At 67.0% G+C, this 56,973-nt stretch carries 55 protein-coding genes and 3 tRNA genes (2 of these 58 running past the window's edge); 47 read left to right on the forward strand and 11 right to left on the reverse strand.

Annotated elements, in window-relative coordinates; all coding sequences use genetic code 11:
* On the forward strand, positions 1-364 hold the end of the coding sequence (locus N416_RS0104710; RefSeq protein WP_024440975.1) for a patatin-like phospholipase family protein. 701 nt of this gene lie to the left of the window's left edge; only the last 364 of its 1,065 coding nucleotides appear in the window; the start codon falls outside the window, past its left edge; the stop codon is at positions 362-364.
* Between the two features lie 22 nt (positions 365-386).
* On the opposite strand, the gene N416_RS0104715 is transcribed toward N416_RS0104710, so the two are convergent.
* Both N416_RS0104715 and N416_RS0104720 read right to left on the reverse strand, forming a co-directional pair.
* Positions 387-1,220 carry a hypothetical protein gene (locus N416_RS0104715; protein WP_024440976.1) on the reverse strand — a complete coding sequence of 278 codons (834 nt, stop codon included), beginning with the start codon at positions 1,218-1,220 and terminating at the stop codon, positions 387-389.
* Positions 1,221-1,231: 11 nt separating this feature from the next.
* A complete protein-coding gene (locus N416_RS0104720; protein ID WP_024440977.1) occupies positions 1,232-1,948 on the reverse strand; it encodes an MBL fold metallo-hydrolase in 717 nt (238 codons plus the stop codon).
* 187 nt (positions 1,949-2,135) lie between these two features.
* Here N416_RS0104720 and N416_RS0104725 point away from each other — a divergent pair.
* From N416_RS0104725 to rplA, 11 genes are all read left to right on the forward strand, one after another.
* Positions 2,136-2,208 (forward strand) — tRNA-Thr (locus N416_RS0104725).
* Between the two features lie 39 nt (positions 2,209-2,247).
* Positions 2,248-2,321 (forward strand) — tRNA-Met (locus N416_RS0104730).
* A 37-nt stretch (positions 2,322-2,358) separates the two neighbouring features.
* A complete protein-coding gene (gene rpmG, locus N416_RS0104735) occupies positions 2,359-2,526 on the forward strand; it encodes a 50S ribosomal protein L33 (protein ID WP_024440978.1) in 168 nt (55 codons plus the stop codon).
* Between the two features lie 12 nt (positions 2,527-2,538).
* Positions 2,539-3,015: a (3R)-hydroxyacyl-ACP dehydratase subunit HadA gene (gene hadA / locus N416_RS0104740; RefSeq protein ID WP_024440979.1), complete on the forward strand. Its 477-nt coding sequence runs from the start codon at positions 2,539-2,541 to the stop codon at positions 3,013-3,015.
* Complete coding sequence (gene hadB, locus N416_RS0104745) at positions 3,002-3,430, forward strand: (3R)-hydroxyacyl-ACP dehydratase subunit HadB (RefSeq protein ID WP_024440980.1); 429 nt, start codon at positions 3,002-3,004, stop codon at positions 3,428-3,430. The genes hadA and hadB overlap by 14 nt, the downstream gene beginning before the upstream one ends.
* A gap of 14 nt (positions 3,431-3,444) precedes the next feature.
* Positions 3,445-3,945 (forward strand): (3R)-hydroxyacyl-ACP dehydratase subunit HadC, encoded by a 501-nt coding sequence (gene hadC, locus N416_RS0104750; protein ID WP_024440981.1) that lies wholly within the window; start codon positions 3,445-3,447, stop codon positions 3,943-3,945.
* 160 nt (positions 3,946-4,105) lie between these two features.
* Positions 4,106-4,178: transfer RNA gene (locus tag N416_RS0104755), tRNA-Trp, on the forward strand.
* Between the two features lie 77 nt (positions 4,179-4,255).
* A complete protein-coding gene (gene secE, locus N416_RS0104760; protein ID WP_024440982.1) occupies positions 4,256-4,708 on the forward strand; it encodes a preprotein translocase subunit SecE in 453 nt (150 codons plus the stop codon).
* Positions 4,709-4,731: 23 nt separating this feature from the next.
* Complete coding sequence (gene nusG, locus N416_RS0104765) at positions 4,732-5,523, forward strand: transcription termination/antitermination protein NusG (RefSeq protein ID WP_024440983.1); 792 nt, start codon at positions 4,732-4,734, stop codon at positions 5,521-5,523.
* 25 nt (positions 5,524-5,548) lie between these two features.
* The gene (gene rplK / locus N416_RS0104770) at positions 5,549-5,977 is read left to right on the forward strand and encodes a 50S ribosomal protein L11 (RefSeq protein ID WP_024440984.1); all 429 of its coding nucleotides are present in this window, start codon (positions 5,549-5,551) and stop codon (positions 5,975-5,977) included.
* 155 nt (positions 5,978-6,132) lie between these two features.
* Positions 6,133-6,840, forward strand: a complete 708-nt coding sequence (gene rplA, locus N416_RS0104775) for a 50S ribosomal protein L1 (RefSeq protein ID WP_024440985.1) — start codon at positions 6,133-6,135, stop codon at positions 6,838-6,840.
* A gap of 65 nt (positions 6,841-6,905) precedes the next feature.
* On the opposite strand, the gene N416_RS0104780 is transcribed toward rplA, so the two are convergent.
* From N416_RS0104780 to N416_RS0104795, 4 genes are all read right to left on the reverse strand, one after another.
* Complete coding sequence (locus N416_RS0104780; protein ID WP_024440986.1) at positions 6,906-7,796, reverse strand: cyclopropane mycolic acid synthase family methyltransferase; 891 nt, start codon at positions 7,794-7,796, stop codon at positions 6,906-6,908.
* A 156-nt stretch (positions 7,797-7,952) separates the two neighbouring features.
* On the reverse strand, positions 7,953-8,816 hold the full coding sequence (locus N416_RS0104785) for a cyclopropane mycolic acid synthase family methyltransferase (RefSeq protein ID WP_024440987.1): 864 nt from the start codon (positions 8,814-8,816) through the stop codon (positions 7,953-7,955).
* A 116-nt stretch (positions 8,817-8,932) separates the two neighbouring features.
* Positions 8,933-9,838, reverse strand: a complete 906-nt coding sequence (locus N416_RS0104790; RefSeq protein ID WP_024440988.1) for an alpha/beta fold hydrolase — start codon at positions 9,836-9,838, stop codon at positions 8,933-8,935.
* 5 nt (positions 9,839-9,843) lie between these two features.
* On the reverse strand, positions 9,844-11,196 hold the full coding sequence (locus N416_RS0104795) for an AarF/ABC1/UbiB kinase family protein (RefSeq protein WP_024440989.1): 1,353 nt from the start codon (positions 11,194-11,196) through the stop codon (positions 9,844-9,846).
* A gap of 142 nt (positions 11,197-11,338) precedes the next feature.
* Here N416_RS0104795 and N416_RS0104800 point away from each other — a divergent pair, with 142 nt between their 5' ends.
* Complete coding sequence (locus tag N416_RS0104800) at positions 11,339-15,502, forward strand: NEW3 domain-containing protein (RefSeq protein WP_024440990.1); 4,164 nt, start codon at positions 11,339-11,341, stop codon at positions 15,500-15,502.
* A complete protein-coding gene (locus N416_RS0104805; RefSeq protein WP_024440991.1) occupies positions 15,502-16,416 on the forward strand; it encodes an ROK family protein in 915 nt (304 codons plus the stop codon). The genes N416_RS0104800 and N416_RS0104805 overlap by 1 nt, the downstream gene beginning before the upstream one ends.
* Positions 16,417-16,472: 56 nt before the next feature.
* Here the strand turns inward: N416_RS0104805 and N416_RS0104810 are convergent, their stop codons facing one another.
* Positions 16,473-16,796, reverse strand: a complete 324-nt coding sequence (locus tag N416_RS0104810) for a helix-turn-helix domain-containing protein (protein ID WP_024440992.1) — start codon at positions 16,794-16,796, stop codon at positions 16,473-16,475.
* A 71-nt stretch (positions 16,797-16,867) separates the two neighbouring features.
* On the opposite strand from N416_RS0104810, the gene N416_RS0104815 reads away from it, so the two are divergent.
* The 13 genes from N416_RS0104815 to N416_RS0104875 all read left to right on the forward strand — a co-directional run bounded on the left by N416_RS0104815 (position 16,868) and on the right by N416_RS0104875 (position 34,804).
* Positions 16,868-17,308, forward strand: coding sequence for an anthrone oxygenase family protein (locus tag N416_RS0104815; protein WP_024440993.1), 441 nt, complete (start codon positions 16,868-16,870; stop codon positions 17,306-17,308).
* A 259-nt stretch (positions 17,309-17,567) separates the two neighbouring features.
* Positions 17,568-18,188, forward strand: a complete 621-nt coding sequence (gene rplJ / locus N416_RS0104820) for a 50S ribosomal protein L10 (protein WP_024440994.1) — start codon at positions 17,568-17,570, stop codon at positions 18,186-18,188.
* A 54-nt stretch (positions 18,189-18,242) separates the two neighbouring features.
* Entirely contained in the window at positions 18,243-18,629 is a 387-nt protein-coding gene (gene rplL / locus N416_RS0104825; protein WP_024440995.1) for a 50S ribosomal protein L7/L12, read from the forward strand.
* A 95-nt stretch (positions 18,630-18,724) separates the two neighbouring features.
* The gene (locus tag N416_RS24220) at positions 18,725-18,913 is read left to right on the forward strand and encodes a carotenoid oxygenase family protein (protein ID WP_024440996.1); all 189 of its coding nucleotides are present in this window, start codon (positions 18,725-18,727) and stop codon (positions 18,911-18,913) included.
* 80 nt (positions 18,914-18,993) lie between these two features.
* Complete coding sequence (locus N416_RS0104835; protein WP_024440997.1) at positions 18,994-20,046, forward strand: ABC transporter ATP-binding protein; 1,053 nt, start codon at positions 18,994-18,996, stop codon at positions 20,044-20,046.
* Positions 20,047-20,432: 386 nt separating this feature from the next.
* The gene (locus N416_RS0104840; RefSeq protein WP_164517861.1) at positions 20,433-23,963 is read left to right on the forward strand and encodes a DNA-directed RNA polymerase subunit beta; all 3,531 of its coding nucleotides are present in this window, start codon (positions 20,433-20,435) and stop codon (positions 23,961-23,963) included.
* Positions 23,964-24,001: 38 nt separating this feature from the next.
* Positions 24,002-27,952 (forward strand): DNA-directed RNA polymerase subunit beta', encoded by a 3,951-nt coding sequence (locus N416_RS0104845; RefSeq protein ID WP_024440999.1) that lies wholly within the window; start codon positions 24,002-24,004, stop codon positions 27,950-27,952.
* A 153-nt stretch (positions 27,953-28,105) separates the two neighbouring features.
* Positions 28,106-29,587, forward strand: coding sequence for a glutamate--cysteine ligase (locus tag N416_RS0104850; RefSeq protein ID WP_024441000.1), 1,482 nt, complete (start codon positions 28,106-28,108; stop codon positions 29,585-29,587).
* 34 nt (positions 29,588-29,621) lie between these two features.
* Positions 29,622-30,380, forward strand: a complete 759-nt coding sequence (locus N416_RS0104855; RefSeq protein ID WP_024441001.1) for a deoxyribonuclease IV — start codon at positions 29,622-29,624, stop codon at positions 30,378-30,380.
* A gap of 332 nt (positions 30,381-30,712) precedes the next feature.
* Positions 30,713-32,353: an acyl-CoA dehydrogenase family protein gene (locus tag N416_RS0104860; RefSeq protein ID WP_024441002.1), complete on the forward strand. Its 1,641-nt coding sequence runs from the start codon at positions 30,713-30,715 to the stop codon at positions 32,351-32,353.
* 14 nt (positions 32,354-32,367) lie between these two features.
* Positions 32,368-33,303 (forward strand): crotonase/enoyl-CoA hydratase family protein, encoded by a 936-nt coding sequence (locus N416_RS0104865; RefSeq protein ID WP_024441003.1) that lies wholly within the window; start codon positions 32,368-32,370, stop codon positions 33,301-33,303.
* Between the two features lie 29 nt (positions 33,304-33,332).
* Entirely contained in the window at positions 33,333-34,046 is a 714-nt protein-coding gene (locus N416_RS0104870; RefSeq protein WP_024441004.1) for a PaaX family transcriptional regulator C-terminal domain-containing protein, read from the forward strand.
* A complete protein-coding gene (locus tag N416_RS0104875; protein ID WP_024441005.1) occupies positions 34,043-34,804 on the forward strand; it encodes a crotonase/enoyl-CoA hydratase family protein in 762 nt (253 codons plus the stop codon). The genes N416_RS0104870 and N416_RS0104875 overlap by 4 nt, the downstream gene beginning before the upstream one ends.
* A gap of 106 nt (positions 34,805-34,910) precedes the next feature.
* Here N416_RS0104875 and N416_RS0104880 read toward each other — a convergent pair whose 3' ends face one another.
* Together N416_RS0104880 and N416_RS0104885 are read right to left on the reverse strand one after the other, a co-directional pair.
* On the reverse strand, positions 34,911-35,321 hold the full coding sequence (locus N416_RS0104880) for a DUF3060 domain-containing protein (RefSeq protein ID WP_024441006.1): 411 nt from the start codon (positions 35,319-35,321) through the stop codon (positions 34,911-34,913).
* Positions 35,318-35,683 (reverse strand): DUF3060 domain-containing protein, encoded by a 366-nt coding sequence (locus tag N416_RS0104885; protein WP_024441007.1) that lies wholly within the window; start codon positions 35,681-35,683, stop codon positions 35,318-35,320. The genes N416_RS0104880 and N416_RS0104885 overlap by 4 nt, the downstream gene beginning before the upstream one ends.
* 140 nt (positions 35,684-35,823) lie before the next feature.
* Between N416_RS0104885 and N416_RS0104890 the strand changes: the two genes are divergently transcribed.
* From N416_RS0104890 to N416_RS0104950, 13 genes are all read left to right on the forward strand, one after another.
* Positions 35,824-36,453, forward strand: coding sequence for a TetR/AcrR family transcriptional regulator (locus N416_RS0104890; protein ID WP_024441008.1), 630 nt, complete (start codon positions 35,824-35,826; stop codon positions 36,451-36,453).
* A 259-nt stretch (positions 36,454-36,712) separates the two neighbouring features.
* Positions 36,713-37,087: a 30S ribosomal protein S12 gene (rpsL, locus tag N416_RS0104895; protein ID WP_007767794.1), complete on the forward strand. Its 375-nt coding sequence runs from the start codon at positions 36,713-36,715 to the stop codon at positions 37,085-37,087.
* A complete protein-coding gene (gene rpsG / locus N416_RS0104900; RefSeq protein ID WP_024441009.1) occupies positions 37,087-37,557 on the forward strand; it encodes a 30S ribosomal protein S7 in 471 nt (156 codons plus the stop codon). Before rpsL ends, rpsG begins: the two co-directional genes overlap by 1 nt.
* Positions 37,558-37,629: 72 nt before the next feature.
* Positions 37,630-39,732, forward strand: coding sequence for an elongation factor G (fusA, locus tag N416_RS0104905; RefSeq protein WP_024441010.1), 2,103 nt, complete (start codon positions 37,630-37,632; stop codon positions 39,730-39,732).
* Between the two features lie 91 nt (positions 39,733-39,823).
* Positions 39,824-41,014 carry an elongation factor Tu gene (gene tuf / locus N416_RS0104910; protein WP_024441011.1) on the forward strand — a complete coding sequence of 397 codons (1,191 nt, stop codon included), beginning with the start codon at positions 39,824-39,826 and terminating at the stop codon, positions 41,012-41,014.
* 97 nt (positions 41,015-41,111) lie between these two features.
* On the forward strand, positions 41,112-41,915 hold the full coding sequence (locus N416_RS0104915; RefSeq protein WP_024441012.1) for an SHOCT domain-containing protein: 804 nt from the start codon (positions 41,112-41,114) through the stop codon (positions 41,913-41,915).
* A gap of 51 nt (positions 41,916-41,966) precedes the next feature.
* Entirely contained in the window at positions 41,967-42,797 is an 831-nt protein-coding gene (locus tag N416_RS0104920) for a mycofactocin-coupled SDR family oxidoreductase (protein WP_024441013.1), read from the forward strand.
* Between the two features lie 30 nt (positions 42,798-42,827).
* The gene (locus N416_RS0104925) at positions 42,828-44,006 is read left to right on the forward strand and encodes an NAD(P)/FAD-dependent oxidoreductase (RefSeq protein WP_024441014.1); all 1,179 of its coding nucleotides are present in this window, start codon (positions 42,828-42,830) and stop codon (positions 44,004-44,006) included.
* Between the two features lie 178 nt (positions 44,007-44,184).
* The gene (locus N416_RS0104930) at positions 44,185-45,231 is read left to right on the forward strand and encodes a phosphotransferase family protein (protein ID WP_024441015.1); all 1,047 of its coding nucleotides are present in this window, start codon (positions 44,185-44,187) and stop codon (positions 45,229-45,231) included.
* 1 nt (position 45,232) lies between these two features.
* Positions 45,233-45,994, forward strand: a complete 762-nt coding sequence (locus N416_RS0104935) for an SDR family NAD(P)-dependent oxidoreductase (RefSeq protein WP_024441016.1) — start codon at positions 45,233-45,235, stop codon at positions 45,992-45,994.
* Between the two features lie 22 nt (positions 45,995-46,016).
* Positions 46,017-47,315, forward strand: a complete 1,299-nt coding sequence (locus N416_RS0104940; protein WP_024441017.1) for an acyl-CoA dehydrogenase family protein — start codon at positions 46,017-46,019, stop codon at positions 47,313-47,315.
* Positions 47,312-47,923: a TetR/AcrR family transcriptional regulator gene (locus N416_RS0104945; RefSeq protein WP_024441018.1), complete on the forward strand. Its 612-nt coding sequence runs from the start codon at positions 47,312-47,314 to the stop codon at positions 47,921-47,923. The genes N416_RS0104940 and N416_RS0104945 overlap by 4 nt, the downstream gene beginning before the upstream one ends.
* Positions 47,923-48,891 (forward strand): NADPH:quinone oxidoreductase family protein, encoded by a 969-nt coding sequence (locus tag N416_RS0104950; protein WP_024441019.1) that lies wholly within the window; start codon positions 47,923-47,925, stop codon positions 48,889-48,891. The genes N416_RS0104945 and N416_RS0104950 overlap by 1 nt, the downstream gene beginning before the upstream one ends.
* Here N416_RS0104950 and N416_RS0104955 read toward each other — a convergent pair.
* A complete protein-coding gene (locus N416_RS0104955) occupies positions 48,878-49,267 on the reverse strand; it encodes a lipocalin-like domain-containing protein (protein ID WP_024441020.1) in 390 nt (129 codons plus the stop codon). The two genes, N416_RS0104950 and N416_RS0104955, sit on opposite strands and share 14 nt — an antisense overlap.
* Positions 49,267-50,757: an acyl-CoA carboxylase subunit beta gene (locus N416_RS0104960; RefSeq protein ID WP_024441021.1), complete on the reverse strand. Its 1,491-nt coding sequence runs from the start codon at positions 50,755-50,757 to the stop codon at positions 49,267-49,269. Before N416_RS0104960 ends, N416_RS0104955 begins: the two co-directional genes overlap by 1 nt.
* 120 nt (positions 50,758-50,877) lie before the next feature.
* On the opposite strand from N416_RS0104960, the gene N416_RS0104965 reads away from it, so the two are divergent.
* From N416_RS0104965 to N416_RS0104995, 7 genes are all read left to right on the forward strand, one after another.
* On the forward strand, positions 50,878-51,966 hold the full coding sequence (locus N416_RS0104965; protein WP_024441022.1) for a phosphotransferase family protein: 1,089 nt from the start codon (positions 50,878-50,880) through the stop codon (positions 51,964-51,966).
* A 38-nt stretch (positions 51,967-52,004) separates the two neighbouring features.
* Positions 52,005-52,829 (forward strand): enoyl-CoA hydratase/isomerase family protein, encoded by an 825-nt coding sequence (locus tag N416_RS0104970; protein WP_024441023.1) that lies wholly within the window; start codon positions 52,005-52,007, stop codon positions 52,827-52,829.
* A gap of 114 nt (positions 52,830-52,943) precedes the next feature.
* Positions 52,944-53,750, forward strand: coding sequence for an ABC transporter permease (locus N416_RS0104975; protein ID WP_024441024.1), 807 nt, complete (start codon positions 52,944-52,946; stop codon positions 53,748-53,750).
* A gap of 72 nt (positions 53,751-53,822) precedes the next feature.
* The gene (locus N416_RS0104980; RefSeq protein ID WP_174549759.1) at positions 53,823-54,608 is read left to right on the forward strand and encodes an ABC transporter permease; all 786 of its coding nucleotides are present in this window, start codon (positions 53,823-53,825) and stop codon (positions 54,606-54,608) included.
* Between the two features lie 70 nt (positions 54,609-54,678).
* Positions 54,679-56,256: a methylmalonyl-CoA mutase family protein gene (locus N416_RS0104985; RefSeq protein WP_024441026.1), complete on the forward strand. Its 1,578-nt coding sequence runs from the start codon at positions 54,679-54,681 to the stop codon at positions 56,254-56,256.
* Positions 56,256-56,687, forward strand: a complete 432-nt coding sequence (locus N416_RS0104990) for a cobalamin B12-binding domain-containing protein (RefSeq protein ID WP_024441027.1) — start codon at positions 56,256-56,258, stop codon at positions 56,685-56,687. Before N416_RS0104985 ends, N416_RS0104990 begins: the two co-directional genes overlap by 1 nt.
* 2 nt (positions 56,688-56,689) lie before the next feature.
* Positions 56,690-56,973 carry the 5' end (the start) of an LLM class F420-dependent oxidoreductase gene (locus N416_RS0104995; RefSeq protein WP_024441028.1) on the forward strand. 670 nt of this gene lie beyond the right edge of the window, so 284 of the gene's 954 nt are visible here — the first part of the coding sequence; it begins with the start codon at positions 56,690-56,692; its stop codon lies off the right edge, out of view.

The following is a 56,973-nucleotide window of genomic DNA, read 5'->3' on the forward strand; positions in this document are numbered from 1 at the left end:
GGTCACGGTCGTCCCGGAGATATCCGACGGGATCGGTGCCATGGTTCCGGTGCTGCGGCCGCTGCGACTGTTCGGGCAGTCACTGCTGCTGGAGAACCTGATCAGCACCATGCTGGTCGGCCACGACCAGACTTACCTGAACCAGCCGTGGGTCAGTGTGCGGGCCATCAAGGTCAACTCCACCGACGTCAGCGTGCTGGACTTCGACATCTCCCGGGAGCGGCTGGAGAAGCTCTACGACAACGGCTACGCCGCGGCCAGCGAGTTCCTGTCGAGCTGGGACTGGCCGGCTTACCTGCAGCGGTTTCGGGCGTCGCACTACCCCAGCACGGGCGCAGCCGAGGACACCGCCGAAAGCGACTGAAGCCCGGATCCGTGCGGTGGGCTCAGCTGCGATGCTTGCCTAACTCCGCGCTGGGGTCGCCGAGCCGCACCGTGATGTCGGTGCTGCCGGACGCCTCCAGTTGCTCGCGACCGCGAAGGCGGTCCTGGATCTCACGCGCCGCACCGTTGATCCGCTCGATCTCGCCGCGGAACACGTCCGGGCGGGTCTCCTTGCTGGCGTAGTGGAAGTAACTGAGCAGACTGCGCAGCAGCTCCAGTTTCTGCTTCTCGCGCTTGGCCAGGTCGTGGGTGGTCATCAACTCGACCCGCCGCACCGGGGGCAGGTCACCCCAGTCGAGGACCACCTTGTTCTCGTACCGAGGCTGCTTGCCCCGCCGCCCGAACCAGCCCTTGGGCTCGTCGGGGCTGTCGGCGTAGCTGATCGTCCCGGTGAACCGCGACTCGATGCCCTCGCCGAGCTCGGCTCGGTCGATCGCGGAGTCCCACACCGTTCGCCATTCCTGGTTCGGCGCCAGCACCGTCAGTTCTTCGGGCAGTTGCAGCGCCACGACGTCGGCGTAGCCGTCCGAGGCGGTTTCGTAGCGGGCCACCGTCGGTGGCTGGTCGAACGCGAACCGGATGTCGTAGGCCGCGGTCTTGCCGAAGTTGCGGACCACCAGCTCGATGACGTGCCAATCGGCGGCGTGCGGCTCCATGAACATCGCCACGTGCGGCCGGGTCTGTTCGGCGGCCAACCGGCGGTTGCGCTGCAGTTGACGGTTCAAATAGAACAGCGCCAGCACGGTGATCCCGATGGCCAGCCAGGCGGCCCAGGCCAGCCAGGCATCCGCGCCCGCGTGGGCGACGTCATACAAGCGGTCCTCAACTGATCCCATCAGCCATCCCCTCATCCGCCCATCAGCATGCGCCACCGGTCCAGGCTTCCGGCGCTGAATACGTAGTTGGATCGCTTCACTTCCGACAGCGCGGCGCTCGGGTCGGCCGAATACCAGTGCCCGGGGAACACGGTCGGGTCACCCGGCAACGCGGCCAGCTGCTGCAGGCTGCGGTACATCTCGTCGGAGTCGCCGCCCGGAAAGTCGGTGCGGCCGCAGCCCTCCAGGAAGAGAGTGTCGCCGGCCACCAGCCGGCCATCGAGCAGGAAGCATTGGCTGCCCGGCGTGTGGCCGGGGGTGTGCAGCAGCTCGATGTCGATGGCGCCGACGCTGACCTTGTCGCCGTGTTCGTGCGAGGTCAGATCCGACAGCGGAATTTCGGTGACCCGCGAAACCCATTGTGCTTCATGGGCATTCACGTGTACCGGCACGCTGGCCCGTTCCAGCAGCTCGGCCAGCCCCTTGAGTTCGAAACCCATCATCTTGCCGCCGACGTGATCGGGGTGGTGATGGGTGACCAGGACGCCCGACAGGTGCATCCCGTCGGCCTCGAGCGCGTCGAGCAGATCGCCGGCGGCATAGGCCGGGTCGACCACCACGGCGTCGCCGGTCTCGCGGTCGCCGATCAGGTAGGCGAAGTTGCGCATCTGCGCAGCGATCGGGTCGCCGGCCGCGAAATCGCGTCCGGAGAGCAGCTGGCGGAAGTACAGCCGGTCGGAATCGGGCACGCCCTTCAGCCTAAAGCAGCGGGGGCCGGTCGATTGCGAGCGCGGCGAAGCCGGGCGATGCAGGTCGCCGCCAAGCGGGCCGGGCCTGCCCTGACACAGGTTCTGTCGTCGCGGTTTGGTGACCTCGTGGCCGAGGTTGTAACCTTCTACAGGCTTGCAGCGCCCGAAAGGGTTGCTGTGGGTGACCGCCCCCTTAGCTCAGTCGGCAGAGCGTTTCCATGGTAAGGAAAAGGTCAACGGTTCGATTCCGTTAGGGGGCTCGGTGGACGCCAGTCGGTGCGCCGACTAGCGCCGATCGGGGCGGTGTAGCTCAGCTGGTTAGAGCGCACGACTCATAATCGTGAGGTCGGGAGATCGAGCCTCCCCACCGCTACTGCAAGCAATTCGACATGTGAAGAAGGACGACAGACGTGGCCTCCAGTACTGATGTGCGGCCGAAGATCACCTTGGCCTGTGAGGTGTGCAAGCACCGCAACTACATCACCAAGAAGAACCGCCGTAACGACCCCGACCGGCTGGAGCTGAAGAAATTCTGCCCCAACTGCGGCAAGCACGAGTCGCACCGCGAATCTCGCTAAGCAGGCCGAGCCATGTCGTTGGCCGACCGCCTCGCTGGGGCGCACTATCGCTATCCCGACCACTACGACGTGGAACGGGAGAAAATCCGCGAGTACGCCCGTGCGGTCAAGGCGGTGGACCCCGCCAGCCTGGACCTGCGAGCGGCAGCGGATCTCGGTTACGACGGGCTGGTGGCCTCGCTGACCTTCATCTCGGTGTTCGGGCACATGGCCATTTCGGGTTTCTTCGAGCATTGCGGTGTCACCACCGACGACGCTCAGATCGTCCAGGTCGACCAGAAGATCGAGTTTCACCAAGCGATCAAGGAAGGTGACCGGCTGTTTTGCGACGTGTCGGTCGAATCCGTTCGCCGCGCACACGGCACCGACATCATCGTCACTCAACAGGTGGTCACCAACCACGCCGGCGAGATCGTGCAGAAGACATATACGACACTGGCGGGCCGCGCCGGCGAGGGAGATAAGGGTTTCACCGATGGCGTTGCGTGAGTTCAGTTCGGTCAAGGTCGGCGACCAGCTGCCCGAGCGGGTCATCCCGCTGTCGCGGCAGGATCTGGTCAACTACGCGGGCGTGTCCGGCGACCTGAACCCGATTCACTGGGACGACGAGATCGCCCAGCAGGTGGGCCTGGACACCGCTATCGCCCACGGCATGCTGACCATGGGCCTCGGCGGCGGCTACGTCACGGCGTGGGTGGGGGACCCGGGCGCCGTGACCGAGTACAACGTGCGTTTCACCTCTGTGGTGCCGGTGCCCAACGATGGCAAGGGTGCGGAGATCACCTTCAGCGGCCGGGTGAAGTCTGTCGACGCCGAGTCGAAGACGGTGACCATTGCGCTCACCGCCACCACTGGGGGCAAGAAGATCTTCGGGCGGGCGGTCGCGTCCGCGAAGCTGGCTTAGAGGAACGCGCTGCGATGGCGATCAAGACTGACATCAGGGGGATGATCTGGCGTTACCCGGAGTCGTTCGTGGTGGGCCGCGAGAAGATTCGCGAGTTCGCCCGGTCCATCAAGGCCGAGGATCCCGCCTACTACGACGAGGCGGAAGCCGCCAAGCTGGGCCACGACTCGCTGCTGGCACCGCCGACGTTTGTGGCGATTCTGGCGAAGCTGGTGCAGTCCGATTTCTTCCGTCACGTCGACACCGGCTACACCACCATGCAAATGGTCCAGGTGGACCAGGGCTTCAAATACCTCAAGCCGATCAAGGCCGGCGACACCCTGTACGCCCGGATGGAGATCGCCTCGGTAGTGGAGCGTTTCGGTGCCGACATCGTCACCACCCGCAATATCTTGACCAACCAGGACGGTGATGTGGTGCTCGAAGCCTTCACCACGATGATGGGTCACGACGGCGATGATTCGGTCAACCTCCGATGGGACGCCGAATCCGGTCAGGTCGTCCGAACAGCCTGATTAGTAACTGGCCGCAGCGGCGAGGTACACTCGGACCTCGGGGTTTTCCCAGCATTAGCGCGCTTTCCGTGAGGCGAACGGGGGGCGCGCGAATTGTGTGAGCCGGAGACGGCGCACGGGTAAGGCTTCCGAACCCGCAGGGTTGGTACGCCAACCGCGAAGGGGCGTAGCTCAACTGGCAGAGCAGCGGTCTCCAAAACCGCAGGTTGCAGGTTCAAGTCCTGTCGCCCCTGCTGACGTGCCATGGTGGACACTGGACACCATGCGCGGTACGGCAATGAGGTAAGCGCGAACAACGAAGGAGCATGCGGTGACCGACGAGCTCGACCGTCCCGACGCCGCAGCCGACGGCGATAGCGATGCCGAATCCGGCAGCAGCAGTCGCACGGCCGTGGTGAGCAGGCAGGTCGGCGACCCGCTGCGGCCCACCGGCAAGCGTTCGCGGCGTCGTGGTGCCGGTGACGGCGGCGACGACGTGGAGTCCACGGCTACCGAATTGGACGCGGAAGACGCCGCGGACGCCGCAAAGGCCAAGAAGAAGGCGAAGAAGAAGGCCGAAGGGCCTTCCCGCAACCCGTTCGTCTTCGTTCTGAATTTCCTCAAGCAGGTCGTCGGCGAACTTCGCAAGGTGATCTGGCCGAACCGCAAGCAGATGGTCACCTACACCGCGGTGGTGCTGGCCTTCCTGGTCTTCATGGTGGCGTTGGTCGCCGGGGCAGACTACGGATTCGCTCGGCTGGTGCTGCTGGTGTTCGGCGAGTGAAGTTATAGGAAGGACTGACAACCGTGACTACCTTCGACGGCGACACGCCCGCGGGCGAGCCGGTCGACGTGGCGGAGGCCGCTGAGGTTCCCGCTGAGGACTCCGCGGTGGAGGCCACCGAGTCCGCCGAGGCTGACGCTCCCGAGGCCACTGAGGCCACCGAGGCGGCCCCGGACGAGCCGGCTGAGGAACTCGACCCCGCGGTGGCGCTGAAAGCCGAACTGCGCTCCAAGCCGGGCGACTGGTACGTCATCCACTCCTACGCCGGGTACGAGAACAAGGTGAAAGCCAACCTCGAGACCCGCGTGCAGAACCTCGATGTCGGCGACTACATCTTCCAGGTGGAAGTGCCCACCGAAGAGGTCACCGAGATCAAGAATGGCCAGCGCAAGCAGGTCAACCGCAAGGTGCTGCCGGGCTACATCCTGGTCCGAATGGACCTGACCGACGACTCCTGGTCTGCGGTGCGCAACACCCCGGGCGTCACCGGATTCGTCGGCGCCACCTCGCGGCCGACCTCGCTGCCGCTGGACGACGTGGTCAAGTTCCTGCTGCCGCAGGGTGCGGCGAAGAAGCAGGCCCGTGGCACGGCGAGCGCCGCGGCGGCCGCCTCCGAGGGCGGTCTGGAGCGGCCGGTCATCGAGGTCGATTACGAGGTTGGCGAGTCGGTCACCGTCATGGACGGTCCGTTCGCCACGCTGCCCGCCTCGATCAGCGAGGTCAACGCCGAGCAGCAGAAGCTCAAGGTGCTGGTGTCCATCTTCGGTCGCGAGACACCAGTGGAACTGGCCTTTAACCAGGTCTCCAAGATTTAGTACGTAGGAAAGGAAACACCCTCTCATGGCCCCGAAGAAGAAGGTCGCCGGGCTGATCAAGCTTCAGATCAAGGCTGGCGAGGCCAACCCCGCGCCGCCGGTCGGACCGGCACTTGGTCAGCACGGCGTGAACATCATGGAGTTCTGCAAGGCGTACAACGCCGCGACGGAAAGCCAGCGCGGCAACGTCATCCCCGTGGAGATCACCGTCTACGAGGACCGCAGCTTCACCTTTGCGCTCAAGACCCCGCCCGCGGCACGGATGTTGCTCAAGGCCGCCGGTATCGCCAAGGGCTCGGCCGAGCCGCACAAGACCAAGGTCGCGAAGGTGACCTGGGACCAGGTGCGCGAGATCGCCGAGACCAAGAAGGCTGACCTCAACGCCAACGACATCGAGGCCGGCGCCAAGATCATCGCCGGAACCGCCCGCTCCATGGGCATCACCGTCGAGTAGTACCCCCACTCGACGAATGTCCTGAGCACGACGAAGCGGGCCGAGGAACGAGGCCCAGCGCAGGAGTGCGAAGGAGTATTCGGAGAGAAACGGAACCGTGGGAGGGCCAGCTTCGGCCCGTCAACCACAACCAACCATTTGAGATTGGATAACCAATGAGCAAGACCAGCAAGGCTTACCGCGCCGCCGCCGAGAAGGTGGACCGCGACAACCTCTACACCCCGTTGCAGGCGGCCAAACTCGCCAAGGAGACGTCCTCGACCAAGCAGGACGCCACCGTCGAGGTCGCCATCCGGCTCGGTGTCGACCCGCGTAAGGCCGACCAGATGGTCCGCGGCACCGTCAACCTGCCGCACGGCACCGGTAAGACCGCCCGCGTCGCGGTGTTCGCGGTCGGCGAGAAGGCCGAGCAGGCTATCGCCGCCGGCGCCGACGTGGTTGGCAGCGACGACCTGATCGAGAAGATCCAGGGCGGGTTCCTCGACTTCGACGCCGCGATCGCCACCCCGGACCAGATGGCCAAGGTCGGCCGCATCGCCCGCGTGCTGGGCCCGCGTGGTCTGATGCCCAACCCGAAGACCGGCACCGTCACCCCCGACGTCGCCAAGGCCGTCTCCGACATCAAGGGCGGCAAGATCAACTTCCGTGTCGACAAGCAGGCCAACCTGCACTTCGTCATCGGCAAGGCGTCTTTCGAAGAGGCCAAGCTGGCGGAGAACTACGGCGCCGCCCTCGACGAGGTGCTGCGGCTCAAGCCGTCGTCGTCCAAGGGCCGCTACCTCAAGAAGGTCACCATTTCGACGACGACCGGCCCCGGCATCCCGGTGGATCCGGCCGTCACCCGCAACTTCGCGGCTGAATAGCACTCAGCGAAAAGCCCCCGCACGCGCTCGCGCGTGACGGGGGCTTTTTTGCTGGCTGGTGGGATCTAGCCGGCCTGCTTGACGTAGCTGACCAGACTGACGTCCAGCGCCTCGTCGGTGAAGTAGTACTCGCAGCCGCGCAGGTACTTCATGTAGCGCTGGTAGACCTCTTCGGACTGGATCGCGACGGCCTCGTCGTGGTGGGCCTCCAATGCGTCGCCCCAGATCCTGAGGGTCTTGATGTAGTGCGGCCGCAGCGAAAGCGCCTCGGGCACAGTGAAACCGGCCTTCTCACCGTGCTCCACCATCATGTTGGTGGTGGGCAGCCGGCCGCCCGGGAAGATCTCGGTCAGGATGAACTTGATGAACCGCGCGGTCTCGAACGTCAGCTTCTTGCCGCGCGCGTTGAGCTCATAGGGGTGGAAGCTCACGCTGCTCTGGATCGTCATCCGGCCGTCGGCCGGCATGATGTCGTAGCTGTTTTTGAAGAAGCTGTCGTAGTTCTCGAAACCGAAGTGCTCGAACGCCTCGATGGAGACGATCCGGTCCACCGGCTCGTGGAACTGCTCCCAGCCCTGCAGCAGGACCTGCCGTGACCGGTCGGTGTCGATGGCGTCCAGCAGGCTCTGCGAGTACGCATGCTGATTCTTCGACAGGGTGAGACCGATGACGTTGACGTCGTACTTCTCGACGGCGCGCTTCATGGTCGCACCCCAGCCACACCCGATATCCAGCAACGTCATGCCGGGCTTCAGGTCCAGCTTGTCGAGGTTCAGGTCGAGCTTGGCCAGTTGGGCTTCTTCCAACGTGGCGTCCGGCGGCTCGAAGTACGCGCAGCTGTACATCCGGGTCGGGTCCTGGAACAGCGCAAAGAAGTCATCGGACAGGTCGTAGTGGGCCTGAATGTTCTCGAATTTCGGACGCATATCTGCGGTCCGGGTCGATTTGTCCACCATTTTTGACTGATTGCCTTCCTGATGAAACCCGCTGTGACCGGACGCGATAACCGCCTTGTCGTCCGTTCCGGTCAACTGTTGCAGCTTAGCGGGTCGGGGGTGAATCGGTTGACGTGAAATGTAGCCAAGCCGGATCCCGCGGCAGGCCGATCCCGACTATTTCTGCAAGGTGTACTGGTGGACGCTGGTGTTTCCGTTGCGGAACAGCTCCACACAGCCATTGAGGTACTTGTCGAAGCGGTCGTAGGCCTCTTGGCCCTGAACCTCGATCGCCCGCTCCTTGTTGGCCGCCAACATCGCCGCCCAGTCCTGCAGGGTGCGTGCGTAGTGGAATCCGATCTCGTCATCCCGGGTCACGGTGAAACCGGCGTCGGCGGCGTACTTGCGGGGCAGCCACGCTGACGGAAGCTGTCCGCCGGGGAAGATCTCCCGCATGATGAACAGGGTGAACTTCGCCAGGCTCATCGTCATCGGGATGCCCTTGGCCTGCGCTTCGTCCTGCCCGCTGATCGCGGTGATGGTGTGCAGCAGCATCCGGCCGTCGTCGGGCAGCGCGTTGTAGGTGATGTCGAAGAAGGCCGGCCAGCGGTCGCGGCCGAAGTGCTCGAACGCCCCGATCGACACGATCCGGTCCACCTTGTCGGTGAACTCCTCCCAGCCCTGCAGGCGCACCTCGACGTTGCGGCTGGTCTCCACCTTGGCCAGCTTGTCGATGGCGTACTGGCGCTGTTCGCCGCTGAGGGTGAGCCCGATGACGTTAACGTCGTACTTCTCCAGCGCCCGCTGCATGCAGGCCCCCCAACCGCAGCCGATGTCGAGCAGCGTCATGCCGGGCTCCAGACCCAGCTTGCCCAGCGCCAAGTCGAACTTGGCGATCTGCGCCTCGTCGCAGGTGGTGTCCTTGTCCGGGTAGAACCCGCAGGTGTAGCCCATGGTCGGACCTAGGAACAGCTCGTAGAACTCATTGGAGATGTCGTAGATCGACTGCAGTTCCTCGTACTTCGGTTCCAGCTTGGGCATGGCTCAGTTCACTCGCGATCTTCTCAAATGGGGGGAGAGTGTGCACAGACTACCGTTGCTCAGCTGTTATGAGCACTTCGGTGTGGCTTGGACCACTGAAGGGTAACCGAGCCAGATCACCTCGCGGCGGCAAACGTCGTGGTCAGCTCGCTGATCACCGGATCCCACAGCTCTTCGGGCAGGTCGTGGCCCATGCCCTCGAACAGCACCAGCCGGGCACGATCGATGGCCTCGGCGACCGCCTTGCCTCCCGAGGGCCGCATCAGCTTGTCGGCCAGGCCGTGAATGACCACAGTCGGCGCGGTGATCAGCCGGTCATAGGCGGCCAGGCTGCCGCTGGCCAGGATCGCGCCGAACTGCCGGGCGATGCCCCACGGGTAGTAGCTGCGTTCGTAGGCTTCGATGATGTTGGCCCGAAGTTGGTCTTCCGGGGCCGGGTAGCGCGGACTGCCGATGATCCGGCTGGCCCGCACCGCGTTGTCGATGATCACGTCGCGCGGAGAGTCCGGCGAGGGCCCGGTCAACAGCGCCATCAGTGCGCGCGGCGCCGGCGGGGGAAGAAAACGCCGGTTGTTGCTGGAGAAGATGACGGCCAGCGAACGCGTGCGGGGCGCGAACCGTGCGGCGAACACCTGCGCGATCATGCCGCCCATGGATGCGCCGACCACGTGCGCCTGCTCGATTCCGAGGTGATCCAGCAGGGCGGCGGCGTCGTCGGCCATGTCTTCGAGGGTGTAAACGGCCGGGCTGGGCTTGCCCATCCAGAACCGCGCCATCCGGGGCACCAGTGCGCCCCGGGAATGTTCGCGGCCCAGCTTGCTGGACAAGCCGACGTCGCGGTTGTCGTAGCGGATGACGCGCAGACCCTCGGCGACCAGCTTCTCGCAGAACCCGGTGCGCCACAGCAGCAGCTGAGCGCCCAGCCCCATCACCAGCAGCACCGGCGGATCCTCGGGGTTTCCCAGATCTTCGTAGAAGATCTCCAGATCGCCCGAGCGGGCGGTGCCGCTGCGCATCTCCACCAAGGTCAGACTCCCGGGTCGTCGTTGTCTTTGTGCTCGCGGCTGACATCGACCATGAAGTTGGCGAAGTAACCGGTCAGCTGTGGGTCGGACATCATCTGCCAGCGCGGCGCCAGCAGTTTCATGTAGCGCTCCACGTAGAGGAACTGCTTGCCGATGAGCACCAGCTCGCGCGGCAACTTGACGTCGTAGGCATCGGCCAGTGCGCCGAGCTGCTTGCCGATCTCGGAGTAAGACATGTCGCCCAGCGATTTCATCGTCAGCGGGGTGGCGAACGCCTCGAGATCCTTGGCGGCCTGGCCCTCGGGTTTGACGGTGCCCACCGCGCCCATTAACACCACGATCTTGCCGGCCGCGGCGTGATCCTTCTTGACCAGCAGCGCGTAGACCAGCTCGCGCAGCAGCCACCGGGTGCGGGGGTCGATGCGGCCCATGATCCCGAAGTCCAGGAACACCACCCGGCCCTCGTCATCCACCAGCAGATTGCCCGCGTGCAGGTCGCCGTGGAACAACCCGTGCCGCAGCCCGCCCTCGAAGGTCGAGAACAGCAGCGCCTTTACCAGCTCCACGCCGTCGAAACCGGCTTTGCGGATGGCGAGGGCGTCGTCGATGCGGGTGCCCGCCACGCGCTCCATCGTCAGCACCCGCTCGCTGGTGAAGTCCCAGTGCACGTCGGGCACCTTGATGTTCTTGCCGAGGGGGGAGGCGTGCAGGTGCGACACCCAGGTCTGCATCGACTGGCCCTCGATACGGAAGTCCAGCTCCTCGGCGAGATTGTCGGCGAAATCGGCGACCACATCACCGGCCGACAGTCGCCGGCCCAGCTTGGCCAGCTCCACCACCTGGGCGAAGCGTTTGAGGATCTGCAGGTCGGCCGCGACCCGCCGGCGGATGCCCGGCCGCTGGATCTTGACCACCACCTCCTCGCCGCTGTGCAGGGTGGCGAAGTGCACCTGGGCGATCGAGGCTGAGGCGATCGGGGTCTCGTCGAACTTCGCGAACAGCTCCTGCGGTTCGGCGCCCAGTTCCTCGACAAAAAGGGCATGTACCTCGGCCGGGTCGGCCGGCGGCACCGAGTCGAGCAGTCCGCGGAACTCGCGAGACAGCGGTTCGCCGAACGCGCCGGGACTCGAGGCAATGATCTGGCCGAACTTGACGTAGGTGGGGCCCAGATCGGCGAACGTCTGGGGCAGCTCGCGGATCACCTTCTGCTGGATCGGCCCGGGCCCGAGCAGCCGGGTGAACACCCGGGTGGCGGCGCGGGTGAGCTGCCAGCCCGTTGCGCCGATGCGGGCCGCCTCAACCGGCAGCGGCACCCGGTCCAGCTGGGCCACCTGGCGGGGTGGGGTCGAACTCATTGCTGCAGTCTGCCAAATCAGCGGCGGAAGTTCTCCGCCAGCGCATCGCCTCAGGGCTTGGCACCCGGGCGCCAGGGGGTCAGCCATGCGCCCGGTCGCCGAAAGTCTCCGCTCGGCGGGCGCGCATCCGTAGGTTTGTGTCATGCGGATCCTCGACGTCGAATCGACCGAGAAGTTCGTCGGGCCGGCCGATGCGCCCGCGCAACTGGTCCGCGTCGAATACGGCGAAACCGAGGTGGCGACACCGCTGCGTATCGACGGCGAGGGTCTGGCCGGGGAGGCCGTGGCCGAGCCCGGAAGCGGTGTCGTCGAGGTGCCGGTGACCGTCGACGACCCGGTGCCGGGTCAACAGCGGCCCGCCCAGGTCAACGGCAGCCGGTTCACGTTCACCGTCGCCGAACCCGGCTGGACGATGTTCATGATCGGCCACTTCCACTACGACCCGGTCTGGTGGAACACCCAGGCCAACTACACCAGCGTGTGGACCGAGAGCCCGCTCGGCGCGTGCCGGCAGACCAATGGGTTCGATCTGGTGCGCGGCCACCTCGACTGGGCCCGGGACCACCCCGACTACAAGTTCGTCCTGGCCGAGGTCGACTACCTCAAGCCCTACTGGGACACCCACCCGGCCGACCGCGCCGAGCTGCGCCGGCTGATCGCGCAGGGCCGGGTCGAGGTGATGGGCGGCACCTACAACGAGCCGTCCACCAACCTCACCGACGCCGAGACCACGATCCGCAACCTGGTGGCCGGGATGGGTTTTCAGCGCGACATCATGGGTGCCGCACCGGCCACGGCCTGGCAGCTCGACGTGTTCGGCCACGACCCGCAGTTCCCCGGGTTGGTCGCCGACGCCGGACTGACCTCCAGCGCCTGGGCGCGCGGGCCGTTTCATCAGTGGGGCCCGATGGCCGACCGGGGTGATCCGCGCCGCATGCAGTTCGCGTCCGAGTTCGAATGGATCGCGCCGTCCGGTCGCGGTCTGCTGACCCACTACATGCCCGCGCATTACGCGGCCGGCTGGTGGATGGACGCGAATGTGACCCTGGCCGCCGCCGAGGACGACGTCTACCGGTTGTTCACCGAAATGAAGAAGGTCGCCGCCACCCGCAACGTGCTGCTGCCGGTGGGCACCGACTTCACCCCGCCGAACCGCTGGATCGCCCAGATCCACCGCGACTGGAACACCCGCTACACCTGGCCGAAGTTCGTCTGCGCCGTGCCGAGTGAGTTCTTCGCCGCGGTGCGCGCCGAACTGGAGCAGCGCGGCACGGACCCGTCCCCGCAGACCCGGGACATGAACCCGATCTACACGGGCTGCCACGTCTCCTATATCGACACCAAGCAGGCCAACCGGGCCGCCGAGCAGGCGGTCCTGGACGCCGAGCGCTTCGCGGTGTTCGCCGCGGCGCTCACGGGCGTGGACTACCCGGAGGCGGCACTGGCCAAGGCCTGGGCACAACTGTCCTACGGCGCCCACCACGACGCCATCACCGGCTCGGAAGCCGACCAGGTCTACCTGGACCTGCTGACCGGCTGGCGCGACGCCTGGCAGGTGGGCGCCGACGCCCGCGACAACGCCCTGGCGGTGCTGTCGGGCCTGGTCGATACCGGCCAGGGTGACAGTGCCGTGGTGTGGAATCCGGCGGCCCGCGACCGCACCGACATCGTCACCGTGCACCTGGCGACACCGCTGTCGGCCGGGGCGCGCCTGGTCGCCCCGGACGGAACCGAACTGCCCGCCCACGTCGAACACGGCGGCAGCACCGTCAGCTGGCTGGCCCGCGACGTGCCGTCGCTGGGCTGGCAGACCTACCGGCTGCGGCCCACCGCGGACATCACCGGCTGGCAACCGGTGGACGGCACCCGGATCAGCAACGAGCACCACCAGCTGACCGCGGACCCTGATCGCGGCGGCGGTATCACCTCGTGGCGCCAGCAAGGCCGCGAAATGATCGTCGAAGGGGGCCTGGGCAACCAGCTCGCCGTCTACGACGAATACCCCAAACACCCGCAGTCCGGTGAGGGCCCATGGCATCTGGTGCCCAGCGGCAACCTGTTCACCTCCGCGGTCGCCCGCGATGTGACGGTGCAGGCCTACCGCGGACCGCTGGGGGAGCGGCTGGTGGTGTCCGGGCGGATCCGCAACGTGCTGGCCTACACCCAGACCCTGACGCTGTGGCACGGCGTGGACCGGGTGGACTGCTCCACCACCATCGACGAGTTCACCGGCGCCGATCACCTGCTGCGGCTGCGCTGGCCGTGCCCGGTGCCCGGCGCCCTGCCGGTCGCCGAGGTGGCCGACGCCGTCATCGGCCGCGGCTTCGGCCTGCTGCACGAGCCCAGCGGACGCTCGGTGGACACCGCGCGGCACCCGCGGACCCTCGACACCCCCGCGCACCGCTGGTTCGGGCTGTCGGCAACCGCGCGGATCAGCGTCGGCGACGCGAGCCGGGCGGTCGCGGTGGCCGAGGTAGTCACCGCGGGCTCCCCGGCGCGGGAGCTGATGGTGGCGCTGGTGCGCGCCGGGGTCACCGCCACCTGTTCGGTGGCCGAGGGGCCGCGCTACGGCAACCTCGACGTCGACTCCAACCTGCCCGACACCCGTATCGCGCTGGGCGGACCGGACCGCAACGCCTTCACCCGGGCCGTGCTGGACGCCGCCGATCCGGCCTACACCGCCGAGCTGCAACGCCAGCTCGATCGGCACGGCCGGGCCCGGGTGTGGGTGCCGGCCGAAAAGCCCCTCACCGAGGTCTGGGTGCCCGGGGCGGATCTCAGCGGCCCGCGCGCCCTGCCGGTACTGGTGATCGCCGGCCGCGACGACGACGCCTTGGTCGCCGAGATCGCCCGGGTGGCCGACGACCTGGCCGACGCCGAGATCGAGGTGGACCAACACGCCGACGCCGAGATGGCGCCCTTCCAGGCGCGCACCGTCGCACTGATCAACCGCGGCGTGCCCAGTTTCGCGGTGGACTGCGCGGGCACGTTGCACACCGCCCTGCTGCGCTCGTGCACCAGTTGGCCGTCAGCGGCCTGGGAAGACGACCCGCGCCGCACCGCGCCCGACGGCAGCGCCTTTCAACTGCAGCACTGGACGCACACCTTCGACTACGCGCTGGTGGCCGGCGACGGCGACTGGCGGCAGCTGGAGATGCCCGCGCGCAGTGCCGAATTCGCCGACCCGCTGCGGGCCGTGGCGGTGACCGGAGGTGATGGCCGGCTCCCGGCGAGCGGCTCGCTGCTGCGCATCGACCCCGCCGACGGGGTGGGCCTGGGGGCGCTCAAGGCGGCCGGCAACCCGATCGCGCGTGGCAGCGTGCAGCCCGTCGACCCGAACACCGTCACGCTGCGCCTGGTGGAAACGCGCGGCGCCGACGCCGCCGTCACACTGCGCAGCGACCTGGGCCCGGTGACCGTGTTGGGCCGGGCCGATCTGCTGGAGCAGCCGTACGAGCATCCCGCTCCGGATCGGCTGCACGGCTACGAGATCGCCACCGTCACCGCTCGCCTCGACATGGAAAAGCGGGGCGACGCCGTTGCTGCTTTGGCCCCCGAATCCGAGGCAGCCCAACCGCTCTACGCCCGCTATTGGCTGCACAATCGCGGGCCGGCGCCGCTGGGTGGGCTGCCGGTGACCCCGGCGCTGCACCCGCACCGGCTCGACACGGACGCAGGCGCACTGCTGAACCTGGAGCTGACGGTGGCCAGCGACTGCGTCGACGCGGTCGTGTCCGGTGCGCTGACGTGGCAGTGCCCGGCGGGCTGGGCGGTCGCGCCGGCCGAACAACCGGTGCGGTTGGCCGCCGGGGACCACACGTGCATCCCGGTGCGGGTGAGGGTTCCCGCCGACACCGGCCCAGGGCTGTATCCGCTGCGCGCGCGACTCGACCTGTTCGGTGACGTGCCACCGGCGTGGCGCCAGGCGGTCGAGGACGTGGCGGTGGTGCGGGTCGGCGATCCCGGTTCCGACCGGCTGCTCTACGTCGACGACCCGTCCGCGATCGAAGTCACCGCCGGACGCTCTGCCCGGCTGACCGTCCTGGTCGGCACCGACGCGCACGCCGCCCTGGCGGTCGAGGCGCACCTGATCAGCCCCTGGGGTACCTGGGAATGGGCCGGTCCGCCGGCCCAGGGTGCGGTGGTGCCGGCGCGCGGCCGGGTGGAGCTGAGCTTCGACATCGCCCCGCCGGTGTGGGCGACACCAGGCACCTGGTGGGCGCTGGTCCGGGTCGGCGGCGCGGGTGCGCTGGCCTATTCGGCCGCGGTGCCCCTGGTGGTGCTGGCGCCCGTGGGTGTCGACTGATGGCCGCGGTCCTCGCGCTGGATGTCGGTGGCACCAAGATCGCCGTCGGCCTGGTCGATCCCGGCGGATCACTGATCTACGCCGCCACCTTGCCCACCCAGGCCGATCAGGGCACCGAGGTGGTGTGGGCGGTGGTGGCCGAGCTGATCGACGGTGCCCTGCAACGGGCCGGCGGGCGGGTGGCCGCCGTGGGCATCGGCTCGGCCGGACCGATCGACGTCAACGCCGGAACCGTCAGCCCGGTCAACATCGGGGGCTGGCGCGGGTTCGCGCTGCGTGACCGGGTGGCCGCCGCGGTGCCCGGGGTTCCGGTCCGATTGGGTGGCGACGGCGTCTGCATGGCGCTCGGCGAGTACCGGCACGGCGCCGGGCGCGGCACCCGATCCATGCTGGGCATGGTGGTCTCCACCGGCGTGGGCGGTGGCCTGGTGGTCGACGGCGCGCCGTTGCACGGCCGTACCGGCAACGCGGGCCACGTGGGGCACGTCATCGTCGATCCCGACGGAGAGCGGTGCCGCTGCGGTGGCCGCGGCTGCGTCGAGACCATCGCCTCCGGTCCGTCGATGGTGCGCTGGGCGCTGGCCAACGGATGGACGCCGCAAGCATCCCCAGCAGATGCCAAAACGCTCGCCGCGGCCGCCGCTGCCGGTGACCCCGTGGCGCTGCGGGCTTTTCGGCGCGGCACCGACGCGCTGGCGGTGATGATCACCTCGGTGGCAGCGGTGTGCGACCTGGATCTGGTGGTGATCGGCGGGGGAGTCGCCCGCTCCGGTCCCCTGTTGTTCGACCCGCTGCGGATCGCGCTGGCCGAGCGTGCCGGGTTGGACTTCCTGGTGGGCCTGCAGGTGGTGCCCGCCGAACTCGGCGGCGACGCCGGGCTGGTGGGGGCGGCGGTGTTGGCCACCTTGCGTTGACTCTGCTTACTACCTACTGCCGATGGTTCGGCAACGGCCCCGCTCCCGGGGCTGAGTCAGCGTGAAAGGTGGTGGCGGCCCCACTCGCACAGCTGAGCCAGCACCGGGGCCAGAGTGTTCCCGTACTCAGAGATCGAATAGTGCACACAGGGCGGCACGGTACCGGCGTCGTGGCGTTCGATGATCCCGTCGGCGACGAGCTCGTGCAGATGACGGATGAGCATTCGTTCGGTGATGCCCGGGATGCTGCGACGTAGCTCCGCGGTCCGCATCGGCCCGTCGGCCAGGCGCCAGAGGATGGTGCCCTTCCAACGGCCGTTGATGACCGACAGTGCGGCGTCGATGGGGCAGTCACTGACGATTGTTTTCGATGCCGCCACCAGCGCTCCTTATGCTGACTAATTTGTCAGTACCTTGTTTTTTGTCAGCATAACCCTCACAGTGGCTTGTCGTGAAGCAGATCGTGGAAATACTTGCGCTGGTGGCGGTCGGGAGCCTGCTGGGTTCGGAGTTCGCGGTGGCGGCGTTTCTTCGTCCAATCCTCGGGTGCCTGCCCGACGAAGCCTTCTGGGCCGCCCGCGGGGGCGGCGCCGGGCTACTGGGGAAGGTGATGCCGTTCTGGTATCTGGCCTCATTCGCACTGCTGGTGGGGGTCGCCGTCGTCGCAGGCCCGCAGCGTTGGCTCATCGGTGTGGGCGCCGGCCTGATGGTGGTCGTCGTGGGACTGTCCGTGCTGGTGCTGGTGCCGATCAACAACAAGATCGCAGCGTGGCGCAGCGCCGACGACGTGTCGCGTGTGCTGGCCGCGCGTTGGGATCGACTGCACTGGTTGCGCGTCGCGATGCTGGCGGTGATCTTCGTGTCGCTCGTGGTCGGCGTGGTGATCGCTTAACGGCCGCCGGGCCGGTGGACGCCGTTTTGGCTGATCGGCCCTCGTCACGTTATGGTGTGTGGCGATCCACCAAAGACCGTCGGTCACCGAGCAATCGGTTGAAGGTCCGGGAACATCCCGGCGGCCCACGCAGGAGGACGAGGCACCGGCACCGCCGGCACACATTGTGACGCCCCGACCGCATCCTGCGTCGGGGCGTTCGTTATTTCCCGGGTGGAGCAAAACTTGAGACAACAACAGCGACACCGAGGAGGTATGCATGGCGCGGGCTGACAAGACCGCCGCCGTCGCGGAGATCGTCGAGCAGTTCAACGGCTCGACTGCCACCGTGATCACCGAGTACCGCGGTCTGACGGTTGCGAACCTGGCGGAGCTGCGGCGTTCGCTCAGTGGTGCGGCAACCTACGCGGTGGCGAAGAACACCCTGGTCAAACTGGCCGCGGCCGAGGCCGGAGTCGAAGGGCTCGACGAGCTGTTCGCGGGCCCGACGGCCATCGCGTTCGTTCAGGGCGAGCCGGTCGACGCCGCCAAGGCCATCAAGAAGTTCGCCAAGGACCACAAGGCGCTGGTCATCAAGGGCGGCTACATGGACGGTCGCGCGCTGACCGTCGCTGAGGTGGAGCGCATCGCCGACCTGGAGTCGCGCGAGGTGCTGCTGGCCAAGATGGCTGGTGCCATGAAGGCCAACCTGTCCAAGGCCGCCGGACTGTTCGCCGCCCCGGCGTCGCAGATGGCCCGCCTGGCAGCCGCACTGCAGGAGAAGAAGCCTGCCACGGAAGCCGCCCCTGCAGCACCTGCTGCCGAGGCGCCCGCCGAGGCGCCTGCCGAGACCGAAGCCGCGACGGAGACCGCCGAGGCTCCGGCCGAAGCCGCCGAATAACTAGGCACAACCCCAACCCAACTTCCCTAACCGGAATCAGAAAGGACCGAAATCATGGCCAAAATTTCCACCGAAGAGCTGCTCGACGTCTTCAAAGAGATGACTCTGCTGGAGCTGTCGGAGTTCGTGAAGCAGTTCGAGGAGACCTTCGACGTCACCGCTGCGGCCCCGGTCGCCGTGGCCGCCGCTGGCGCTGCCCCCGCTGCCGCTGAGGCCGGCGAGGAGCAGAGCGAGTTCGACGTCATCCTCGAGTCGGCTGGCGAGAAGAAGATCGGCGTGATCAAGGTGGTCCGCGAGGTCGTCTCCGGCCTGGGCCTCAAGGAAGCCAAGGACCTGGTCGACAGCGCGCCCAAGCCGCTGCTGGAGAAGGTCGCCAAGGAGGCTGCCGAGGACGCCAAGGCCAAGCTCGAGGCGGCTGGCGCCACCGTCACCGTCAAGTAGTTCCCGGAACAAGGGGAAGCCCCCGGAACCCGCGAGGTTCCGGGGGCTTCTGCTGTCTGCGGGATGGTGCTGTGCGGCCAGGTCGGCAGGCGTGGATGCCCACTCCGAGCACCGCGACGGTCAATCGCGGCAGCCGGCCGCCGGGCGGGTTGTCCTACTCCTGGAACTCCCGGTTCCTCGACGCCGCGACCTGTGAGTCGTTGGCTGCCGTGCAGCTGCCGCAACGGGTCGCGATGGGCTTCTGCGGCAACTGGACACCACTGACTGAGACGGACCGCCGATAACAGTCGCACCCGTGCGCTACAGTGGCCCAAGCCACAAGCCAGTCGTGGCACGAATAGACGTTGCGGAAGGACCTCAACTAATGGGTGTCGCCATCGAGGTACAGGGGCTTACCAAGTCCTTCGGATCGGCCCGGATCTGGGAAGACGTCTCCATGACAATTCCCGAGGGAGAGGTCAGCGTTCTGCTCGGTCCCTCCGGTACCGGCAAGTCCGTGTTCTTGAAGTCGCTGATCGGCCTCTTGCGCCCCGAGCGCGGTTCGATCGTCATCGACGGCACCGACATCCTGCAGTGTTCGGCCAAGGAGCTCTACGAGATCCGCACCCTGTTCGGCGTGCTGTTCCAGGACGGCGCCCTGTTCGGCTCGATGAACATCTACGACAACACCGCCTTCCCGCTGCGCGAGCACACCAAGAAGTCCGAGAAGGAAATCCGTGACATCGTCATGGAGAAGCTCGAGATGGTCGGTATGCCCAACGACGGCTACAAGTTCCCGGGTGAGATCTCCGGCGGTATGCGCAAGCGTGCCGGCCTGGCCCGCGCCCTGGTGCTGGACCCGAAGATCATCCTCTGTGACGAGCCGGACTCCGGCCTGGACCCGGTTCGCACGGCCTACCTGAGCCAGCTGCTGATCGACATCAACGCCCAGATCGACGCGACCATCCTCATCGTTACCCACAACATCAACATCGCCCGGACCGTGCCGGACAACATCGGGATGCTGTTCCGCAAGGAGCTGGTGATGTTCGGGCCCCGCGAGGTGCTGCTGACGTCCGACGAGCCGGTGGTGCGCCAGTTCCTCAACGGCCGACGGATCGGCCCGATCGGCATGTCCGAGGAGAAGGACCAGGCGACCGCGGCGGCCGAGGAGGCCATGATCGCCGCCGGGCAGAGCGACGGCGGCGTGGAAGAGATCGAGGGCGTGCCGCCTCAGCTGAGCGCGACCCCTGGCTTGCCGGAGCGCCAGGGTGTGGCCCGACGCCGGGCTCGGGTGCGCGAGATCCTGCACACCCTGCCCCCCAACGCCCAGGCGGCCATCCGGGACGAGCTGGAGGGCACCCACAAGTACGCCGTGCACGACTTCCCGGCAGACGAAGAGGCTCCCACCGCGTCGATCCCGACCCCGCCTGGCTGAATCCGCGCAGGCTCACCCCGTGTCAGCTCTTGACGGACGGACCTAAACGGTCCAATCTGGTCACCAGCACACGTGCGGAGAGCCCGGCGGAAGGTCAGCCAGCACCGATAGGGCCCCGGGGCATCGCAGTTGAGGATTGCGTCAGCCTGCGCTATTGTTGGACGTTGCGCTGGCTTCCTTCTGCCCATCCCTTACCCGCACCCGAACACCGCAGTACCAGCCTGAGTCACGTTATTGGCTCGTTTTGGCTTGTCACCTCGTGGTTTGGCTGTGCGTGAGACCGGACAGAGCGTTCGCCAGCCGAACCAACGGTCGAATATTCGCAGCGAACGGGTCCGGTGAGAGCCGGAATCCGCTGGCCGCATTAGGTGCTGGAAGGATGCATCTTGGCAGTCTCCCGCCAGAGCAAAAAGAACGCTTCAGGTACTACCACCCAGAATTCTCCCAATAGTTCTGTGCCCGGAGCCCCGAACCGGGTCTCCTTCGCCAAGCTGCGTGAACCCCTCGAGGTTCCGGGTCTGCTCGATGTGCAGACCGACTCGTTCCAGTGGCTGATCGGGGCGTCGGAGTGGCGCGAGAAGATGGCCGCGCAGACCGGTGCTGCGCCCAAGGGTGGCCTCGAAGAGGTTCTCGAAGAGCTGTCCCCGATTGAGGACTTCTCCGGCTCGATGTCGCTGTCGTTCTCCGACCCGCGGTTCGACGAGGTCAAGGCCCCGGTCGAGGAGTGCCGCGACAAGGACATGACGTACGCGGCCCCGCTGTTCGTCACCGCGGAGTTCATCAACAACAACACCGGCGAGATCAAGAGCCAGACGGTGTTCATGGGTGACTTCCCGATGATGACGGAGAAGGGCACCTTCATCATCAACGGCACCGAGCGGGTGGTGGTCTCCCAGCTGGTGCGTTCTCCTGGCGTGTACTTCGACGCCAACATCGACAAGTCGACCGAGAAGACGCTGCACTCGGTGAAGGTGATCCCGGGCCGCGGCGCCTGGCTGGAGTTCGACGTCGACAAGCGCGACCTGGTGGGCGTTCGTATCGACCGCAAGCGCCGGCAGCCGGTCACCGTGCTGCTCAAGGCGCTGGGCTGGACCTCCGAGCAGATCCGCGAGCGCTTCGGCTTCTCCGAGATCATGATGTCGACGCTGGAGAAGGACAACGCCGCCAACTCCGACGAGGCGCTGCTGGACATCTACCGCAAGCTGCGTCCGGGCGAGCCCCCCACCAAGGAGTCCGCGCAGACGCTGCTGGAGAACCTGTTCTTCAAGGAGAAGCGCTACGACCTGGCGCGGGTGGGTCGCTACAAGATCAACAAGAAGCTGGGCCTGACCGCCAACCCGGGCGAGTCGCAGCCGACCACGCTGACCGAAGAGGACATCGTGGCCACCATCGAGTACCTGGTGCGTCTGCACCAGGCCGCTCAGGATGGCGTATCGGCCACCATGACGGTGCCTGGTGGTGTCGAGGTTCCCGTCGAGGTCGACGACATCGACCACTTCGGAAACCGCCGTCTGCGCACCGTGGGTGAGCTGATCCAGAACCAGATCCGGGTCGGTCTGTCCCGGATGGAGCGCGTGGTCCGTGAGCGGATGACCACTCAGGACGTCGAGGCCATCACGCCGCAGACCCTGATCAACATCCGCCCGGTGGTCGCCGCGATCAAGGAGTTCTTCGGCACCAGCCAGCTCTCCCAGTTCATGGACCAGAACAACCCGCTGTCGGGTCTGACCCACAAGCGCCGGCTGTCGGCGCTGGGGCCGGGCGGTCTGTCGCGTGAGCGGGCCGGCCTGGAAGTTCGTGACGTGCACCCGTCCCACTACGGCCGGATGTGTCCGATCGAGACCCCGGAAGGCCCCAACATCGGTCTGATCGGATCGCTGTCGGTGTACGCACGGGTCAACCCGTTCGGCTTCATCGAGACCCCCTACCGCAAGGTCAACGACGGTGTGGTCAGCGATGACATCGAGTACCTGACCGCCGACGAGGAGGACCGCCACGTTGTGGCGCAGGCCAACTCGCCGCTGGAGGACGACGGCCGCTTCAGCGAGGACCGCGTTCTGGTCCGCCGTAAGGGTGGCGAAGTCGAGTACGTCTCCTCCGCCGAGGTCGACTACATGGACGTCTCGCCGCGCCAGATGGTGTCGGTGGCCACGGCCATGATCCCGTTCCTCGAGCACGACGACGCCAACCGCGCCCTGATGGGTGCCAACATGCAGCGTCAGGCGGTTCCGCTGGTGCGCAGCGAGGCACCGCTGGTGGGTACCGGCATGGAACTGCGCGCCGCGATCGACGCCGGCGACGTGATCGTCGCCGACAAGACCGGTGTCATCGAGGAGGTGTCCGCCGACTACGTCACGGTTATGGCCGATGACGGCACCCGGCAGACCTACCGGATGCGCAAGTTCAACCGGTCCAACCACGGCACCTGCGCCAACCAGCGTCCGATCGTCGACGCCGGCCAGCGTGTCGAGACCGGCCAGGTGATCGCGGACGGCCCGTGCACCGACAACGGTGAGATGGCCCTGGGCAAGAACCTGCTCGTGGCGATCATGCCGTGGGAAGGGCACAACTACGAGGACGCGATCATCCTGTCCAACAGGCTGGTCGAAGAGGACACGCTGACCTCGATCCACATCGAGGAGCACGAGATCGACGCCCGTGACACCAAGCTGGGCGCCGAGGAGATCACCCGGGACATCCCGAACGTCTCCGACGAGGTGCTGGCCGACCTCGACGAGCGCGGCATCGTCCGCATCGGCGCCGAGGTCCGCGACGGCGACATCCTGGTCGGCAAGGTCACCCCCAAGGGTGAGACCGAGCTGACGCCCGAGGAGCGGCTGCTGCGCGCGATCTTCGGCGAGAAGGCCCGGGAAGTCCGCGACACCTCCCTGAAGGTGCCGCACGGCGAGTCCGGCAAGGTCATCGGCATCCGGGTGTTCTCCCGCGAGGACGACGACGAGCTGCCCGCCGGGGTCAACGAGCTGGTGCGCGTCTACGTCGCGCAGAAGCGCAAGATCTCCGACGGTGACAAGCTGGCCGGTCGCCACGGCAACAAGGGCGTCATCGGCAAGATCCTGCCGGCCGAGGACATGCCGTTCCTGCCGGACGGCACCCCGGTCGACATCATCTTGAACACCCACGGTGTGCCGCGACGGATGAACATCGGTCAGATCCTGGAGACCCACCTGGGCTGGATCGCCAAGACCGGTTGGAACATCGACGTGGCGGCCGGTGTGCCGGACTGGGCGGACAAGCTCCCCGAGGAGCTGTACGCCGCCGGGCCCGACACCCGCACCGCGACGCCGGTGTTCGACGGTGCGCGGGAGGCCGAGCTGCAGGGTCTGCTGTCCTCGACGCTGACCAACCGCGACGGCGAGGTCATGGTCAACGGTGACGGCAAGGCGATGCTGTTCGACGGTCGCTCCGGTGAGCCGTTCCCGTACCCGGTGACCGTCGGCTACATGTACATCATGAAGCTGCACCACCTGGTGGACGACAAGATCCACGCGCGTTCCACCGGCCCGTACTCGATGATCACCCAGCAGCCGCTGGGCGGTAAGGCGCAGTTCGGTGGCCAGCGGTTCGGTGAGATGGAGTGCTGGGCCATGCAGGCCTACGGTGCGGCGTACACGCTGCAGGAGTTGCTGACGATCAAGTCCGACGACACGGTCGGTCGTGTCAAGGTCTACGAGGCGATCGTCAAGGGCGAGAACATCCCCGAACCGGGTATCCCGGAGTCCTTCAAGGTGCTGCTCAAAGAGCTGCAGTCGCTGTGCCTCAACGTTGAGGTGCTGGCGAAGGACGGTGCGGCGATCGAATTGCGCGAAGGCGAGGACGAGGACCTGGAGCGGGCAGCCGCGAACCTGGGAATCAACCTGTCCCGCAACGAATCCGCCTCTGTTGAGGACCTCGCTTAATTACTCGCTACTAAACCCGCAAGGGGAAAGGGAGTTACGTGCTCGACGTCAACTTCTTCGATGAGCTCCGCATCGGCCTGGCGACCGCGGAGGACATCCGGCAATGGTCCTACGGTGAGGTCAAGAAGCCGGAAACGATCAACTACCGCACGCTCAAGCCCGAGAAGGACGGCCTGTTCTGCGAGAAGATCTTCGGACCGACTCGCGACTGGGAGTGCTACTGCGGCAAGTACAAGCGGGTGCGCTTCAAGGGCATCATCTGTGAGCGCTGTGGCGTCGAGGTGACTCGCGCCAAGGTGCGTCGTGAGCGGATGGGCCACATCGAACTGGCCGCCCCGGTCACCCACATCTGGTACTTCAAGGGCGTGCCGTCTCGCTTGGGTTACCTGCTGGACCTGGCGCCCAAGGATCTCGAAAAGATCATCTACTTCGCGGCCTACGTGATCACCAGCGTCGACACCGAGATGCGCCACAACGAGCTGTCCACGCTGGAAGCCGAGATGGTCGTCGAGAAGAAGGCCGTCGAGGACCAGCGCGACGCCGACCTGGAGGCCCGCGCCCAGAAGCTCGAGACCGACCTGGCCGAGCTGGAGGCCGAGGGCGCGAAAGCCGATGTGCGCCGCAAGGTTCGCGACGGCGGCGAGCGCGAGATGCGTCAGCTGCGCGACCGTGCTCAGCGTGAATTGGACCGCCTCGACAACATCTGGGACACCTTCGTCAAGCTGGCTCCCAAGCAGCTGATCGTCGACGAGACCGTCTACCGCGAGCTGGTGGACCGCTACGGCGAGTACTTCACCGGTGCCATGGGTGCCGAGTCGATCCAGAAGCTCATCGAGACCTTCGACATCGACGCCGAGGCCGAGCTGCTGCGCGACATCATCAAGAACGGCAAGGGGCAGAAGAAGCTTCGTGCCCTCAAGCGCCTCAAGGTGGTCGCCGCATTCCAGCAGTCGGGTAACTCCCCGATGGGCATGGTTCTGGACGCGGTGCCGGTGATCCCGCCGGAGCTGCGTCCGATGGTGCAGCTCGACGGTGGCCGCTTCGCGACCTCCGACCTCAACGACCTGTACCGCCGGGTCATCAACCGCAACAACCGCCTCAAGCGACTGATCGACCTCGGCGCCCCCGAGATCATCGTCAACAACGAGAAGCGGATGCTGCAGGAGTCCGTCGACGCGCTGTTCGACAACGGACGTCGTGGCCGGCCGGTCACCGGACCGGGCAACCGTCCGCTGAAGTCGCTCTCCGACCTGCTCAAGGGCAAGCAGGGCCGGTTCCGTCAGAACCTGCTCGGCAAGCGTGTCGACTACTCCGGCCGTTCGGTCATCGTGGTCGGCCCGCAGCTCAAGCTGCACCAGTGCGGTCTGCCCAAGCTGATGGCCCTGGAGCTGTTCAAGCCGTTCGTGATGAAGCGACTGGTTGACCTCAACCACGCGCAGAACATCAAGAGCGCCAAGCGGATGGTGGAGCGTCAGCGTCCTCAGGTGTGGGACGTCCTCGAAGAGGTCATCGCCGAGCACCCGGTGCTGCTCAACCGTGCACCCACGCTGCACCGCCTGGGCATTCAGGCCTTCGAGCCGCAGCTGGTGGAAGGCAAGGCCATTCAGCTGCACCCGCTGGTGTGTGAGGCCTTCAACGCCGACTTCGACGGTGACCAGATGGCGGTGCACCTGCCGCTGAGCGCCGAGGCGCAGGCCGAGGCCCGCATCCTGATGCTGTCGTCGAACAACATCCTGTCGCCGGCCTCGGGTCGGCCGCTGGCCATGCCGCGTCTGGACATGGTCACCGGGCTGTACTACCTGACCACCGAGATCGAAGGTGAGACAGGCGAATACACCCCGGCAGCCAAGGACCGCCCGGAGACCGGCGTGTACGCCTCGCCGGCCGAGGCGATCATGGCCGTCGACCGTGGTGCGTTGAGCGTGCGGGCCAGGATCAAGGTGCGTCTGGACCAGCTGCGGCCGCCGGCCGAGGTGGAGACCGAGCTGTTCGGGGTCAACGGCTGGCGCCCGGGCGGTGCCTGGATCGCCGAGACCACGCTGGGCCGGGTGTTGTTCAACGAGCTGCTGCCGACCGGCTACCCGTTCGTGAACAAGCAGATGCACAAGAAGGTTCAGGCCGTCATCATCAACGACCTGGCTGAGCGCTACCCGATGATTGTGGTCGCCCAGACCGTCGACAAGCTCAAGGACGCCGGCTTCCACTGGGCCACCCGTTCGGGTGTCACGGTTTCGATGGCCGACGTGCTGGTGCCGCCGCGCAAGAAGGAGATCCTCGACTCCTACGAGGAGCGTGCCGACAAGCTGGAGAAGCAGTTCCAGCGTGGCGCTCTCAACCGCGAAGAGCGCAACGAGGCGCTGGTGGAGATCTGGAAGGAAGCCACCGAGGAAGTGGGTCAGGCGCTGCGTGACCACTACCCGGCCGACAACCCGATCATCACCATCGTCGACTCCGGTGCTACGGGTAACTTCACCCAGACCCGGACGCTGGCCGGCATGAAGGGTCTGGTGACCAACCCGAAGGGTGAGTTCATCCCGCGCCCGATCAAGTCCTCCTTCCGTGAGGGCCTGACGGTGTTGGAGTACTTCATCAACACCCACGGCGCCCGAAAGGGCTTGGCGGACACCGCCCTGCGTACCGCTGACTCGGGTTACCTGACGCGTCGTCTGGTCGACGTGTCCCAGGACGTGATCGTGCGCGAGCACGACTGCGGCACCGAGCGCGGCATCATGGTGGAGCTGGCCGAGGTGGCCGCGGACGGATCGCTGATCCGCAACCCGTTCATCGAGACGTCGGCCTACGCCCGCACGTTGGCAGTCGACGCGGCCGACGAGAAGGGCAAGGTCGTCATCGAGCGCGGCCACGACCTCGGCGACCCGTCGATCGAGGCGCTGCTGGCTGCCGGCATCGCGCAGGTCAAGGTGCGCTCGGTGTTGACCTGCGCCACCGGAACCGGCGTGTGTGCCACCTGCTACGGCCGCTCGATGGCCACCGGCAAGCTGGTCGACATCGGTGAGGCGGTCGGCATCGTCGCGGCCCAGTCCATCGGTGAGCCCGGTACTCAGCTGACCATGCGTACCTTCCACCAGGGTGGCGTCGGTGACGACATCACCGGTGGTCTGCCGCGTGTGCAGGAGCTGTTCGAGGCCCGGATTCCGCGCGGCAAGGCGCCGATCGCCGACGTCGCCGGACGGGTGCAGCTGGAAGAGGGCGAGAAGTTCTACAAGATCACGATCGTGCCGGATGACGGTGGCGAGGAAGTGGTCTACGACAAGCTGCCCAAGCGCCAGCGGCTGCGCGTGTTCAAGCACGAGGACGGCTCGGAGCGGTTGCTGGCTGACGGCGACCACGTCGAGGTCGGCCAGCAGCTCATGGAGGGCTCGGCCGACCCGCACGAGGTGCTGCGTGTGCAGGGCCCGCGCGAGGTGCAGATCCACCTGGTCAACGAGGTTCAGCAGGTCTACCGGGCCCAGGGTGTGTCGATCCATGACAAGCACATCGAGGTGATCGTCCGGCAGATGCTGCGCCGGGTGACCATCATCGACTCGGGCGCCACGGAGTTCCTGCCCGGTTCGCTGACCGAGCGGGCCGAGTTCGAGACCGCGAACCGTCGGGTGGTGGCTGAGGGCCTCGAGCCCGCGGCCGGACGTCCGGTGCTGATGGGTATCACCAAGGCGTCGCTGGCCACCGACTCGTGGCTGTCGGCGGCGTCCTTCCAGGAGACCACGCGCGTGCTGACCGATGCGGCGATCAACTGCCGCAGCGACAAGCTGCAGGGTCTGAAGGAGAACGTGATCATCGGCAAGCTGATCCCGGCCGGCACCGGCATCAACCGGTACCGCAACATCGCCGTGCAGCCCACCGAGGAGGCCCGGGCCGCTGCGTACACGATCCCGTCCTACGAGGATCAGTACTACAGCCCGGACTTCGGCGCCGCCACCGGTGCCGCGGTTCCGCTGGACGACTACGGGTACAGCGACTACCGCTAGATCCGTTCTGCGCGAGCAGTCCCGAAAGCCCCCATTTCGAACTCGAAATGGGGGCTTTCGCGTCTTGTCGCGGCGCGGGTGAGGAGCTTTGCACAGGGGGAGGCGGGCCTGCCCAGGTTGCGGCCGGCCGCCAGACCGGGTTGCATCGTTGAGATGGGGGACGAAGTCAACCGCACCGCCTACTCGCGCACCCAGCGTCGCCAATACCGGCGCAAGATTCAGCAGTGCCTGGACGTCTTCGAGACGATGCTGGCGCAGGCCAGCTTCGAGTGTGAGCCGCCGCTGACCGGTATGGAGATCGAGGGCAACCTGATCGGCGACGACCATCACCCGGCCATGTCGAATGCCGGCGTGTTGTCCTCGATCGACGATCCGGCATTCCAACGGGAACTGGGCTCCTACAACATCGAATTCAACGTGCCGCCTCGTCAGTTCACCGCGCGCGCAGCCCTGGAACTGGAAGCCGAGGTGCGTGCCAGCCTCAATGACGCGCAGGCCAAAGCCCGCACAAACGATGCGGGCATCGTCATGATCGGCATCCTGCCCACCCTGATGCCCGAACATCTGGCCGGTGACTGGATGAGTGATTCGGCGCGGTACGCGGCGCTCAATGACTCGATCTTCGCGGCGCGAGGCGAAGACATCGACATCGACATCGACGGCCCCGAGCCGCTGAATCTGCACGCGGAGAACATCGCACCGGAATCGGCTTGCACCAGCATGCAGTTGCACCTGCAGGTCTCGCCGGCCGACTTCGCCAACTATTGGAACGCCGCCCAGGTACTGGCCGGCCCGCAACTGGCGATCGGCGCCAACTCGCCCTACTTCTTCGGTCACCGCCTGTGGGCGGAGACCCGGGTGGAGTTGTTCGCGCAGTCCACCGACACCCGACCCGACGAACTGAAGAACCAGGGGGTGCGGCCCCGGGTGTGGTTCGGCGAGCGGTGGATCACCTCGATCTTCGACCTGTTCGAGGAGAACGTGCGTTACTTCCCGTCGCTGCTTCCCGAAGTCTCCGAGGAGGACCCGGCCGACGAGCTGGCCCGGGGACGCACCCCGCAACTGGCCGAGCTGCGGCTGCACAACGGCACGGTGTACCGCTGGAATCGCCCGGTTTACGACGTGGTCGACGGAAGACCGCACCTGCGGGTGGAGAACCGGGTCCTGCCCTCGGGTCCCACTGTCGCCGACATGGTGGCCAATGCGGTGTTCTACTACGGGCTGCTGCGCAGCCTGGCCCTCGACCAGCGCCCGCTGTGGACCCAGATGAGTTTTGCGGTGGCACACGACAACTTTCGCCGCGCCGCGCGCCTGGGTATGGATGCCCGGCTGTTCTGGCCGGAGCTGGGCGAGGTGAGCGTGGCGGAACTGACCCGGCGTGAGTTGTTGCCGCTCGCCCGCCACGGGCTCGAGGAGTGGGGCGTGGCCGCCGAGGTGATCGACCGGTTCCTCGGCATCATCGCCGACCGGGTGGCAACCGGACGCAACGGCGCCACCTGGCAGGTGTCGACGGTCCGCGCGCTACAGGCCCAGGGCTTGAGCCGGCAGGACGCATTGGCGGAGATGCTGAGCCGCTACTGCACACACATGCACACCAACCAGCCGGTGCACACCTGGCCGACAGAACTGGGCTGAGGTGTCCGGTCGCGGCGCCGGTAGGCTGGCCGCCGTGTTGATCGGATCCCATGTGCGCCCGCAGAATCCGCTGGCGGCCGCGGAAGCCGAGGGCGCCGATGTGGTGCAGATCTTCCTCGGTAACCCGCAGAGTTGGAAGCCGCCCAAACCGCGCGAGGACGCGGCGCAACTTCGCGCGGCGGCGCTGCCGATCTATGTGCATGCGCCGTATCTGATCAACGTCGCCTCGCCGAACAACCGGGTGCGCATCCCGTCGCGCACCATCTTGCAGCAGACCTGCGAGGCGGCCGCTGACATCGGCGCGGCCGCGGTGATCGTGCACGGTGGCCACGTGACGGCCGACGACGACGATCCGCAGGCCGGGTTCGCGCGGTGGCGCAAGGCGCTGGACCGTCTGGAGAGCACCGTCCCGGTGTACCTGGAGAACACCGCGGGGGGTGACTATGCGATGGCCCGCCACTTCGACACCATCGCCAAACTGTGGGACCACATCGGTGACACCGGCGTCGGGTTCTGCCTGGACACCTGCCACACCTGGGCGGCCGGGGAATCGCTGCCCGACGCTGTGGAGCGCATCAAGGCGATCACCGGCCGCATCGATCTGGTGCACTGCAACGACTCCAAGGACGCGCCCGGCTCCGGACGGGACCGGCATGCCAACTTCGGTGACGGCCAGATCGACCCCGACCTGTTGGTCGCCGTGGTCGAGGCCGCCGGTGCCCCGGTGATCTGCGAGACCGCGGAGGAGGGCCGCAAGGCCGACATAGCGTTCCTGCGCGATCGGCTCAGCTGACTTGGACCCCGGGGCTCCGACCGGGAAAAAACATCCGAAATGTCTGATTTATCACGCAATGGGCGACATTGGGTCGGATGTGTGCTACAACTTTCCTAGGCGCCGTGACCGCGGCAGCTGCGCACACGTCTCAGGGCTGGAGGGGGTCCAAATGCCTGAGCGACACCAGCATGGTGTGGGGGGAGTGCGCAGCACCTAGTCCGGCGCCCCAAAACGACGGCGGTCACAGCCTGGAACCTCCCGACCCCAGGCCGTGACCGCCGTTTTTTGTGTGCTGACATCAGTTTTATTACATCTATTGTGCATGCGTGCAAAAAATGTAATATGCGGCTATGGCCGATACGCACATCGTCACCAACCAGGTCCCTCCGCTGGAAGGCTACAACCCGGCGTCGTCCCCGGTCCTCATCGAGTCGCTGATCCGCGAGGGCGGCCAATGGGGCGTCGACGAGGTCACCGACCTCGGTGCGATCTCGGGATCCAAGCAGGTGCAACGCTGGGGCGCGCTGGCCGACCGCAACCGGCCGGTGCTGCACACCCACGACGTCGTCGGTAACCGGATCGACGAAGTGGAGTACGACCCGGCCTACCACGAGCTGATGCGCACCGCGATTGCCCACGGCCTGCATGCGGCCCCATGGGCCGACCCGCGACCCGGCGCACATGTCGTCCGCGCCGCGCAAACCGGGGTGTGGACCGCCGAGCCGGGCCACGTCTGTCCGATCTCGATGACCTACGCGATCGTGCCCGCGCTGCGCAACAACGCCGAACTCGCCAAGACCTACGAGCCCCTGCTGACCAGCCGGGTCTACGACCCCGAGTTGAAGGTGCCGGCCACCAAGGCCGGCATCACCGCCGGGATGTCGATGACCGAAAAGCAGGGCGGCTCCGATGTGCGCGCCGGTACCACCCAGGCGGTGCCGAACGCTGATGGCAGCTACACCCTGACCGGGCACAAGTGGTTCACCTCCGCCCCGATGTGCGACGTGTTCCTGGTGCTGGCGCAGGCTCCCGGCGGACTGAGCTGTTTCTTCCTGCCCCGGATCCTGCCTGACGGCACCCGCAACCGGATGCGGCTGCAGCGGCTCAAGGACAAGCTCGGCAACCACGCCAACGCCTCAAGTGAGATCGAGTACGAGGGCGCGACCGCCTGGCTGGTGGGGGAGGAGGGCCGCGGGGTCTCGGTCATCATCGAGATGGTCAACCTCACCCGCCTGGACTGCGCGCTGGGCAGTGCCACCAGCATGCGGATGGGACTGGCTCGCGCCAGCTACCACGCCCAGCACCGCAAGGCGTTCGGCGCTTACCTGATCGACCAGCCACTGATGCGTAACGTGCTGGCCGACCTGGCGGTGGAGGCCGAGGCCGCCACCATGGTGTCGATGCGGATGGCCGGCGCCACCGACAAGGCGGTCCGCGGAGATGAACGGGAGGGCCTGCTGCGCCGGATCGGGCTGGCAGCCACCAAGTATTGGGTATGCAAGCGCGCCACCCCGCACGCCGCCGAGGCGATGGAATGCCTGGGCGGCAACGGCTACATCGAGGACTCCCTGATGCCGCGGCTCTACCGGGAGGCACCGTTGATGGGCATCTGGGAAGGTTCGGGCAACGTCAGCGCCCTGGACACCCTGCGCGCCCTGGCCACCCAGCCCCAATCGGTGGCCGTGCTCTTCGATGAGCTCGCCGAGACCGCCGGCCAGGATCACCGCCTCGACGCCCACGTCGACGCGTTGAAAGCCCGGCTGGCGGACCTGGGCGCCGACGTGGTCGCCGCCCAGTACCAGGCGCGCAAGATCGCCGAGGACATCTGCCTGGCGTTGCAGGGCGGGTTGCTGGTCCGCCACGGCCACCCGGCCGTCGCCGAGGCGTTCCTGGCGACGCGGCTCGGCGGCCAATGGGGTGGTGCGTTCGGCACCCTGCCGGCCGGCCTCGACCTCGGGCCGATCATCGAGCGTGCCCTGGTCAAGGGCTGAGGTCAGCGCACGCCATGCGACACCACATCGCCCCGGTCGAGTTCGACAACCTTCGGACGATGACCTACGAGGTCACCGACCGCATCGCCCGGATCACCTTCAACCGCCCGGAACACGGCAACGCCATCACGGCCGACACCCCGCTGGAACTGTCGGCGCTGGTGGAACGCGCCGACCTGGATCCCCACGTGCATGTGATCCTGGTGTCGGGTCGCGGCGAGGGATTCTGCGCCGGATTCGACCTGGGCGCCTACGCCGAAGGCTCAGCGTCGGCGGGCGGGGAGAACTACCGGGGCAGTGTGCTCGACGGTAAGACACAGGCGACCAACCACCGCTCGGATCAGCCGTGGGATCCGATGATCGACTACCAGATGATGAGCCGCTTCGTCCGCGGCTTCGCCTCACTGATGCACGCCGACAAGCCCACCGTGGTCAAGATCCACGGCTACTGCGTGGCCGGTGGCACCGACATCGCGCTCCACGCCGACCAGGTGATCGCGGCGTCCGACGCCAAGATCGGCTACCCGCCGATGCGGGTCTGGGGAGTGCCGGCGGCCGGGCTGTGGGCGCACCGGCTCGGCGACCAGCGTGCCAAACGTCTACTGCTGACCGGAGATTGCATCAGCGGAGCCCAGGCCGCCGAATGGGGCCTGGCGATCGAGGCCCCCGACCCCGCTGATCTCGACGAGCGCACCGAACGCCTGGTGGCCCGTATCGCCGCCATGCCGGTCAACCAACTGATCATGGCGAAACTCGCCCTCAACACCGCACTGCTCCAGCAGGGCGTGGCCACCAGCCGCATGGTCAGCACCGTGTTCGACGGGGTGGCCCGGCACACGCCGGAGGGGCACGCATTCGTCGCCGACGCGGTGCAGCACGGGTTCCGCGACGCGGTGCGGCACCGCGACGAACCGTTCGGCGACTACGGCCGGAAGACTTCCGGGGTCTAGGCGGCCACCCGATGTCAAAGCCAGTGCGTATGACGGCCCGCTCGGTAGTTCTGTCGGTGCTGCTGGGGGCCCACCCCGCATCGGCCACGGCGGCTGAATTGCTGCGATTGACAACGGGCTTCGGGATCAAAGAAACAGCCTTGCGGGTGGCGCTGACCCGGTTGGTCGCGGCCGGGGACCTGGTCCGCTCGGTCGAGGGGTACGGGCTGTCCGAGCGTCTGCTGGAGCGACAGCGTCTCCAGGACGCGGCGCTGAATCCGCAGACCAAGCGCTGGGACGGTGGCTGGCTGGCCGTGGTGATCACCAGCATCGGCTGCGATGCGCGAACCCGGGCGGCTTTGCGCTCGGGGTTGGTTAACCGGCGCTTCGCCGAGCTGCGCGAGGGATTCTGGATGCGCCCGGACAACATCGACGTCGAGCTGGGCGAGGAGCTCGGGAGATACACCCGGTTGCTCACCGCTCGCGACGAGAAGCCCGCTGACTTGGCCGCCACGCTGTGGGATCTGGCGGGGTGGTCGCAGACTGGCCACGAGCTGCTGGCCGCGATGGCCGACGCCGAGGACATACCAAGCCGCTTCATCGTGGCGGCGGCCATGGTTCGCCACCTGCGCCTCGACCCGGTGCTGCCACCCGAACTGCTTCCTGCGGACTGGCCGGGGACCCGGATCCGCAGTGGCTACGCAGAGTTCGCCAATGAACTGGGCGCGCGACGCGACGCGGACCGAGAGGCGGTGCTGCGATGAGTGCGGTGCGCGTGGAGCGCAGTGGCCCGGTCACCACGGTGATCCTGGATCGGCCGCAGGCCCGTAACGCCGTCGACGGCCCGACCGCCGCCGCGCTGTATCAGGCGTTCGACGAGTTCAACCGCGATGCGAGCGCGTCGGTTGCCGTGCTGTGGGGCGACCACGGAACCTTCTGCGCGGGAGCCGATCTCAAAGCAATGGGTACGCCGAACGCCAATCAGACCCACCGCAGCGGGCCTGGCCCCATGGGTCCGACCCGAATGATGTTGTCCAAACCGGTGATTGCCGCGGTCAGCGGTTACGCGGTGGCCGGTGGCCTGGAGTTGGCGCTGTGGTGTGACATGCGAGTGGTCGAGGCCGACGCGAACTTCGGCGTGTTCTGCCGACGCTGGGGCGTTCCGCTTATCGACGGCGGCACCGTGCGATTACCCAGACTGATCGGCCACAGTCGCGCCATGGACATGATCCTCACCGGCCGTGCCGTCGACGCCGAAGAGGCGCTCGCGATCGGACTGGCCAATCGTGTTGTCCCGGTGGGGGAGGCGCGGAGCGCGGCCGAGCAGCTGGCCCGCGAACTGGCGGAGTTGCCACAGGGTTGCCTGCGCTCGGATCGGTTGTCGGCGCTGCGGCAGTGGGGCATGACCGAATCCCACGCGATGGACGCCGAATTCGAAAGCATCGAGCGGGTTGCCGACGAGGCGCTGCGTGGGGCGGGCCGCTTCGCCGGCGGGGCCGGCCGCCACGGCGCTAAAGCGTGACGCCGGCGGCCCGTCCCCCGCAAGCGGGAGGTACCCCCAGCACCCGGCTTCGCCGCGCTTGCGACCGCCGCGAGGCTTGACGCCGGGGAGTCCCGCCGGCGGCCCGTCAGCGTCTGTCGGCGACGGTGTTACCCGACCCGCGGTTGTCGATCTTGGGATCGCCGCCGCGGTAGGTGACGGAGTTGTTGAGCCCGGTGATCGTCAGCGTCTTGTCGACGCGCTCGATGGTGATGCGGTTGTCGGCACCGGCTACGTTCACCGCCTCGCAGCGGCCCCGGACAGTCAGCTTGTTGTTCGAACCGGCCACATTCAGCGATTTGCCGTCGGCACAGTCCAGGGCCGATGTCGCACCGAACGACTCGTATCTGATCGTGTTGGCGAACCGGCCGTCGAAGTTCTGCGAGATCCGCGAGGACTTGGGCGGCGCCTCCGACTCGCAGCCGGTGAGCACTACCGTAAGCAGCGTGATTCCGCCGGCCAGCAGCGAGCAGAGATTGACCCGGAGAACGTGGGTCACGCCGGTACGCGTTGGAGCCGGTTGGTCATCCCCAGCTCGCGTCCCCGGTCGAACAGCAGCGGGTCGCCATTGTGGAAGTACACGGTCGTGTCGTTACCGTAGACGGTGACGTCGTTGACGATGGTGTCGGCGATCACGGTGTTTTGCGAGCCCTGCGTGGTAACCGCGTAGCAGGTGCCCATCGCGTGGATGGTTAGGTTGACGCCGTTGATGAACAGCGTCCCGCCGTCGCAGTCCAGCGTGTGCGTCTCGTGCACCCCGTAGATGTGGATGTCGCCGGGTACGGCCTGAGCGCTCGCGGCTGCCACCAGCGAACCGGCGGCCAAACCGAGCAACGCACTAGCCAGAGCGGTCCATTTCATCGCCGAGCCCCTCTCACCGGACGCAATCTCGGCAAAGCTTACGTCGCACCAGCTGGCGCGTACTCGGGTTCCCCCACTAATTGGTCCATTAGAGTTCTGTGCTGATCTCCTCCCGCCGCACGATACGAAGGGCGTACGCCATGTCAGCTCGACCAGACCCGCCCGCAGCGGCGGGTCGCTCGCGCGCCAACGGCAAATCGGGGGCGCGCCCGGTCAAGCTGAGCCGGGAAGTCATCGTCAACGCGGCTTTGAATTTCCTGGACCGTGAGGGCTGGGACGCGTTGACCATCAACGCGTTGGCCACCCAGCTGGGCACCAAGGGCCCGTCGCTGTATAACCACGTGCACAGCCTCAACGACCTGCGCCGCGCCATGCGGATGCGGGTGATCGATGACATTCTCGAGATGCTGACCCAAGTCGGGCAGGGCCGCGCCCGCGATGATGCGGTGCTGGTGATGGCCGGTGCCTACCGCAGCTATGCCCATCACCACCCCGGCCGGTATTCGGCGTTCACGCGGATGCCATTGGGCGGCGACGATCCGGAGTACACCGCCGCAGCCAGCCGGGCCGCCGCCCCGGTCATCGAAGTGTTGGCGTCGTACGGGCTCGACGGGGACCGGGCGTTTCACGCGGCCCTGGAGTTCTGGGCGGCGATGCACGGCTTTGTCCTGTTGGAGATGACCGGCGTGATGGACGATGTGGACACCGACGCTGTCTTCTCCGACATGGTGCGCAGGCTGGCCTCGGCGATGGACAGCCGCACCCAGTAGTGGCGCCGGGGCGGAGGGGCCGCGGGGGACGCTGGGCACGCGCTTTGACCTGCCGGAGTGCTGCCGGGTATTGTGGTAGCTCGTGCCTGGCCACGAGGCGCGTTTGGTGACATAACGCGCGCGCCTGGCCCAATTCGCATGTCCATTATGCCGCGGAGGAATCCGCGGCGGCCCATGCGACACGCCCGACCGCGGGGTAGCGGTGGGGCACAGACCGCGGATTACGACAGTTTTGAACAGCGATACAGGAAGCCGGTAGATGCCAACCATTCAGCAGCTGGTCCGTAAGGGCCGCCGCGACAAGGTCGCCAAGGTGAAGACCGCGGCCCTCAAGGGCAGCCCGCAGCGACGGGGCGTGTGCACCCGCGTGTACACCACCACCCCGAAGAAGCCGAACTCGGCGCTTCGCAAGGTGGCGCGCGTCAAGCTGACCAGCCAGGTGGAGGTGACCGCCTACATCCCGGGTGAGGGTCACAACCTGCAGGAGCACTCGATGGTGCTGGTGCGTGGTGGCCGGGTGAAGGACCTGCCGGGTGTGCGCTACAAGATCATCCGCGGCTCGCTGGACACCCAGGGAGTCAAGAACCGCAAGCAGGCCCGCAGCCGCTACGGCGCGAAGAAGGAGAAGAGCTGATGCCGCGCAAGGGCCCCGCACCCAAGCGTCCGCTGGTCAACGACCCCGTCTACGGGTCGCAGCTGGTTACCCAGCTGGTCAACAAGGTGCTGCTGGACGGCAAGAAGTCGCTGGCCGAGCGCATCGTCTACGGCGCTCTCGAGCAGGCTCGGGACAAGACCGGTACCGACCCGGTGGTGACGCTCAAGCGTGCTATGGACAACGTCAAGCCGGCTCTCGAGGTTCGCAGCCGCCGCGTCGGTGGTGCCACCTACCAGGTTCCGGTCGAGGTGCGCGCCGAGCGCTCCACCACGCTGGCACTGCGCTGGCTGGTCAGCTTCTCGCGGGCTCGCCGCGAGAAGACCATGATCGAGCGCCTGGCCAACGAGATCCTGGACGCCAGCAATGGCCTGGGTGCCGCCGTCAAGCGGCGTGAAGACACCCACAAGATGGCCGAGGCCAACCGGGCGTTCGCGCACTACCGCTGGTGATCACCCCGGCGTAACAGCCGGACACTTGCGACAACAAGCAATTGAAGTAACCGAAAGAGTGGGAAGACTGCTGTGGCACAGGATGTGCTGACTGACCTGAACAAGGTCCGCAATATCGGCATCATGGCGCACATCGATGCTGGTAAGACGACGACGACCGAGCGGATCCTGTACTACACCGGCGTCAACTACAAGATCGGTGAGACGCACGACGGTGCCTCCACGACCGACTGGATGGAGCAGGAGCAGGAGCGCGGCATCACCATCACCTCCGCCGCGGTGACCTGCTTCTGGAACAAGAACCAGATCAACATCATCGACACCCCGGGCCACGTCGACTTCACCGTCGAGGTGGAGCGCTCCCTGCGTGTTCTCGATGGCGCCGTTGCCGTGTTCGACGGCAAGGAGGGCGTGGAGCCGCAGTCCGAGCAGGTGTGGCGGCAGGCCGACAAGTACGACGTGCCCCGGATCTGCTTCGTCAACAAGATGGACAAGCTCGGTGCGGACTTCTACTTCACCGTGCGCACCATCGAAGAGCGCCTCGGCGCTCGCCCGCTGGTGATCCAGCTGCCGATCGGCGCGGAGAACGACTTCGAGGGCATCGTCGACCTGGTCGAGATGAGCGCCAAGGTGTGGCGCGGCGAGACCAAGCTCGGTGAGACCTACGAGACCATTGAGATCCCGGCCGACCTGGCCGACAAGGCCGACGAGTACCGGACCGCTCTGCTGGAGGCAGTCGCCGAGACCGACGAGGCTCTGCTGGAGAAGTACCTCGGCGGCGAGGAGCTCTCGATTGAGGAGATCAAGGGCGGCATCCGCAAGCTGACGGTCTCGTCGGAGCTCTACCCGGTGCTGTGCGGCAGCGCGTTCAAGAACAAGGGTGTCCAGCCGATGCTGGACGCGGTGATCGACTACCTGCCGTCGCCGCTGGACGTCGAGTCCGTGCAGGGCCACGTGCCCGGCAAGGAAGACGAGGTCATCAGCCGCAAGCCCAGCATCGACGAGCCGTTCTCGGCGCTGGCGTTCAAGATCGCGGTGCACCCGTTCTTCGGCAAGCTCACCTACGTCCGGGTGTACTCGGGCAAGGTGGAGTCCGGCACTCAGGTGGTCAACTCGACCAAGGGCAAGAAGGAGCGGCTGGGCAAGCTGTTCCAGATGCACTCCAACAAGGAGAACCCGGTCGACTCGGCGTTCGCCGGCCACATCTACGCGATGATCGGCCTCAAGGACACCACCACCGGCGACACCCTGTGCGACCCGGCCAACCAGATCGTGCTGGAGTCGATGACGTTCCCGGCTCCGGTCATCGAGGTGGCCATCGAGCCCAAGACCAAGAGTGACCAGGAGAAGCTGAGCCTGGCCATCCAGAAGCTGGCCGAAGAGGACCCGACCTTCAAGGTCCACCTCGACCAGGAGACCGGTCAGACCGTGATCGGCGGCATGGGCGAGCTGCACCTGGATATCCTGGTGGACCGCATGCGCCGCGAGTTCAAGGTCGAGGCCAACGTCGGCAAGCCGCAGGTGGCCTACAAGGAGACCATCCGCCGCAAGGTGGAGAAGGTCGAATACACCCACAAGAAGCAGACGGGTGGCTCGGGCCAGTTCGCGAAGGTCCTCATCGACATCGAACCGTTCACCGGCGAAGACGGTGCGACCTACGAGTTCGAGAACAAGGTCACCGGTGGCCGCGTTCCCCGCGAGTACATTCCCGCGGTGGACGCCGGGGCCCAGGACGCCATGCAGTACGGCGTGCTGGCCGGCTACCCGCTGGTCAACATCAAGGTCACCCTGACCGACGGTCAGTACCACGACGTCGACTCCTCCGAGATGGCCTTCAAGGTGGCCGGCTCGCAGGCGCTGAAGAAGGCTGCCGCTGCCGCGCAGCCGGTGATCCTGGAACCGATCATGGCCGTTGAGGTCACCACGCCCGAGGACTACATGGGCGATGTGATCGGCGACCTGAACTCCCGCCGTGGCCAGATCCAGGCCATGGAGGAGCGCAGCGGTGCGCGCGTCGTCAAGGCGCAGGTGCCGCTGTCGGAGATGTTCGGCTACGTCGGAGACTTGCGGTCGAAGACCCAGGGCCGGGCGAACTACTCCATGGTGTTCGACTCCTACGCCGAAGTGCCGGCGCAGGTGGCGAAGGAGATTATCGCGAAGGCAACGGGCGAGTAACCAGCTTCCCGCCCGTGCCGCTACGGTGGCACAAACCCAAAAAGATCAAACCTGCTGTAACCCAGCACCAACAAGTCCAGGAGGACAAGAAGTGGCGAAGGCGAAGTTCGAGCGGACGAAGCCGCACGTCAACATCGGGACCATCGGTCACGTTGACCACGGCAAGACCACGCTGACCGCGGCTATCACCAAGGTTCTGCACGACAAGTACCCGGCCCTCAACGAGTCGCGTGCGTTCGACCAGATCGACAACGCGCCCGAAGAGCGTCAGCGCGGTATCACGATCAACATCTCCCACGTGGAGTACCAGACCGAGAAGCGGCACTACGCCCACGTCGACGCGCCGGGCCACGCTGACTACATCAAGAACATGATCACCGGTGCCGCCCAGATGGACGGCGCGATCCTGGTGGTCGCGGCCACTGACGGCCCGATGCCGCAGACTCGCGAGCACGTGCTGCTGGCCCGTCAGGTCGGTGTGCCCTACATCCTGGTGGCGCTGAACAAGTCCGACATGGTCGACGACGAAGAGCTCCTCGAGCTCGTCGAGATGGAGGTCCGCGAGCTGCTGGGTGCCCAGGAGTTCGACGAGGAGGCCCCGGTGGTTCGGGTGTCGGCTCTGAAGGCGCTCGAGGGCGACGAGAAGTGGGTCAAGTCCGTCGAGGACCTGATGGACGCCGTCGACGAGTCCATCCCGGACCCGGTTCGTGAGACCGACAAGCCGTTCCTGATGCCGGTTGAAGACGTCTTCACCATCACCGGTCGTGGCACCGTGGTCACCGGTCGTGTCGAGCGTGGCGTGATCAACGTGAACGAGGAAGTCGAGATCGTCGGCATCCGTCCGGACACCACCAAGACCACCGTCACCGGTGTGGAGATGTTCCGCAAGCTGCTGGACCAGGGTCAGGCCGGTGACAACGTCGGTCTGCTGATCCGTGGTATCAAGCGTGAGGACGTCGAGCGTGGCCAGGTTGTGGTCAAGCCCGGCACCACCACCCCGCACACCGAGTTCGAGGGTCAGGCCTACATCCTGTCCAAGGACGAGGGTGGCCGCCACACGCCGTTCTTCAACAACTACCGTCCGCAGTTCTACTTCCGCACCACCGACGTGACCGGTGTGGTGAGCCTGCCGGAGGGTACCGAGATGGTGATGCCCGGTGACAACACCGAGATGACCGTCAAGCTGATCCAGCCTGTCGCCATGGACGAGGGTCTGCGGTTCGCCATCCGTGAGGGTGGTCGTACCGTCGGCGCCGGCCGGGTCGTCAAGATCATCAAGTAGTACCTGCGCTAGCAGAGGCGAAAGCCCCCTTCCCCGCGTGGGAAGGGGGCTTTCGTGTTTGGCAGCAAGAAGCGCCCGCGGCGATATTCTGACGCTCATGGTGTGGCGCTATCTGAAGGCCCAGTTACTAGTCCTGCTGTTCGGCGGCCTGGTGGGGCCGATCTTCCTGATCTGCTACCTGGCCTTTGGCAGGGAGGAAGGACTGGACTGGATGCTGCACTCCGGTGTGCTGATCACCGGCTGCGACATCGTGGCCGCAGTGTTGTGGGCGGGCTACGGTGCGAGATCAGCCCGCTGGAGCGAATTCCTTGAGCAGCTCGGTGTGCTGGCACTGGCCGAGGTGGTCGGCATTCATGAGACCGGGACCCGGGTCAACGATCAACCGTTGGTCAATCTCGACCTACACATCGAAGGGCCGGGCCTGACATCGTTCGACACCCAGGATCGGGTTCTGGCCTCCCTCAACCGGTTACCGGTGATCTCCGGGCGCACCCTGGCCGTCCTTGTCGACCCGGCGACCAATGGATATCGCATCGACTGGGAGCGCAGCGCCCTGCTCAGTGGCACGGTGCCCGCGCGGTTCACCCTGGCCGAGGACAACCAGACCTACGATCTGGCCGGCCAGGTCGGGCCCATGATGGAGATTCTGCAGATCCTGCGGGCCCACGGCGTCCCGGTGCAGGGGGAGATCGACATCCGCTCCGATCCGGCGGTACGTCAACAGGTGGCGGCCGTGGTCCGCCGCGCCGCTGAGCGCAGCGCCGAGGCGGCAGGACCCGGCGGGGCGGCGTCGCGATCGACGGGGGAGCGCCTGCAGGAATTGGAAGCTCTGCGCAAAGACGGAATCGTCACCGACGACGAGTACCGGCAGAAACGTCAGCAGATCATTGCCGACCTCTGACCATTCGCGATAGGTAGAACACGTTCTAGATTGAGCTGCTAGCCTCGTCGAGTGAGCGAGAGCCAGAACCACAACCTGCAGGGCAAGGTGGCCTTTGTCACCGGTGCAGCGCGCGGCCAGGGCCGTTCGCATGCGATCCGGCTGGCGGCCGCCGGCGCCGACATCATCGCCGCCGACATCTGCGCCCCGGCGTCGGACTGCATCACCTACCCGGCGGCCACGCCCGAGGAATTCGCCGAGATGGTCAGTGCGGTCGAGGCCCACGGCCGTAAGGTGTTGGCCCGCACGGTCGACGTTCGTGACGACGCCGGCCTGCGCCAGCTGGTCGACGACGGCGTTGAGCAGTTCGGGCGCCTCGACGTGGTGGTGGCCAACGCCGGCGTGCTGAGCTGGGGCCGGTTGTGGGAGCTCACCGACGAGCAGTGGAACACCGTCATCGACGTGAACCTGACCGGTACCTGGCGCACCATCCGCGCAGCGGTGCCGGCGATGATCGAGGCCGACAACGGCGGTTCGATCGTGATCGTCAGCTCGTCGGCCGGGCTGAAGGCCACGCCGGGCAACGGCCACTACGCGGCGAGCAAGCACGCCCTGGTGGGTCTTACCAACACGTTGGCTCTCGAGGTCGGGGCGCATCGGATCCGGGTCAACTCGATTCACCCGTACTCGGTGGACACTCCGATGATCGAGCCGCAGGTGATGGCCCAGATCTTCACCGAACGCCCGGACTATCTGCACGCCTTCCCCCCGATGCCGCTGCACCCGCAGTCCTTCATGACCGCTGACCAGGTCTCCGACGTGGTGGTTTGGCTGGCCGGTGATGGCTCTGGAATCCTGACGGGAGTCCAGATCCAGGTCGACAAGGGCGCGCTCAAGTACTGATCGTCCCTGGCCGGGAGAAACAGGGGGATCGTGGTGCCCGACAACGGGATCGTCATCGTCGGCGGCGGCTTGGCGGCTGTCCGCACGGCCGAGGAATTGCGGCGCGAGGAGTATGCGGGGTCGATCACGATCGTCTCCGACGAGACTCGCCCGCCCTATGACCGGCCGCCGCTGACCAAAGAGGTGCTGCGCGGGGAGCGCGACGACACCACGTTGGAGCCGCCCGAGTTCTACGCCTCCCGCGACATCACCCTGCGGCTGGACTGCGGTGCGTGCACCGTCGACACTGCCGCACAATCGGTGACGCTGGCAGACGGCACCGTGCTGGGCTACGACCAACTCGTGATCGCCACCGGTCTGGTGCCGTGGCGTATCCCGAGCTTCGGCGACCTGGACGGCATCCGCGTGGTCCGGTCGTTCGAGGACAGCCTGGCGTTGCGCGACGACGCGGCCGGCGCCAGCCGGGCGGTGGTGATCGGCGCGGGATTCATTGGTTGTGAGGCGGCTGCCAGCCTGCGCAAGCTGGGCGTGGACGTCGTGCTGGTGGAGCCGCAGCCCACCCCGCTGGCGGCCGTGCTCGGTGAGCAGATCGGCGAACTGGTGGCACGGCTGCACCGGGCCAACGGCGTCGATGTCCGCAGCGGCGTCGGCGTCGCGGAGGTTCGCGGCGCGGGCCGCGTCGAGACGGTGGTGCTCTCCGACGGCACCGAACTGGCTGCCGACGTGGTGGTGCTCGGCGTGGGGTCGCGGCCGGCCACCGAGTGGCTGGAGGGCTCCGGTGTGGAGTTGGACAACGGGGTGGTGTGCGACGCGACGGGACGCACCAGTGCACCGAACGTCTGGGCCGTCGGCGACGTGGCGTTCTGGCGGGGCCGCGAAGGCCACCAGGTGCGCGTCGAGCACTGGAGCAATGTCGTCACCCAGGTCCGGGTGATGGTCCCGACCATGCTGGGCCGGGAGTCGCTGCATGACGTGGCGGTGCCGGCGTACTTCTGGAGCGACCAGTACGACGTGAAGATCCAGTGCCTGGGCGAGCCGGAGGCTACCGACACCGTGCACCTGGTCGAGGACGACGGTCACAAGTTCCTGGCCTACTACGAGCGCAACGGCGTGCTGGCCGGCGTCGTCGGCGCGGGCCGGCCCGGCAAGGTGATGGGTGCGCGGGCCAAGATCGCCGCGGGAGCGCCGATCTCCGAAGTGCTGGGCTGACGCGGGTCAGTCAGGATCGGATCGCCCCACCAGCATCATCGTTACCGGTTCGTCGTTGAGATTGCTTCCCGGGCTGTAGATTTCGTGGATCTACGACCCTAGGTGCAGTTTCAACGGTGGTCTGGTGCTGTCGCTTGGAGAACGCTATTCTCTGCATAGAGATTGCGAGGTGCGTGCGATGGCGGACAGGCAGGCGGCACGGCTGGACAGCGGCGCGCTGGGGCGATGGCTCGACACTCAAGGTGCCCCCGGAACCGGTGAACAACCGTTGTTGGAACCGCTGCGCGGCGGCTCGCAGAACACCCTGTACCGGGTGCGCCGGGGCGAGGCCGCGATGGTGCTGCGAATGCCGGGCGCCCGGGCGGACGCCGCCCGCGTCGACGGGCTACGGCGCGAGATCCGCCTGGTGCGGGCGCTGTCGGGAACCGACGTCCCGCACGCGCAGTTGATCGCCGCCGACGACGGCGGGGAACTGCTCGGCACACCGTTCTACGTGATGTCCGAGGTGGACGGCTGGAACTCGACCGGCGACGCCTGGCCGGCGCCGTTCGACGCGGATCTGAGTACACGCCGCGGCCTGGCCTTCGAGCTGGTCGAGGGCGCCGCCCGCCTCGCACGAGTGGACTGGCGGGCCCAGGGGCTCGACGGGTTCGGCCGTCCGGACGGCTTCCATGAGCGTCAGGTGGACCGCTGGCTGGCCTTTTTGGACAGCTACCGGGTACGCGACCTGCCGGGCCTGGACGAGGCCGCGGACTGGTTGCGCCACAACCGGCCGGCGCACTACACCCCAGGCATCATGCACGGCGACTACCAGTTCGCCAACGTGATGTATGCCCACGGCGCACCCGCGAAGCTGGTCGCGATCATCGACTGGGAGATGACGACCATCGGCGATCCGCTGCTGGACCTGGCCTGGGCGCTGCTCGGCTATGACGGCGAAAACCCGCGTACCCAAGGTTATTACGCCGACCTCGCGGGCATGCCGACCCGATCGGAGTTGCGGGAACGCTACGAACAGGTCAGCGGCCTGTCCACCGAGAACATCGACTACTACCTGGTGCTGGCCAACTGGAAGTTGGGAATCGTGCTGGAGAAGACCTACGCCGCCTCGGTCACCGGTGGCCGGGTCGATCCGAAGATCGCCGCCGCCATGGGCCCGATGATCCCGCAGTTGATCAGCGCCGCAGCCGAACTCGCCCGCTCCTTACCGGCCAAGCGCAGTTGACATGGGGTACGCGGATTCACTCTTCGACCTGACCGACCGGGTGGTGCTGGTCACCGGCGGCAGCCGCGGCCTGGGGCGCGAGATGGCGCTGGCGGCCGCCCGCTGCGGCGCCGACGTGGTGGTCGCCAGCCGCAAACTCGAGTCCTGCCAGGCCACGGCCGCGGAGATCGAGGCCGAGACGGGGCGCTCCGCGATGCCCTATGCGGTGCACGTGGGGCGCTGGGATCAGCTCGACGGATTGGTCGACGCGGCCTACGAGCGGTTCGGCCGGGTCGACGTGCTGGTCAACAATGCCGGCATGTCACCGGTCTACGACAAGCAGACCGACGTCACCGAGAAGATGTTCGACGCCGTGGTGAACCTCAACCTCAAAGGCCCGTTTCGGTTGTCGGCGTTGATCGGTGAACGGATGATGACCGCGGGCCGGGGATCGATCATCAATGTCAGCACTCACGGATCGTTGCGCCCGCACCCGTCGTTCATCCCCTATGCCGCGTCCAAGGCCGGCCTCAACGTCATGACCGAAGCGCTGGCACAGGCGTTCGGGCCGGTAGTTCGGGTCAACACCTTGATGCCCGGGCCGTTCCTCACCGAAATCTCCAAGGCGTGGAACTTCGACGAATCCGACAACCCGTTCGGCGCCGCCGCGTTGCAGCGTGCCGGCAACCCGCCGGAGATCGTCGGTGCGGCACTGTTTTTGATGTCGGACGCCTCCAGCTTCACCACCGGTTCGATCGTGCGGGCCGACGGCGGCAGTGTCTGACCTACCGTAGAAGGAGCGGAAAATGGCGTGGGACTTCTCTACTGAACCGGAGTTCGAGGCGAAGCTCGACTGGATCCGGACGTTCGTGCGCGACGAGGTGGAGCCGCTGGAGGTGGTGTTTCCCGGCTGCGAATACCTGCCGCTGACCGAGGAACGCCGCCGGATCGTCGACCCGCTCAAGGACCGGGTGCGCGAACAGGGGCTGTGGGCGCCGCATCTGGGGCCGGAGCTGGGCGGCCAGGGATTCGGGGCGGTCAAACTGACGTTGATCAATGAGATCCTGGGCCGGTCCAGTTGGGCGCCGATCGTGTTCGGCACCCAGGCCCCCGACACCGGCAACGCCGAAATCCTGGCCCGCTTCGGCACGCAAGAGCAGAAGGACAGCTACCTGGCCGGCTTGCTGTCGGGGGAGATCTTCTCCTGCTTCTCGATGACCGAGCCGCAGGGCGGCGCCGACCCTCGGGTGTTCACCACTCGGGCCGTCCGCGACGGTGACGACTGGGTGATCACCGGGCGGAAGTACTTCTCCTCAAACGCATCGGTGGCGTCGTTCTTCATCGTGGTGGCCATCACCGACCCGGATGTTCCGGTGCACCGCGGTGCCTCGACGTTCTTGATCCCGGCCGGAACCCCGGGCCTGGAAATCGAAGCCACCCATCACCTGGTGGGGTCGCATCCGCACGAGGCCGGCCATTCACTAGTGCATTACGCGGGCGTGCGGGTGCCGGCCGACGCGATCCTGGGCGAGCCCGGGCAAGGTTTCCTGATCCTGCAGAGCCGGCTGGCCGGCGGGCGCCTGCATCACGCGATGCGCTCGATCGGGGTGGCCCAGCGGGCCATCGACATGATGGCCCGCCGCGCCAAAAGCCGTTTCACCCAAGGCAGTTCGCTGGCTGACAAGCAGCTGGTGCAGGCGTTCATCGCCGACTCCTATGCCGAGCTGGTCCCCTTTCGGCTGACCGTGCTGCACGCGGCGTGGCTGATCGACTCCGGCGACGAGAAGGCGGCCCGCGCCGAGATCGGGGTCTGCAAGATCCTGGCCTCGCAGGTGCTCAAGTCGATCGGGCTGCGCGCGATCCAGGTGCACGGCGCGATGGGCCTGACCGAACAGTTGCCGCTGACCAATGTGCTCCTTGGTGGGGTGGCGCTGGGCCTGGCCGACGGCCCCACCGAGGCGCACAAGGTGAACCTGGCCCGGCTGCTGCTCAAGGACTACGACGCCGAGGACCCGGAGTGGCCCAGCGAATTCCTGGACAACCGGATCGAAGCCGCGCGCGAGAAGTACGGCGACTTGGTCGACCGGATCCCGGCGGTGCCATGACCACTCGTGTCGATGCCGCGGTGCACCGCGCGCTCGACGACCGCCAGCGCGAGGCCACCGCCGAGGTGGAACGCATCCTGGCCGCGGCGGTGACGGTGCTGCAGCGCAGTGCGCCCGACCCGCCCCGGGTGTGCGACATCGTCGCCGAGGCGGGCTCATCGAATAAAGCGTTCTACCGCTACTTCGCCGGTAAGGACGAGGTGATCCTGGCGGTGATGGAGCGCGGTATCGCGCTCGTGGTGTCCTACCTGGAGCATCAACTGGCCAAAGAACCCACGCCGGAAGCCAAGGTCGCGGCCTGGATCCAGGGCGCCCTGGCGCAGCTGTCCGATCCGCACCTGCTGAGCCTGAGCCGCGCCGCCAGCACCCAGCTGGCGGACAGTGCCGACCGCACGCGCTCCGATGAGGACATCCTGGCGCCGTTGCGCGATCTGCTCACCGCACCGGTCAGCGCGCTCGGCGGTGACGACCCCCGCCGGGATGCCGATCTGGTCTTTGGCGCTACCTTGTCGACCATGCGTGGCTACCTCAATGCCGGCCGGCGGCCGAAGCGGGCCGATGTGGATCACCTGGTGTCGTTCTGCCTTCGCGGGCTGGGGGTGGCCTGATGCGCGCGATCGTCTGCGAACAGTACGGGCCGCCGGAAGATCTGGTGCTGCGGGAGCTGCCCGACCCGACGCCCGGCCCCGGCACGCTGGTGGTCCGGGTACGGGCCGCGGCGGTCAACTTCCCCGACGTGCTGCTGATCGACGGCAAGTACCAGCTGAAGATACCGGTGCCGTTCACCCCCGGCAGTGAGCTGGCCGGCGAGGTGATCGCCGCCGGCGACGGCGTGCCCTTTGCGCCCGGCGACCGGGTGGTCGGCACGTCGTTCGTGGGCGGTTTCGCTGAGCAGGCGCTGGTGCCCGCGGCGTCGGTGAGTGCCATCCCCGACGACATCGACTACGCGGCCGCGGCCGGCTTCGGAGTCACCTACCGCACGGCATATCACGCCCTGCGCTCGGTTGCCCAAGTGGCAGAAGGTGATTGGGTAGTAGTGCTGGGTGCCGCCGGCGGTGTCGGGCTGGCCGCCGTCGACCTCGCCGTGGCGATGGGCGCCAAAGTGCTTGCCGCGGCGTCCAGCCCCGAGAAGCTGGAAGTGTGCCGCCAGCGTGGTGCGGCCGCGACGGTCGACTACGACCGCGAAGACCTCAAGACGCGGATCCGCGAGATCACCGGCGACGGCGCGCAGGCCGTGCTCGACCCGGTAGGCGGGTCCTACGCCGAGCCGGCGCTGCGCAGCCTGGCCCGCGGCGGGCGCTTCATCACCTTGGGCTATGCCGCCGGAACGATTCCGGCGATTCCGCTGAACCTGGTGATGCTCAAGGGCATCACGGTGCAGGGCATGGAGATTCGGACGTTCGCCACCGACTTCCCGGCGGAGAACGAGCGTGACCTCGCCGAACTGCAGCAGCTGTTCGCCGAGGGCAGGGTCAGCCCCTACATCGGGGCGCGTTTCCCGCTCGCCGAGGCCGCAACCGCGCTGCGCTACGTTGCCGACCGCAAAGCGATCGGCAAGGTCATCATCGACGTCTGACCCAGACCAACGTGTTGTGCGTCGTCACACCGTCGTTGGTGGTGGTCGCCGACAGCGTCAGCCGGTCGCCCTCGACGCGTGCCTGCCGCAACTGCGGGCTCGCCAGCAGCTCCGGCAGCATCGAGACACTGACGTCGTGATGCACGGTCGCGGTGTCCTCGTCGACCCGGAAGCGGCCGCAGTAGGCGATGTAGGTGGGTGGCGTCGCGTCGGCGCTGCCGGTCAGTTGAGCCGACATATAGCCGTCGGCGGTGTAGAGGATCAGACCGCGCGGCGCCGTGCCCAACGGGTGTGACACCGCGCCGGTGCCGGCGTCGACCGAATCAAACGACGCCAACTCCCAGCCGCCCAGCAGTGCCTCGCGCAGAGTGCTCATCAGGGCATGATGACGGTTCGGGTCACCGGCTCGGCGGCGGCCTGGCGGCTGCGCAGCCCGCGCTGCAGGGCGGACAGCAACGCGTCGCGGGTCTCGCGGGGATCGATGAGCTCGTCGAAGCCGAGTTGCTGGGCCGAGTGATACGACGCCTGCAGTTCGGTGTCGCGCAGTTTGGCGGCCAGATCTTCCCCGGCGTGCGACGCCGCGCTGAGCGCGGCCGCACTCATCGCGCCCATCGTCGCCCCGGGGTAGGCGAATGTCGCCACCTGGGAGTCGAATCCCAGCAGCGACATCACCATGGAACCGAAGCCGTAGGCCTTGCGCAGCGTCAGATGCAGTTTCACGGTGGAGGCCGCGGTCTGGGCGGCGAACATCCGGGCGCCGGCGCGCAACACCCCGGCTCGCTCGGAGCGGCTGCCGGGCAGCATGCCGGGATTGTCGGCCAAGAACACGATCGGCAGGTGGAACGAATCGGCGACCATGATGAAGTGCGCCGCCTTGTCTGCGGCGTCGGTGTCGATCGAGCCGGCCAGCACCTGCGGCTGGTTGGCCACCACCGCGACCGGGTGCCCGCCGAGGTGGGCCAGTGCGCAGATGATCGCCCGACCGAATCGCGGCTGTACCTCGAACCAGTCGGGCCGGTCGAAGACGACGTCGAGCACCGACCGCATGTCGTAGACCCGGCGGTTGTCCCGCGACACGATGTCGAGCAGCTCGGGAGTGGGCCGCGGTTGTGCGGCCGCGTCCGGCGTCAGCGCGGTGGGGTAGGACCACGCGCTGGACGGGAAGTAGGACAGATACCGGCGGATGTCGTCGAGCACGGTCTCGTCGTCGGCGCCGAAGTTGTGCACCACACCGCTGGTCAGTGCGACCTCGGGACCGCCGAGGTCCTCCTTGGAGATGTCTTCGCCGGTGGATTCTTTGACCACCGGCGGGCCGGCCGTGAAGATCGCGCCGTGCGGGCTCATGATCCGGAAGTCGCAGACCGGACCGACCAGGGCGCCGTGCCCGGCCGAGGGGCCCATCACCGCGGCGACGGTCGGCACCTTGCCCGAGCATTGCGCCTGGGCCAGCAGGTCGGTCGGGGTGCGCCCGTAATGTTCGCCGGTGGGGCGGAATCCGGCACCCTCCAACAGCATTACCAGCGGGATCTTGTCGCGCAGCGCCAGCTCGGCGATCCGGTAGCGCTTGGCGTTGCCGCCGGGACCGATGCTGCCCGCCAGCGTGGTGAAATCCTCGGCGCCCACCATCACCGGGGAGCCGTCGATCAACCCCGAGCCGACCACGATGCCGTCGGCGGCGATCGGCCCGCCGACCATGGTGCCCAGTTCGCGGAAGCTGCCCGGGTCCAGTAGGTGCCCGATTCGGGCGCGCGCGTCGAGCTTGCCCTTGCCGTGGTGTTTGGCCACTCGCTCGGGACCGCCCATGGCCCAGGTGTGTTGGCGCCGCCGGTCGAGGTCCTCCAGAGTCTCCTGCCAGCCGTTCGTCATCTGCGGCGCCTCATTTCGTTGACCATACTGAAATTCTTACTGTAGCGTCTCCCGGCGTGGGTGGAATTGGCCGCCCGGACGGGCTTTGACTATGAGTTCCCTTGCGCCGGAGTGCGACCGATGACTTCTGGACGACCGATACCACGCCATCCGCATGACGTGACCAGCCAATGGCTGTCGGCCGTGTTGAGCGCCCGCGGCGAAGCGGTCCAGGTGGCTTCGGTCGACGTCACTCCGGTCGGCACCGGCCAGACCGGGGCCACCTACCGGGTGGCGGCCCGCTACACCGACAACCCGGGCGACTTGCCGGCCAGCTTTGTGATCAAGCTGCCGGCCGGCGACGACGCCGTCCGCGATCGCGTCGTTCTGGGCTATCGCAGTGAGTGCGCTTTCTATCGCGACGTGGCCGACGGCGTCAAGGTTCCGATACCGCAGTGCTTCCACTGCGAAATCACCGATGACGCAACCGAGTACGCCCTGCTGCTCTCCGATCAGGCGCCGGCGGTACAGGGCGATCAGCTCGCCGGTTGCGGTGAACGCCAGGCCCGGTTGGCGGTGGCCGCCCTGGCCGGGCTGCATGCGCCCACCTGGTGCGACCAGCGTTGGCTGACGTTCTCCGGCCTGGCCATGACCCAACTGGACGAGGCCGGTGCCAAGGGCATGGGCGACATCGCCCGGATGTGCGCCGAGACGACCGTGCAGCGGCTCGGTGCCCAGCTCGGCGACGCCGACTGTGCGACGTTGACCGCGGCGCTGGACCTGATCACCCCGTGGGTGTCGGCGCCGCTGGGCCGGTTCGCGTTGATCCACGGCGACTATCGGCTGGACAACATGCTGTTCAGCCCCGCCGGGGACCAGGTCTGGGTGGTGGATTGGCAGACGCTGGGTGTCGGACTGCCGGCCCGCGACCTGGCATTCTTCACCGGCACCAGCTTGGCGCCCGAGCTGCGCAAAGAGATCGAAGCCGACCTGGTCACCGAGTATCACAACGCGCTGCTGAGCCACGGCGTCCGCGAGTATGACCGGGAAACCTGTTGGCAGGACTACCGGTTCGGTGCGCTGCAGGTACCGCTGATCTGCGCGCTCGGGTTGGTGTTCGCGACCGATACGGATCGCGGTGACGACATGTTCGTCACCATGCTGCAGCGCGGATGTCAGGCCATCCGCGATCTGGGCACGCTGGAGCTGGTGGGCGAGCTGGCCGGCTGAGCCCGGTCATCCACGCCGAGGAAGGGGAGTCGGATCTGATGGATGCTCACGCGCAGGGGCCGCGCCCGCCCGAGGGCGATTGGCTCGGAACGCCGTACCTGACGTTTCGGCGAGAGGGTCCGATCGCGGTCTGCACCCTGGATCGACCCGAGGCCCGCAACGCGATGACGCCGGCCATGTACTTCGGCTTGCGCTATGCAGTGGGCCGAGTCAATCAGGATCCGGAGCTGGCCGGGCTGTTGATCACCGGCACCGCAGACGTGTTCGCTCCCGGCGGGGACATGGGCGGCGGCGGGGCGGACGACTGGCTCACGTTCGGGGCCGCCCTGGGCATGGACATCACCCCGTTCGACACCCTGCGCAGCTCGGTCAAGCCGGTGGTCTCCGCGGTCAACGGGCTGTGCCAGGGCGGCGGGTTGCAGATCGCGCTCTGCAGCGACGTCGCCGTGGTCAGCGATCGCGCCACATTTCGGGTGCCCGAGCTGTTCCGCGGCATCGCCGACACCTACTACAGCCAGATGCTGGCGCGGGTGATCGGGCCGGTCCGCACCCGCGATCTGATGTTCACCGGCCGCACCTTCGGTGCGCAGGAGGCGCTCGACTGGGGCATGGTGGCACGGGTGGTTCCGCACGAGGAACTGGCCGATGTTGCGCGCGACGTGCTGGCACAGTGCTGTCGCACCGCGCCGGCCGCACGTGCCGTGGTCAAGTCCAGCCTGGACTCCTACCTCGGTCTGTTCGACCGGATCGGGATGAGCACCAGCCTGGGGGCGCCGGAGGCCGTCGAAGGGTTCCGCGCCTTCAAAGAGCGCAGGTCACCGACGTGGGTGCATCCCGAACTACGGGTCGACGGTCGGCTATAGATGATTCATTTGCTCCAAATGAGAATGGGTGTGCATAAAAATCAGAATCGGGTATCGCGGAATCCACGAATCGGATAGGATTTACGCGCACTGTCCCGGGAGGAGCCTGTCTATATGGGGATGAAGGGGCTGATCCGCTGGTCTCCAGAATCGGCGATGGTTCGCCTGGCGGGGCCGATGGAGGCGGTCGGCGGGCTCTTCACCATGTCGGTGGATGCCGTCAGGTTCTTGTTCAAGCGCCCGTTCCAGGCCCGGGAGTTCATCGAGCAGTCCTGGTTTGTTGCGCGCGTCTCGCTCGCGCCCACGTTGCTGGTGGCCATTCCCTTCACGGTCCTGGTCAGCTTCATCCTCAACATCCTGCTGCGCGAGCTCGGCGCGGCCGACCTGTCCGGTGCCGGCGCCGCGTTCGGCGCGGTCACCCAGGTCGGACCGATGGTGACGGTGTTGATCGTGGCGGGGGCCGGTGCCACCGCGATGTGCGCCGACCTGGGGTCGCGCACCATCCGCGAAGAGATCGACGCCATGGAGGTGTTGGGTATCAACCCGGTGCAACGGTTGGTGACTCCGCGGATGCTCGCCGCCGGACTGGTGGCGTTGCTGCTCAACAGCCTCGTGGTGATCATCGGCATTCTCGGTGGCTACGTGTTCTCGGTGTTCGTGCAAGACGTCAACCCGGGCGCGTTCGCGGCGGGCATCACCCTGCTGACCGGGGTTCCCGAGCTGGTCATCTCCTGCGTCAAGGCGGCGCTGTTCGGGCTGATCGCCGGAATGGTCGCCTGCTACCGCGGTCTGACGATCTCCGGCGGCGGCGCCAAGGCCGTGGGCAACGCGGTGAACGAAACCGTGGTGTACGCGTTCATGTCGCTGTTCGTGGTCAATGTGGTGGTCACCGCGATCGGCATCAAGATGACGGCGCGCTGAGCCGTGGCGATTCGTGCGCTGGCCGCTGTCTATCCCGGTGTCACCCGGCAGCTCCGGCGACCGATCGCCGCGATGGGCCGCATCGGCGACCACACCCTGTTCTACGGCAAGGCGATCGCCACCACACCGTTCGCCTTCGCCCACTACCGCCGCGAGGTCATCCGGCTGATCGCCGAGATCAGCATGGGCACCGGCACGCTGGCGATGATCGGCGGCACCGTGGTGATCGTCGGTTTCCTGACCCTGGCGGCCGGCGGCACGCTGGCGGTGCAGGGCTACAGCTCGCTCGGCAACATCGGCATCGAGGCCCTGACCGGATTCCTGGCGGCATTCATCAACGTGCGCATCTCGGCGCCGGTGGTCGCCGGGATCGGCCTGGCCGCCACCTTCGGCGCCGGGGTCACGGCGCAACTGGGCGCCATGCGGATCAACGAGGAGATCGACGCGCTGGAATCGATGGCCATCCGGCCGATCGCCTACCTGGTCAGCACCCGTATCGTCGCCGGCCTGGTCGCGATCGTTCCGCTGTACGCCATCGCGGTGATCCTGTCATTTGTCGCCAGTCGCTTCACCACGGTGTTCTTGTTCGGGCAGTCGGCCGGCCTCTACGACCACTATTTCCGCACGTTCCTCAACCCCATCGACCTGCTGTGGTCATTTCTGCAGGCCTTCTTGATGGCGATCACCATTTTGTTGATCCATACCTACTTCGGTTATTTCGCCGCCGGTGGTCCGGCCGGAGTCGGCGTCGCGGTGGGCAACGCGGTGCGGACCTCGCTGATCGTCGTGGTCTCGGTGACGCTGTTGGTCTCACTGTCCGTTTACGGGGCCAGCGGCAACTTCAACCTGGCCGGGTAGCTACCGGTATCTCCCCACGTCGCGGTAGTGGTATTGGCATTCTCCTTTTTTGCAAGTACCGTATCCAGCGATGAGCGACCCAGTGCAAACCTCCTCAGGGATCCCGCTGAAACCGGTGTACGGCCCGGACGACCGGCGCGAAGAACCGCCGGCGCCGGGGACGTATCCGTTCACCCGCGGAAACTTCGCGTCCGGCTACCGCGGACGGCTGTGGACCTTCCGCCAGTACTCCGGCTTCGGCACCGCCGAGGAGTCCAACCGGCGCTACCAATACCTGCTGAGCCAGGGCGGTACCGGACTGTCGGTGGCGCTGGACCTGCCGACGCAGTGCGGCTACGACTCTGACGACCCTGAGGTCGGCGAGGAGGTCGGCCGGGTCGGCGTAGCGGTCGACACCCTGGCCGACGCCGAGATCCTGTTCGACTCCATCCCGCTGGACAAGATCAGCACCAGCTTCACCATCAACGGCACCGCCGCCATCCTGCTGGCGTTCTACGTGGCGGCCGCCGAGCGGTCCGGGGTGCCACGAGCCAAGCTCACCGGCACCATCCAGAACGACATCCTCAAGGAGTACGCCTCCCGCGGCACCTGGATCTGGCCGCCCGAACCATCGCTGCGGCTGATCGCCGACACCATCGAGTTCTGCGCCGCCGAAGTGCCGCGATTCAACGCGATCTCGGTGGCCGGCGCGCACTTCCGCGACGCGGGCGCCAACGCCGTGCAGGAGATGGCGTTCACCCTCGCCGACGGCGTCACCTACTGCGACACCGTTGTGGAGCGCGGCCGGATGAGCATCGAGCAGTTCGCCCCGCAGGTGTCGTTCTTCTTCTACACCCACGGCGACTTCTTTGAAGAGATCGCCAAATACCGGGCCGGCCGGCGGCGGTGGGCCACGATCGTGCGGGAACGCTACGGCGCCGAGGCCGACAAGGCGTCGATGTTCCGCTTCGGCTGCGTGGCCGGCGGTGCATCGCTGTTCGCCCCGCAGGCCCAGAACAACCTGGTTCGGGTGGCCTACGAGTCGATGGCCGCAGTGCTCGGCGGGGTCCAGTCGATGTTCACCGCCGCCTGGGACGAGCCCTTTGCCCTGCCCAGCGAGGAGTCCGCCACGCTGGCGCTGCGCACCCAACAGATTTTGGCCTACGAGACCGGAGTGACCCGGGTGGCCGATCCGCTCGGCGGTTCCTACTTCATCGAGGCGCTTACCGACGCCACCGAAGAACGCATCATCGAGATCATGGCCGACTTGGAGAACCACGGCGGCATGGTCCGCGCCATCGAAGACGGCTACCTGCAGGGGCTGATCGCGGACGAGGCGTTCAAGATCCACCACGAGATCGAGTCGGGCGCTAGGCCGGTCGTGGGCGTCAACAAGTTCACCAGCGATGAGCCGGCACCGGAGATCGCCACCTACGAACTGGACGCCGAAGGCCGTGACGTCCAGCTCAAGCGGCTGGCGCGGGTCAAGGCCGAGCGCAACGCCGACGACGTCGCCACCACCCTCGCGGCGCTGTCGCGCGCCGCCGAGGGCGACGTCAACCTCATGCATCCCCTGATCGACTGCGCCAACGCTTACTGCACGGTGGGCGAGATGGTCTCGGCGCTGAAGAATGTCTGGGGCGAGTTCCAGCAACCGGTGGTGTATTGATGACTTCTCCGCATTCTTCCTCCGCAGCCGTCCCGGCCCGTGTCCTGGTCGCCAAGCCCGGTCTTGACGGTCATGATCGCGGGGCCAAGATCGTCGCCCGGACCCTGCGCGATGCCGGCTTCGAGGTCATCTACACCGGCATCCGGCAGCGCGTGGAGGACATCGTCGCCACCGCCCTGCAGGAGGACGTGGCGGTGGTGGGGCTGAGCATCCTGTCCGGTGCCCACGTCGCCTTGACCGGGCGCATCGTCGACGCGCTGCGTGCTGCCGACGGCGGGGACATCGCCGTCGTGGTCGGTGGCACCATCCCGCAGGGCGACGTACCCAAGCTGCTGGAAGCCGGTGCCGCAGCGGTCTTTCCCACCGGAACGCCTCTGGAAGATCTGGTGACCGGGGTGCGCGAGGTGGTCGAGAAGGCGGAGGCGCGCTAGCCATGCGACTTGGGGTGATGATCGGCGCCGAACGCGGCGACATGGCGCGCAAGGTCGCCAAGCTGATCTCCGACATCGAATGGGCCGACACCGCGGGCCTGGCCACCGCGTGGATGCCGCAGGTGCCCGACGATTTCGACCTGCTGACCATGGTGGCGCTGATGGCCGCGCACAGCACCCGGATCGAACTCGGCACCGCCGTAGTGCCCTTGCAAGCTCAGCACCCCATCGCTCTTGCCCGCCAAGCGCTTTCGGTGCACGCCATCTCCGGCGGCCGGCTGGCGCT

The sequence above is a fragment of the Mycobacterium sp. UM_WGJ genome (assembly GCF_000455125.1).
In the GTDB taxonomy this organism is placed as follows: domain Bacteria; phylum Actinomycetota; class Actinomycetes; order Mycobacteriales; family Mycobacteriaceae; genus Mycobacterium.

What these genes read in the sequence shown, in the direction of transcription:
- N416_RS0104715 (WP_024440976.1), bottom strand. Translation starts at nt 1,220, where the DNA reads ATGGGATCAGTTGAGGACCGCTTGTATGACGTCGCCCACGCGGGCGCG.
- hadA (WP_024440979.1), top strand. Translation starts at nt 2,539, where the DNA reads ATGTCGTTGGCCGACCGCCTCGCTGGGGCGCACTATCGCTATCCCGAC.
- hadB (WP_024440980.1), top strand. Translation starts at nt 3,002, where the DNA reads ATGGCGTTGCGTGAGTTCAGTTCGGTCAAGGTCGGCGACCAGCTGCCC.
- hadC (WP_024440981.1), top strand. Translation starts at nt 3,445, where the DNA reads ATGGCGATCAAGACTGACATCAGGGGGATGATCTGGCGTTACCCGGAG.
- rplK (WP_024440984.1), top strand. Translation starts at nt 5,549, where the DNA reads ATGGCCCCGAAGAAGAAGGTCGCCGGGCTGATCAAGCTTCAGATCAAG.
- rplA (WP_024440985.1), top strand. Translation starts at nt 6,133, where the DNA reads ATGAGCAAGACCAGCAAGGCTTACCGCGCCGCCGCCGAGAAGGTGGAC.
- N416_RS0104780 (WP_024440986.1), bottom strand. Translation starts at nt 7,796, where the DNA reads ATGGTGGACAAATCGACCCGGACCGCAGATATGCGTCCGAAATTCGAG.
- N416_RS0104785 (WP_024440987.1), bottom strand. Translation starts at nt 8,816, where the DNA reads ATGCCCAAGCTGGAACCGAAGTACGAGGAACTGCAGTCGATCTACGAC.
- N416_RS0104795 (WP_024440989.1), bottom strand. Translation starts at nt 11,196, where the DNA reads ATGAGTTCGACCCCACCCCGCCAGGTGGCCCAGCTGGACCGGGTGCCG.
- N416_RS0104800 (WP_024440990.1), top strand. Translation starts at nt 11,339, where the DNA reads ATGCGGATCCTCGACGTCGAATCGACCGAGAAGTTCGTCGGGCCGGCC.
- N416_RS0104805 (WP_024440991.1), top strand. Translation starts at nt 15,502, where the DNA reads ATGGCCGCGGTCCTCGCGCTGGATGTCGGTGGCACCAAGATCGCCGTC.
- rplJ (WP_024440994.1), top strand. Translation starts at nt 17,568, where the DNA reads ATGGCGCGGGCTGACAAGACCGCCGCCGTCGCGGAGATCGTCGAGCAG.
- rplL (WP_024440995.1), top strand. Translation starts at nt 18,243, where the DNA reads ATGGCCAAAATTTCCACCGAAGAGCTGCTCGACGTCTTCAAAGAGATG.
- N416_RS24220 (WP_024440996.1), top strand. Translation starts at nt 18,725, where the DNA reads ATGCCCACTCCGAGCACCGCGACGGTCAATCGCGGCAGCCGGCCGCCG.
- N416_RS0104835 (WP_024440997.1), top strand. Translation starts at nt 18,994, where the DNA reads ATGGGTGTCGCCATCGAGGTACAGGGGCTTACCAAGTCCTTCGGATCG.
- N416_RS0104850 (WP_024441000.1), top strand. Translation starts at nt 28,106, where the DNA reads ATGGGGGACGAAGTCAACCGCACCGCCTACTCGCGCACCCAGCGTCGC.
- N416_RS0104860 (WP_024441002.1), top strand. Translation starts at nt 30,713, where the DNA reads ATGGCCGATACGCACATCGTCACCAACCAGGTCCCTCCGCTGGAAGGC.
- N416_RS0104865 (WP_024441003.1), top strand. Translation starts at nt 32,368, where the DNA reads ATGCGACACCACATCGCCCCGGTCGAGTTCGACAACCTTCGGACGATG.
- N416_RS0104870 (WP_024441004.1), top strand. Translation starts at nt 33,333, where the DNA reads ATGACGGCCCGCTCGGTAGTTCTGTCGGTGCTGCTGGGGGCCCACCCC.
- N416_RS0104875 (WP_024441005.1), top strand. Translation starts at nt 34,043, where the DNA reads ATGAGTGCGGTGCGCGTGGAGCGCAGTGGCCCGGTCACCACGGTGATC.
- N416_RS0104885 (WP_024441007.1), bottom strand. Translation starts at nt 35,683, where the DNA reads ATGAAATGGACCGCTCTGGCTAGTGCGTTGCTCGGTTTGGCCGCCGGT.
- N416_RS0104890 (WP_024441008.1), top strand. Translation starts at nt 35,824, where the DNA reads ATGTCAGCTCGACCAGACCCGCCCGCAGCGGCGGGTCGCTCGCGCGCC.
- rpsL (WP_007767794.1), top strand. Translation starts at nt 36,713, where the DNA reads ATGCCAACCATTCAGCAGCTGGTCCGTAAGGGCCGCCGCGACAAGGTC.
- rpsG (WP_024441009.1), top strand. Translation starts at nt 37,087, where the DNA reads ATGCCGCGCAAGGGCCCCGCACCCAAGCGTCCGCTGGTCAACGACCCC.
- N416_RS0104915 (WP_024441012.1), top strand. Translation starts at nt 41,112, where the DNA reads ATGGTGTGGCGCTATCTGAAGGCCCAGTTACTAGTCCTGCTGTTCGGC.
- N416_RS0104930 (WP_024441015.1), top strand. Translation starts at nt 44,185, where the DNA reads ATGGCGGACAGGCAGGCGGCACGGCTGGACAGCGGCGCGCTGGGGCGA.
- N416_RS0104935 (WP_024441016.1), top strand. Translation starts at nt 45,233, where the DNA reads ATGGGGTACGCGGATTCACTCTTCGACCTGACCGACCGGGTGGTGCTG.
- N416_RS0104940 (WP_024441017.1), top strand. Translation starts at nt 46,017, where the DNA reads ATGGCGTGGGACTTCTCTACTGAACCGGAGTTCGAGGCGAAGCTCGAC.
- N416_RS0104945 (WP_024441018.1), top strand. Translation starts at nt 47,312, where the DNA reads ATGACCACTCGTGTCGATGCCGCGGTGCACCGCGCGCTCGACGACCGC.
- N416_RS0104950 (WP_024441019.1), top strand. Translation starts at nt 47,923, where the DNA reads ATGCGCGCGATCGTCTGCGAACAGTACGGGCCGCCGGAAGATCTGGTG.
- N416_RS0104955 (WP_024441020.1), bottom strand. Translation starts at nt 49,267, where the DNA reads ATGAGCACTCTGCGCGAGGCACTGCTGGGCGGCTGGGAGTTGGCGTCG.
- N416_RS0104960 (WP_024441021.1), bottom strand. Translation starts at nt 50,757, where the DNA reads ATGACGAACGGCTGGCAGGAGACTCTGGAGGACCTCGACCGGCGGCGC.
- N416_RS0104965 (WP_024441022.1), top strand. Translation starts at nt 50,878, where the DNA reads ATGACTTCTGGACGACCGATACCACGCCATCCGCATGACGTGACCAGC.
- N416_RS0104970 (WP_024441023.1), top strand. Translation starts at nt 52,005, where the DNA reads ATGGATGCTCACGCGCAGGGGCCGCGCCCGCCCGAGGGCGATTGGCTC.
- N416_RS0104975 (WP_024441024.1), top strand. Translation starts at nt 52,944, where the DNA reads ATGGGGATGAAGGGGCTGATCCGCTGGTCTCCAGAATCGGCGATGGTT.
- N416_RS0104980 (WP_174549759.1), top strand. Translation starts at nt 53,823, where the DNA reads ATGGGCCGCATCGGCGACCACACCCTGTTCTACGGCAAGGCGATCGCC.
- N416_RS0104985 (WP_024441026.1), top strand. Translation starts at nt 54,679, where the DNA reads ATGAGCGACCCAGTGCAAACCTCCTCAGGGATCCCGCTGAAACCGGTG.
- N416_RS0104990 (WP_024441027.1), top strand. Translation starts at nt 56,256, where the DNA reads ATGACTTCTCCGCATTCTTCCTCCGCAGCCGTCCCGGCCCGTGTCCTG.